General features: G+C 69.7%; 48 protein-coding genes, 9 tRNA genes, 1 other RNA gene and 3 pseudogenes. 36 read left to right on the forward strand and 25 right to left on the reverse strand.

Annotation, left to right across the window (positions count from 1 at the left end):
- Positions 1-302 precede the first annotated feature (302 nt).
- Positions 303-390 (reverse strand) — tRNA-Ser (locus tag ACFVV1_RS33430).
- A gap of 132 nt (positions 391-522) precedes the next feature.
- On the opposite strand from ACFVV1_RS33430, the gene ffs reads away from it, so the two are divergent.
- From ffs to ACFVV1_RS33460, 6 genes are all read left to right on the forward strand, one after another.
- Positions 523-619: signal recognition particle sRNA small type (ffs, locus tag ACFVV1_RS33435), an RNA gene on the forward strand.
- 72 nt (positions 620-691) lie between these two features.
- Positions 692-2,872 (forward strand): DNA polymerase III subunit gamma and tau, encoded by a 2,181-nt coding sequence (locus ACFVV1_RS33440; RefSeq protein WP_389997199.1) that lies wholly within the window; start codon positions 692-694, stop codon positions 2,870-2,872.
- Positions 2,873-2,986: 114 nt separating this feature from the next.
- The gene (purD, locus tag ACFVV1_RS33445) at positions 2,987-4,237 is read left to right on the forward strand and encodes a phosphoribosylamine--glycine ligase (RefSeq protein ID WP_389997202.1); all 1,251 of its coding nucleotides are present in this window, start codon (positions 2,987-2,989) and stop codon (positions 4,235-4,237) included.
- 284 nt (positions 4,238-4,521) lie between these two features.
- Entirely contained in the window at positions 4,522-6,348 is a 1,827-nt protein-coding gene (locus tag ACFVV1_RS33450; protein WP_389997205.1) for a hypothetical protein, read from the forward strand.
- Between the two features lie 426 nt (positions 6,349-6,774).
- Positions 6,775-8,238: a N,N-dimethylformamidase beta subunit family domain-containing protein gene (locus ACFVV1_RS33455; protein ID WP_389997207.1), complete on the forward strand. Its 1,464-nt coding sequence runs from the start codon at positions 6,775-6,777 to the stop codon at positions 8,236-8,238.
- A gap of 167 nt (positions 8,239-8,405) precedes the next feature.
- Positions 8,406-9,320: a phosphoribosylaminoimidazolesuccinocarboxamide synthase gene (locus ACFVV1_RS33460; RefSeq protein WP_389997210.1), complete on the forward strand. Its 915-nt coding sequence runs from the start codon at positions 8,406-8,408 to the stop codon at positions 9,318-9,320.
- A gap of 58 nt (positions 9,321-9,378) precedes the next feature.
- Here the strand turns inward: ACFVV1_RS33460 and ACFVV1_RS33465 are convergent.
- The 5 genes from ACFVV1_RS33465 to ACFVV1_RS33485 form a co-directional block, all read right to left on the reverse strand.
- Positions 9,379-9,451 (reverse strand) — tRNA-Gly (locus tag ACFVV1_RS33465).
- 22 nt (positions 9,452-9,473) lie between these two features.
- Positions 9,474-10,100: a LuxR C-terminal-related transcriptional regulator gene (locus ACFVV1_RS33470; RefSeq protein ID WP_389997213.1), complete on the reverse strand. Its 627-nt coding sequence runs from the start codon at positions 10,098-10,100 to the stop codon at positions 9,474-9,476.
- Between the two features lie 155 nt (positions 10,101-10,255).
- A tRNA-Gly gene (locus tag ACFVV1_RS33475) sits at positions 10,256-10,328 on the reverse strand.
- A gap of 99 nt (positions 10,329-10,427) precedes the next feature.
- Positions 10,428-10,499: transfer RNA gene (locus ACFVV1_RS33480), tRNA-Gly, on the reverse strand.
- Positions 10,500-10,685: 186 nt separating this feature from the next.
- Entirely contained in the window at positions 10,686-11,021 is a 336-nt protein-coding gene (locus ACFVV1_RS33485; RefSeq protein WP_389997215.1) for an Lsr2 family protein, read from the reverse strand.
- Positions 11,022-11,413: 392 nt separating this feature from the next.
- On the opposite strand from ACFVV1_RS33485, the gene purS reads away from it, so the two are divergent.
- The 7 genes from purS (at position 11,414) to purM (ending at position 19,377) form a co-directional block, all read left to right on the forward strand.
- Positions 11,414-11,674: a phosphoribosylformylglycinamidine synthase subunit PurS gene (gene purS / locus ACFVV1_RS33490; protein WP_037695153.1), complete on the forward strand. Its 261-nt coding sequence runs from the start codon at positions 11,414-11,416 to the stop codon at positions 11,672-11,674.
- Positions 11,671-12,351, forward strand: a complete 681-nt coding sequence (gene purQ, locus ACFVV1_RS33495) for a phosphoribosylformylglycinamidine synthase subunit PurQ (protein ID WP_389997218.1) — start codon at positions 11,671-11,673, stop codon at positions 12,349-12,351. Before purS ends, purQ begins: the two co-directional genes overlap by 4 nt.
- Positions 12,348-14,597 (forward strand): phosphoribosylformylglycinamidine synthase subunit PurL, encoded by a 2,250-nt coding sequence (gene purL, locus ACFVV1_RS33500; RefSeq protein WP_389997221.1) that lies wholly within the window; start codon positions 12,348-12,350, stop codon positions 14,595-14,597. Before purQ ends, purL begins: the two co-directional genes overlap by 4 nt.
- A 183-nt stretch (positions 14,598-14,780) precedes the next feature.
- Positions 14,781-15,419: a TetR/AcrR family transcriptional regulator gene (locus tag ACFVV1_RS33505; protein ID WP_389997223.1), complete on the forward strand. Its 639-nt coding sequence runs from the start codon at positions 14,781-14,783 to the stop codon at positions 15,417-15,419.
- Between the two features lie 118 nt (positions 15,420-15,537).
- Positions 15,538-16,338: a sterol carrier family protein gene (locus tag ACFVV1_RS33510; RefSeq protein WP_389997225.1), complete on the forward strand. Its 801-nt coding sequence runs from the start codon at positions 15,538-15,540 to the stop codon at positions 16,336-16,338.
- A gap of 384 nt (positions 16,339-16,722) precedes the next feature.
- Positions 16,723-18,249, forward strand: a complete 1,527-nt coding sequence (gene purF, locus ACFVV1_RS33515; RefSeq protein WP_389997227.1) for an amidophosphoribosyltransferase — start codon at positions 16,723-16,725, stop codon at positions 18,247-18,249.
- Positions 18,250-18,309: 60 nt separating this feature from the next.
- The gene (purM, locus tag ACFVV1_RS33520) at positions 18,310-19,377 is read left to right on the forward strand and encodes a phosphoribosylformylglycinamidine cyclo-ligase (protein WP_389997229.1); all 1,068 of its coding nucleotides are present in this window, start codon (positions 18,310-18,312) and stop codon (positions 19,375-19,377) included.
- Positions 19,378-19,625: 248 nt separating this feature from the next.
- Here the strand turns inward: purM and ACFVV1_RS33525 are convergent, their stop codons facing one another.
- Both ACFVV1_RS33525 and ACFVV1_RS33530 read right to left on the reverse strand, forming a co-directional pair.
- Positions 19,626-19,883 carry a DUF3073 domain-containing protein gene (locus tag ACFVV1_RS33525; RefSeq protein WP_389997231.1) on the reverse strand — a complete coding sequence of 86 codons (258 nt, stop codon included), beginning with the start codon at positions 19,881-19,883 and terminating at the stop codon, positions 19,626-19,628.
- Between the two features lie 316 nt (positions 19,884-20,199).
- Positions 20,200-21,297 carry a Leu/Phe/Val dehydrogenase gene (locus ACFVV1_RS33530; protein WP_389997233.1) on the reverse strand — a complete coding sequence of 366 codons (1,098 nt, stop codon included), beginning with the start codon at positions 21,295-21,297 and terminating at the stop codon, positions 20,200-20,202.
- A 176-nt stretch (positions 21,298-21,473) separates the two neighbouring features.
- Here ACFVV1_RS33530 and ACFVV1_RS33535 point away from each other — a divergent pair, with 176 nt between their 5' ends.
- Positions 21,474-22,319, forward strand: a complete 846-nt coding sequence (locus ACFVV1_RS33535) for a hypothetical protein (protein ID WP_384456882.1) — start codon at positions 21,474-21,476, stop codon at positions 22,317-22,319.
- 523 nt (positions 22,320-22,842) lie between these two features.
- Complete coding sequence (gene bldC, locus ACFVV1_RS33540) at positions 22,843-23,049, forward strand: developmental transcriptional regulator BldC (RefSeq protein ID WP_003949541.1); 207 nt, start codon at positions 22,843-22,845, stop codon at positions 23,047-23,049.
- A 572-nt stretch (positions 23,050-23,621) separates the two neighbouring features.
- On the opposite strand, the gene ACFVV1_RS33545 is transcribed toward bldC, so the two are convergent.
- The 3 genes from ACFVV1_RS33545 to hrpA all read right to left on the reverse strand — a co-directional run bounded on the left by ACFVV1_RS33545 (position 23,622) and on the right by hrpA (position 28,125).
- Entirely contained in the window at positions 23,622-23,855 is a 234-nt protein-coding gene (locus ACFVV1_RS33545; RefSeq protein ID WP_389997236.1) for a DUF6274 family protein, read from the reverse strand.
- A gap of 147 nt (positions 23,856-24,002) precedes the next feature.
- Positions 24,003-24,077, reverse strand: a tRNA-Asp gene (locus ACFVV1_RS33550).
- 115 nt (positions 24,078-24,192) lie between these two features.
- A complete protein-coding gene (gene hrpA / locus ACFVV1_RS33555; RefSeq protein ID WP_389997238.1) occupies positions 24,193-28,125 on the reverse strand; it encodes an ATP-dependent RNA helicase HrpA in 3,933 nt (1,310 codons plus the stop codon).
- A 156-nt stretch (positions 28,126-28,281) separates the two neighbouring features.
- Between hrpA and ACFVV1_RS33560 the strand changes: the two genes are divergently transcribed.
- From ACFVV1_RS33560 to ACFVV1_RS33570, 3 genes are read left to right on the forward strand one after another with little or no spacing between them, the layout of a single operon-like run.
- Positions 28,282-28,695, forward strand: coding sequence for a hypothetical protein (locus tag ACFVV1_RS33560; protein WP_389997240.1), 414 nt, complete (start codon positions 28,282-28,284; stop codon positions 28,693-28,695).
- A 59-nt stretch (positions 28,696-28,754) separates the two neighbouring features.
- The gene (locus tag ACFVV1_RS33565) at positions 28,755-29,573 is read left to right on the forward strand and encodes a DsbA family protein (protein ID WP_389997242.1); all 819 of its coding nucleotides are present in this window, start codon (positions 28,755-28,757) and stop codon (positions 29,571-29,573) included.
- Entirely contained in the window at positions 29,570-30,418 is an 849-nt protein-coding gene (locus ACFVV1_RS33570) for a cytochrome c biogenesis CcdA family protein (protein WP_389997244.1), read from the forward strand. The genes ACFVV1_RS33565 and ACFVV1_RS33570 overlap by 4 nt, the downstream gene beginning before the upstream one ends.
- Positions 30,419-30,456: 38 nt before the next feature.
- Here the strand turns inward: ACFVV1_RS33570 and ACFVV1_RS33575 are convergent.
- The 3 genes from ACFVV1_RS33575 to ACFVV1_RS33585 all read right to left on the reverse strand — a co-directional run bounded on the left by ACFVV1_RS33575 (position 30,457) and on the right by ACFVV1_RS33585 (position 30,741).
- Positions 30,457-30,533 (reverse strand) — tRNA-Phe (locus ACFVV1_RS33575).
- Between the two features lie 22 nt (positions 30,534-30,555).
- Positions 30,556-30,630: transfer RNA gene (locus ACFVV1_RS33580), tRNA-Asp, on the reverse strand.
- A 38-nt stretch (positions 30,631-30,668) separates the two neighbouring features.
- Positions 30,669-30,741 (reverse strand) — tRNA-Glu (locus ACFVV1_RS33585).
- A 328-nt stretch (positions 30,742-31,069) separates the two neighbouring features.
- Between ACFVV1_RS33585 and ACFVV1_RS33590 the strand changes: the two genes are divergently transcribed.
- The 6 genes and pseudogenes from ACFVV1_RS33590 to ACFVV1_RS33615 all read left to right on the forward strand — a co-directional run bounded on the left by ACFVV1_RS33590 (position 31,070) and on the right by ACFVV1_RS33615 (position 38,382).
- Positions 31,070-31,420 carry a metallopeptidase family protein gene (locus tag ACFVV1_RS33590; protein WP_389997247.1) on the forward strand — a complete coding sequence of 117 codons (351 nt, stop codon included), beginning with the start codon at positions 31,070-31,072 and terminating at the stop codon, positions 31,418-31,420.
- 225 nt (positions 31,421-31,645) lie between these two features.
- The gene (locus ACFVV1_RS33595; RefSeq protein WP_389997249.1) at positions 31,646-32,248 is read left to right on the forward strand and encodes a hypothetical protein; all 603 of its coding nucleotides are present in this window, start codon (positions 31,646-31,648) and stop codon (positions 32,246-32,248) included.
- Between the two features lie 209 nt (positions 32,249-32,457).
- Positions 32,458-34,617, forward strand: a complete 2,160-nt coding sequence (locus ACFVV1_RS33600) for a DEAD/DEAH box helicase (RefSeq protein WP_389997252.1) — start codon at positions 32,458-32,460, stop codon at positions 34,615-34,617.
- A gap of 278 nt (positions 34,618-34,895) precedes the next feature.
- A complete protein-coding gene (locus ACFVV1_RS33605) occupies positions 34,896-37,955 on the forward strand; it encodes an FG-GAP-like repeat-containing protein (protein ID WP_389997255.1) in 3,060 nt (1,019 codons plus the stop codon).
- 24 nt (positions 37,956-37,979) lie between these two features.
- Positions 37,980-38,207: pseudogene (locus ACFVV1_RS33610) on the forward strand (amino acid permease); the annotation flags it as partial.
- A 102-nt stretch (positions 38,208-38,309) separates the two neighbouring features.
- Positions 38,310-38,382: transfer RNA gene (locus ACFVV1_RS33615), tRNA-Lys, on the forward strand.
- A 34-nt stretch (positions 38,383-38,416) separates the two neighbouring features.
- On the opposite strand, the pseudogene xerC reads toward ACFVV1_RS33615, so the two are convergent.
- A pseudogene (gene xerC, locus ACFVV1_RS33620) lies at positions 38,417-39,348 on the reverse strand (tyrosine recombinase XerC); the annotation flags it as partial.
- A gap of 55 nt (positions 39,349-39,403) precedes the next feature.
- Here xerC and ACFVV1_RS33625 point away from each other — a divergent pair.
- On the forward strand, positions 39,404-39,904 hold the full coding sequence (locus tag ACFVV1_RS33625) for a hypothetical protein (RefSeq protein WP_389997258.1): 501 nt from the start codon (positions 39,404-39,406) through the stop codon (positions 39,902-39,904).
- Here ACFVV1_RS33625 and ACFVV1_RS33630 read toward each other — a convergent pair whose 3' ends face one another.
- Both ACFVV1_RS33630 and ACFVV1_RS33635 read right to left on the reverse strand, forming a co-directional pair.
- Complete coding sequence (locus tag ACFVV1_RS33630; RefSeq protein ID WP_389997260.1) at positions 39,905-40,462, reverse strand: flavoprotein; 558 nt, start codon at positions 40,460-40,462, stop codon at positions 39,905-39,907. It lies immediately after the preceding gene.
- Positions 40,459-41,730 carry a helix-turn-helix domain-containing protein gene (locus ACFVV1_RS33635; protein WP_389997263.1) on the reverse strand — a complete coding sequence of 424 codons (1,272 nt, stop codon included), beginning with the start codon at positions 41,728-41,730 and terminating at the stop codon, positions 40,459-40,461. Before ACFVV1_RS33635 ends, ACFVV1_RS33630 begins: the two co-directional genes overlap by 4 nt.
- A gap of 256 nt (positions 41,731-41,986) precedes the next feature.
- Here ACFVV1_RS33635 and ACFVV1_RS33640 point away from each other — a divergent pair, with 256 nt between their 5' ends.
- Genes ACFVV1_RS33640 through ACFVV1_RS33650 form a run of 3 tightly spaced genes read left to right on the forward strand, consistent with a single transcriptional unit; the run spans position 41,987 to position 44,240 of the window.
- Entirely contained in the window at positions 41,987-42,340 is a 354-nt protein-coding gene (locus ACFVV1_RS33640) for an ATP-binding protein (protein ID WP_389997405.1), read from the forward strand.
- Positions 42,341-42,379: 39 nt separating this feature from the next.
- Positions 42,380-43,600, forward strand: coding sequence for a UDP-N-acetylglucosamine 1-carboxyvinyltransferase (locus ACFVV1_RS33645; RefSeq protein WP_389997408.1), 1,221 nt, complete (start codon positions 42,380-42,382; stop codon positions 43,598-43,600).
- A gap of 37 nt (positions 43,601-43,637) precedes the next feature.
- Entirely contained in the window at positions 43,638-44,240 is a 603-nt protein-coding gene (locus ACFVV1_RS33650; RefSeq protein ID WP_389997265.1) for a hypothetical protein, read from the forward strand.
- A 76-nt stretch (positions 44,241-44,316) separates the two neighbouring features.
- Here the strand turns inward: ACFVV1_RS33650 and ACFVV1_RS33655 are convergent, their stop codons facing one another.
- From ACFVV1_RS33655 to ACFVV1_RS33675, 5 genes are all read right to left on the reverse strand, one after another.
- Positions 44,317-44,715 carry a hypothetical protein gene (locus tag ACFVV1_RS33655; protein WP_389997268.1) on the reverse strand — a complete coding sequence of 133 codons (399 nt, stop codon included), beginning with the start codon at positions 44,713-44,715 and terminating at the stop codon, positions 44,317-44,319.
- Between the two features lie 406 nt (positions 44,716-45,121).
- Complete coding sequence (locus ACFVV1_RS33660) at positions 45,122-46,033, reverse strand: aldo/keto reductase (protein WP_389997271.1); 912 nt, start codon at positions 46,031-46,033, stop codon at positions 45,122-45,124.
- Complete coding sequence (locus ACFVV1_RS33665) at positions 46,030-47,214, reverse strand: JmjC domain-containing protein (protein WP_389997272.1); 1,185 nt, start codon at positions 47,212-47,214, stop codon at positions 46,030-46,032. The genes ACFVV1_RS33660 and ACFVV1_RS33665 overlap by 4 nt, the downstream gene beginning before the upstream one ends.
- Before the next feature lie 13 nt (positions 47,215-47,227).
- Positions 47,228-47,395: a hypothetical protein gene (locus tag ACFVV1_RS33670; protein WP_389997275.1), complete on the reverse strand. Its 168-nt coding sequence runs from the start codon at positions 47,393-47,395 to the stop codon at positions 47,228-47,230.
- A gap of 307 nt (positions 47,396-47,702) precedes the next feature.
- Positions 47,703-48,095 carry a hypothetical protein gene (locus ACFVV1_RS33675; RefSeq protein WP_389997278.1) on the reverse strand — a complete coding sequence of 131 codons (393 nt, stop codon included), beginning with the start codon at positions 48,093-48,095 and terminating at the stop codon, positions 47,703-47,705.
- A gap of 125 nt (positions 48,096-48,220) precedes the next feature.
- Between ACFVV1_RS33675 and ACFVV1_RS33680 the strand changes: the two genes are divergently transcribed.
- The 4 genes from ACFVV1_RS33680 (at position 48,221) to ACFVV1_RS33695 (ending at position 51,965) form a co-directional block, all read left to right on the forward strand.
- Entirely contained in the window at positions 48,221-49,570 is a 1,350-nt protein-coding gene (locus tag ACFVV1_RS33680) for a hypothetical protein (RefSeq protein ID WP_389997280.1), read from the forward strand.
- A gap of 59 nt (positions 49,571-49,629) precedes the next feature.
- On the forward strand, positions 49,630-50,007 hold the full coding sequence (locus ACFVV1_RS33685) for a tyrosine-type recombinase/integrase (protein ID WP_389997283.1): 378 nt from the start codon (positions 49,630-49,632) through the stop codon (positions 50,005-50,007).
- 98 nt (positions 50,008-50,105) lie between these two features.
- Complete coding sequence (locus tag ACFVV1_RS33690; protein ID WP_389997287.1) at positions 50,106-50,357, forward strand: hypothetical protein; 252 nt, start codon at positions 50,106-50,108, stop codon at positions 50,355-50,357.
- Between the two features lie 141 nt (positions 50,358-50,498).
- A complete protein-coding gene (locus ACFVV1_RS33695; RefSeq protein WP_389997411.1) occupies positions 50,499-51,965 on the forward strand; it encodes an IPT/TIG domain-containing protein in 1,467 nt (488 codons plus the stop codon).
- A 176-nt stretch (positions 51,966-52,141) separates the two neighbouring features.
- Here the strand turns inward: ACFVV1_RS33695 and trxB are convergent, their stop codons facing one another.
- Positions 52,142-53,122: a thioredoxin-disulfide reductase gene (gene trxB / locus ACFVV1_RS33700; RefSeq protein WP_389997290.1), complete on the reverse strand. Its 981-nt coding sequence runs from the start codon at positions 53,120-53,122 to the stop codon at positions 52,142-52,144.
- Entirely contained in the window at positions 53,119-53,541 is a 423-nt protein-coding gene (locus ACFVV1_RS33705) for an arsenate reductase ArsC (protein WP_389997414.1), read from the reverse strand. Before ACFVV1_RS33705 ends, trxB begins: the two co-directional genes overlap by 4 nt.
- A 94-nt stretch (positions 53,542-53,635) precedes the next feature.
- Here ACFVV1_RS33705 and ACFVV1_RS33710 point away from each other — a divergent pair, with 94 nt between their 5' ends.
- From ACFVV1_RS33710 to ACFVV1_RS33725, 4 genes and pseudogenes are all read left to right on the forward strand, one after another.
- Positions 53,636-53,944 carry an ArsR/SmtB family transcription factor gene (locus tag ACFVV1_RS33710; protein ID WP_389997293.1) on the forward strand — a complete coding sequence of 103 codons (309 nt, stop codon included), beginning with the start codon at positions 53,636-53,638 and terminating at the stop codon, positions 53,942-53,944.
- A complete protein-coding gene (gene arsB / locus ACFVV1_RS33715) occupies positions 53,941-55,068 on the forward strand; it encodes an ACR3 family arsenite efflux transporter (protein WP_389997295.1) in 1,128 nt (375 codons plus the stop codon). Before ACFVV1_RS33710 ends, arsB begins: the two co-directional genes overlap by 4 nt.
- Positions 55,068-55,289: a DUF2180 family protein gene (locus ACFVV1_RS33720; RefSeq protein ID WP_389997298.1), complete on the forward strand. Its 222-nt coding sequence runs from the start codon at positions 55,068-55,070 to the stop codon at positions 55,287-55,289. The genes arsB and ACFVV1_RS33720 overlap by 1 nt, the downstream gene beginning before the upstream one ends.
- Positions 55,286-56,348: pseudogene (locus ACFVV1_RS33725) on the forward strand (ArsO family NAD(P)H-dependent flavin-containing monooxygenase). Before ACFVV1_RS33720 ends, ACFVV1_RS33725 begins: the two are co-directional and overlap by 4 nt.
- 146 nt (positions 56,349-56,494) lie before the next feature.
- Here ACFVV1_RS33725 and ACFVV1_RS33730 read toward each other — a convergent pair.
- Complete coding sequence (locus ACFVV1_RS33730; protein WP_389997300.1) at positions 56,495-56,866, reverse strand: DUF3703 domain-containing protein; 372 nt, start codon at positions 56,864-56,866, stop codon at positions 56,495-56,497.
- Positions 56,867-56,885 lie beyond the last annotated feature (19 nt).

The following is a 56,885-nucleotide window of genomic DNA, read 5'->3' on the forward strand; positions in this document are numbered from 1 at the left end:
CCGGCAAAGACCGTCCCACCCCCATTCCAGCCCGCTACACTCTCCACGCCCAAGCCGTTGACCAGCGCTAATGGAGAAGTCCGGCTGGAGTACTAGTCCGGGAGTCTATGAGGGCGGCGGCTTCGGCGAGGACTGGTCGGTGGCGTGCTCACGGGCCAAGGCGCCGACGCAGGCAAACGACCGGGTTGGGTCCTTCGGGACAGCGGCAGGAGGAGCAAGTGAGACCAGAACTGAGACCACGAACGTCGAAGGGCCCCACCGCGAACGGTGGGGCCCTTCGACGTATTGCCCGGTGAGAGCAATGGCGGAGGATACGAGATTCGAACTCGTGAGGGGTTGCCCCCAACACGCTTTCCAAGCGTGCGCCCTAGGCCACTAGGCGAATCCTCCGCGGCAAACAATACAAGACGTTGAGGAGTGCTCGCGAACCCGTTCCCGTCGGGCATCCGCTCGGGCTCGTCCGGGGTGGTTCGGGAGGGTGGGGGAGTGGACCGGCAGGGGTGGGGATCGGTTAAGGTGGGCGTCAGCCCCTCACGTGGCGCTATCTGACTGAACTCCCCCAGGGCCGGAAGGCAGCAAGGGTAGGTCGGCTCTGGCGGGTGCGTGGGGGGCCCTTGTGTTTCCTGGGTGCGGGGCGGCGCTCCGTCCGGTCCGGGGCCGGTTGTCGGTCCGCCCGGATAACCTCGTATGTGTGTCGTCCCTTGCGCTGTACCGCCGCTATCGCCCCGAGTCGTTCGCCGAGGTCATTGGGCAGGAGCATGTCACTGACCCGCTGCAGCAGGCCCTGCGGAACAACCGGGTCAATCACGCGTACCTGTTCAGCGGTCCGCGCGGCTGCGGCAAGACGACCAGCGCGCGCATCCTGGCCCGCTGTCTGAACTGCGAGCAGGGGCCGACGCCCACGCCGTGCGGGGAGTGCCAGTCCTGCCGGGACCTCGCGCGCAACGGTCCGGGATCGATCGATGTGATCGAGATCGACGCCGCATCGCACGGTGGCGTGGACGACGCCCGTGATCTGCGGGAGAAGGCGTTCTTCGGGCCCGCGTCGAGTCGTTACAAGATCTACATCATCGACGAGGCGCACATGGTCACACCGGCGGGGTTCAACGCCCTGCTGAAGGTGGTCGAGGAGCCGCCGGAGCACCTCAAGTTCATCTTCGCGACCACCGAGCCCGAGAAGGTCATCGGCACGATCCGGTCGCGTACGCACCACTACCCGTTCCGCCTGGTTCCGCCGGGCACGCTGCGCGACTACCTCGCAGAGGTCTGTGCCAAGGAGAACAGCCCCGTCGAGGACGGCGTGCTGCCGCTCGTCGTGCGGGCCGGGGCCGGGTCCGTGCGTGACGCGATGTCGGTGATGGACCAGCTGCTGGCCAGTGCGGGCGACGACGGTGTGACATACGCCATGGCGACCTCGCTGCTCGGTTATACGGACGGCTCGCTGCTCGACTCCATCGTGGACGCCTTCGCGGCGGGCGACGGGGCCGCGGCGTTCGAGGTCGTGGACCGCGTGATCGAGGGCGGCAACGACCCGCGCCGCTTCGTCGCCGACCTCCTGGAGCGGCTGCGTGACCTGGTGATCCTCGCCGCCGTACCGGATGCCGGGGAGAAGGGCCTGATCGACGCACCCGCCGATGTCGTCGAGCGGATGCAGGCCCAGGCGTCCGTCTTCGGTGCCGCCGAGCTGAGCCGCGCCGCCGACCTGGTCAACGAGGGGCTGACGGAGATGCGCGGGGCGACCTCGCCGCGCCTCCAGGTCGAACTGATCTGCGCCCGGGTGCTGCTGCCCGCGGCCTTCGACGACGAGCGCTCACTGCAGGCCCGGCTCGACCGGCTGGAGCGCGGCGCGTCCTTCGCGACCACGGGACCGGGGCCCGCCATGGGGTACGCACCGGGGCCGGAGGCCCTGGCCCATGCCCCCGTCGCACCGGCCGTGCAGCCCGGCGCCGGATCCACTGCCGCGCGCGCGGCAGTACGGGGGGAGGCGCCCGCCCCCGCGGCACCGCCGGCACCCGCCGCACCCCCGGCACCCGCGCAGCCCGTGCCGCCTGCCGCACCCGCCGCTCCGCAGCCGCCCGCCGAGGCCCCGGCCCCGGCTTCCGCGGGCGGGCAGCGTCCCGGTGCCTGGCCCACCGCCGCCGCGCCGGATTCCGGCCGCCGCCCCGGTGGCTGGCCGACCGCTTCCGCCCCCGGCCAGTCGCCGGTCCCGCAGGCCGCGCAGGCCCCCGCCCCGGCCCAGGCCCCGCCCGCGGCACCGGGGCCCGCCGTCGCGGCTTCGGGGCCCGGAACGACGCAAGGCGCCGGCCAGGTACGGAACATGTGGCCGGACATTCTGGAGGCCGTGAAGAACCGCCGCCGGTTCACCTGGATCCTGCTCAGCCAGAATGCCCAGGTCACCGGCTTCGACGGCGCCACCCTCCAGATCGGCTTCCTGAACGCGGGCGCGCGCGACAATTTCACCAGCAGCGGCAGCGAGGACGTGCTGAAGCAGGCCCTCGCCGAGCGGTTCAACGCCCAGTGGAAGATCGAGGCGATCGTCGATCCGTCGGGCGGCGCGGGCACACCCCCGCAGACCGGTGGCGGCCGCCCCTCCGCTGCCGCCCCTGCGCCGCCGCAGCGTCCGGCCCCCGCGCCCCAGCAGAATTACGAACCCCGGCCCGCCCCCGCCCCGCACCAGCAGCCGGGCGCCGCACCCGCCGCCGCGCCCGTACCGCAGTCGTACTCCGCGCCCGAGCCCCCGCGATCGGTCGCTCCCGAGGACGACACCCCGGAGGCCGACGACCCGGACCTCGTCGACTCGGCGCTCTCCGGGCACGACCTCATCGTCCGCGAGCTGGGCGCCACGGTCGTGGAGGAGTTCACCAACGAGTAGCAACGAATGGCGGGGTGCGTTCCGGGCTGCCCGGGCCGCCCGGCCGTGCCCGGAAGTGTCCACGGAGCGGCCGTCCGTCAAGGCCGCCGCGCCCCGGCGGCTAGGCTGCACCCCGTGAAGGTCCTCGTCATCGGCGGCGGCGCCCGCGAACACGCCCTGTGCCGCTCTCTCTCCCTCGACCCCGACGTCACCGCTCTGTACTGCGCTCCCGGCAACGCCGGTATCGCGGAGGTGGCCGAACTGCGCCCGGTCGACGCACTCGACGGCGACGCCGTCGCGCGCCTCGCCACCGACCTGGGCGCCGAACTGGTGGTCGTCGGCCCGGAGGCGCCGCTCGTCGCCGGGGTCGCCGACGCCGTGCGTGCCGCGGGCATCCCCTGCTTCGGCCCCTCCGGTGAGGCGGCCCAGCTGGAGGGCTCCAAGGCGTTCGCCAAGGACGTGATGGCCGGGGCCGGCGTCCCGACCGCCCGCAGCTACGTGTGCACCACCCCCGCCGAGATCGACACCGCTCTCGATGCCTTCGGCGCCCCGTACGTCGTCAAGGACGACGGTCTCGCCGCGGGCAAGGGAGTCGTCGTCACCGACGACGTCGAGGCGGCCCGCGCCCACGCGCTGGCCTGCGACCGCGTGGTCATCGAGGAGTTCCTCGACGGCCCCGAGGTCAGCCTCTTCGCGATCACGGACGGCACCACCGTGCTGCCGCTCCAGCCCGCGCAGGACTTCAAGCGTGCCCTGGACGACGACGAGGGCCCCAACACGGGTGGCATGGGCGCGTACTCCCCGCTCCCGTGGGCCGACCCCAAGCTGGTCGACGAGGTCATGCAGTCGGTGCTCCAGCCGACCGTCGACGAGCTCCGCCGCCGCGGCAACCCGTTCTCCGGGCTGCTGTACGCGGGCCTCGCGATCACGTCGCGCGGCGTCCGGGTGATCGAGTTCAACGCCCGTTTCGGTGACCCCGAGACCCAGGTGGTCCTGGCCCGCCTGAAGACCCCGCTGGCCGGTGTCCTGCTGGGCTCCGCCAACGGTTCCCTCGACGAGCTGCCCCCGCTCGCGTGGCGCGACGAGGCCGCCGTCACCGTGGTCATCGCCTCGCACAACTACCCGGGTACGCCGCGGACGGGCGACCCGATCGACGGGCTCGACGACGTGGCGGCGCAGGATGCCCCGCATGCGTACGTCCTGCACGCCGGGACCGGGCGGGACGGCGACACGATCGTCAGTGCGGGCGGCCGGGTGCTGTCCGTGACCGCGACCGGCGAGGACCTCGCCGCCGCCCGCGAGCGGGCCTACACAGCGGTGTCCCGGATCCGGCTCGACGGCTCGCAGTTCCGTACGGACATTGCCCGGAAGGCCGCAGAAGCCTGAGACCGGACGATCCGGGCACGGCCGCAGAAGCCTGAGCCGGACGACCACGCCCACGCCTGCTGACGCGCCGCTGCCCCAAGGAGAGCGGCGCGTCAGCACCTTTGCCCAAAGCCATTCCATCGAGTGACGGCTGAGCCATCCGGATGACGCCCGCCGAGGCCCCAACTAGGGTGCGGCGCAAGCATTCCGGCACTTGGCCCACTGGCATTGCGATGTCAGTGACGGGTGCCACAGTGGGGGAGTGAACAACACCGCCGCGGGGGCAGAGGGGGTGACGTCCGGCCGTGTCCGGTACCGGTACAAGTGAGGAGCTGGGTGCGCAGAGTGCGCGCGCCCGAGCTCTCGCTCTGCTGCGCATCCGCAGCAGAGCAACAGCCGTGGCCATCCTGCCCGCGGCGGCCGCCGTCGTGCTGCACGTCGCCGTCGCCCAGGGCCTTGCCGTCGGCAGCGGCTGGGACACGGCGCGCTGGGCCGTGACGGCCTGCGCGGTCGTCGTGCTCCTGCTCGCCACGGCGGTCGCGCTCGCGGTCGTACGGGCGAGGCCGGCGGTCAGCCCGACCGTTCCGCTCGCCGAGGAAGCCGCCCCCGATCTCTACCGCCTGGTCAGGGACCTCGCCGACCGGCTCGGGGTCCCCGCGCCCTCGGCGATAGCCCTCACGCCCGACTGCGACAGCTGGCTGGAGGACCGTACGCACCCCGCAGCGCAGCCCGCGGCCGGCCCCGGAGCGGATCGCGGGGCGGATCCAGGGGCACGTCCGGCGGGCCGGAGCCGTCGTCGGCTCCAAGCGGCCCCGGTGCTGGTCATCGGTTCGCCGTTCCTGTGGTGGATGCGGGTCGCGGAGCTACGGGCGGTGCTCGCCCCGGTCGTCGCGGGCACGGGCCCCTCCGCGCATCCCGACATAGCCGCGGCGCGCCGTTTCGTACGAGGACTGGACGGAGCGGTTGCCGACGCCACCGTGCCCGTTCCCGGGCCGCTGTCCGGGGTGCGCGGGGTGCCGCGCGTCTTCGTCGGCTGGATCGCCCGGCTGCTGCTGCGCAGCTGTCGCGGTCATGCCGCGGAGATGGAGCGGGGTGTCGCCGCCGCCGCGTCGGTTCGGGCACAGGCTGTGGATTACGGTCTGCGAATCGTCGCCCAGGAGCAGGTCGGCCTCGCCTACGCGGGCTGGGACCGGCTGCTCACCCGGGTCGCGCTGCCCGCCTGGCAGATGGGCCGCTGGCCGTCCCGGCTGGACGCGGGCGTCGTATCCGCACTCACCGAGCTCTCCCGGCGCGACCGGCTCGCCGACGGATTCACCTCGCGCCTCGGCGAGCGTCCCGCCTGTGACCTCCTGGAGGAGCCGGGCGCGGCCGACGAGGCGGCGTCGCTGCTGGCGGCCCGGCTCTTCCACGGCGGCCCGGCGGAGTCCGGTCCCGACTGGTCGCCCGTCGACTGGCAGCAGTATCCGGAAGAGGTGGTCGACCGGAAGTGGCGCACCGAGGCCGCACGCCTGCACCGAGTCCTCGACTCGATGGATACGGCGCCCGCACCGGCCGCCGACAGTCACGGCCCCGGCCCCGATTCCCACCGTCCCGCATTCCCCACGGACATCGGCGCCACCGGCATCAACGCCGGAGTGCCCACGCTGGCGCGTGTCGTCGAGCATCTGGCAGGCCGGAGCGGGAGCGGCGAGGAGCTCGCGGCCGGGATCGGCGCCGCGATGGCCCGCGAGGAGGCCGCGACCGGGCGGCTCCCGGCGGGCGGCACATCGGGCCCGGCCGGCGGCACATCGGGCCCGGCGGGCGTCCCCGGCGGTGCTCACGCGGGCGGGGACGCCCTGGACATCTGGGGCCCCGACCCCCTTCCGCTCTTCCCCCTCCAGCCGCCCCGTACGGGTACGGAGCTGGTAGCCGACCACGTCGCGGCGATGGTCTGCTGCGCCGCTGTCGACACGGCGGGTGCCGCGCCCGGACTCGACTGGCTCGACGGTCCCGCGCTGCTGGTCGACGGCGAGCGCCGGGCGGATCTGGGCGTCTCCGTCCTCAGCCTGGTCGAGGACGGCGACGCGGGACCGCTGCGTTCCTGGCTCGCGTCGGTCGGCGTACGCACCGACAAACCCGTCCGTCTGGTCTGAACCACGGACCTCGCCAACAGGCTCGACAGCGGAGCCGGACTCCTCAACGGACTCGACGGCGGAACCGGACTCGACGACAGAACCAGAAGCGACGACAGAACCGGACACCACAGCAGAGCCGGACACCACAGCAGAGCCGGGCCACAGCGGCCCCACCCCCCCTCAGAGGCAACGCCGCCGGGGCCGCCGCACCCTCAATACCCGGAAAGGCAGGTTCCGTTCACGTCTTTTCGCGACGAACGGTGACGGAGTGCGTGCGTTATGTGATGTGCTGGGGATCGACGCTGACAGTCGGCGCATCACTGTTGGCGCACCGATGGCGCACGGCCGGAGGCGGTCACCGGTGACCTCGCCGTCGGCCGTCACCGATGACGATCAGCCGGTGGCTCACTGTTGTTGTCCGGGGGACCGGGGGAGGGAAGCGATATGGGGGCGGAGCAGATTCGTCGATGGGAGTCGGGTGCCCTCGCGCATGCCGTCTCCGATCCCTTCGGCCAGGGCCCCCTCCCCTGGCTGCGCGGCAGTGAGAACTACTTCGACGACACCGGACATGTCGTCCCCTGGTACGCGGACCCCACGCTGGCCCGCGGCTCGACCGACGGCGGTACGCGTACGGCCGACGACGTGCACCGCCAGATCAAGGGCTTCATCTCCACGGGCGCCGCCGCCCCCGGCGAGGCGATCGACTTCCACGTCACGGTGGACCCGCCCCAGCAGTTCTCCGTGGACATCTACCGCATCGGTCACTACGGGGGCGACGGCGCAGCCCAGATCACCACGAGCCCCCGGCTCTCCGGCATCGTCCAGCCGGCCCCGCTCACCGCCGACCGCACGGTCTCCTGCCACCACTGGTGGCAGTCCTGGCGGCTGCAGATCCCCTCGTACTGGTCGATCGGCGCGTACGTCGCGGTGCTCACCACGGTCGACGGACACCGCTCCCACATCCCGTTCACCGTCCGCGACGCGCACCCGGCCGATCTGCTGCTGGTCCTGCCGGACATCACCTGGCAGGCGTACAACCTCTACCCGGAGGACGGCCGCACCGGCGCCAGCCTCTACCACGCCTGGGACGAGCAGGGCCGCCTCCTGGGCGAGGAGGACGCCGCGGTCACCGTCTCCTTCGACCGCCCGTACGCGGGCGCCGGCCTGCCGCTCCACGTCGGTCATGCCTACGACTTCATCCGCTGGGCCGAGCGCTACGGCTACGACATCGCGTACGCCGACACCCGCGATCTGCACGCGGGCCGGATCGACCCGTGCCGCTACCGGGGCCTCGTCTTCCCCGGCCACGACGAGTACTGGTCGGTGCCCATGCGCCGTACCGCCGAACTCGCCCGCGACAGCGGCACCTCGCTCGTCTTCCTCTCCGCCAACACCATGTACTGGCAGGTCAGCCTCTCCCCGTCGCCGTCCGGCGTCCCGGACCGGCTGCTCACCTGCCGCAAGCGACGCGGCCCGGGAAAGCCCGCGCTCTGGCGCGAGATCGACCGCCCCGAGCAGCAGCTCCTCGGCATCCAGTACGCGGGCCGGGTCCCCGATCCGCACCCACTGGTCGTACGGAACGCCGAGCACTGGCTGTGGGACGCGACGGACGCCGGCGAGGGCGACGAGATCGACGGCCTGGTCGCGGGCGAGGCCGACCGCTACTTCCCGCGCACCGCACTCCCCGAGCACGAGAACCGCATCCTGCTCGCCCACTCCCCGTACCTCGACAGCGAAGGAGTCAAGCGCCACCAGGAGACGTCCCTGTACCGGGCCCCGTCCGGCGCCCTCGTCTTCGCCTCCGGGACCTTCGCCTGGTCTCCGGCCCTGGACCGCCCCGGCCATGTGGATCCCCGCATCCAGCGCGCCACCGCCAACCTCCTCGACCGCATCTGCAAGCGCGACTGAAACGCCTCCGCGGCCCGCGCCCGGTACATCACCGTGGCCCGTGCCCTGCACATCTCCGAGGCCACGGCACGTACCGCACCCGGCGCCACGGACGCCCCGCTCCACCCCACCGCACCCCGATACGGGAGAATCGGAACGACTCCTGGATCAACCTACGCGGAGGCAGCGTGTCCGGATTTGTAGAAAAGCCCGAGCCAGTGCAGGTCCCGGGGCTCACCCACCTCCACACCGGCAAGGTGCGCGACCTGTACCGGAACGAGGCCGGCGACCTCGTCATGGTCGCCAGCGACCGCATGTCCGCGTACGACTGGGTCCTGCCCACCGAGATCCCGGACAAGGGCCGGGTGCTCACCCGGCTCTCGCTGTGGTGGTTCGACCAGCTCAGCGATCTCGTACCGAACCACGTCCTGTCCACGGAGCTCCCCGCCGGAGCCCCCGCGGACTGGGCCGGCCGCACCCTGATCTGCACGTCGCTGCGGATGGTCCCGGTCGAGTGCGTCGCCCGCGGCTACCTCACCGGCTCCGGCCTCGCCGAGTACAACGAGTCCCGCACCGTCTGCGGTCTCGCGCTGCCCGAGGGCCTCGTCGACGGCTCCGAACTCCCGGCGCCGATCTTCACCCCCGCCACCAAGGCGGCCGTCGGAGACCACGACGAGAACGTGAGCTACGAGGAAGTGGCCCGCCAGGTCGGCGAGGAGACCGCCGACCGGCTGCGCCGCACCACGCTGGACGTGTACAGCAGGGCCCGTGACATCGCGCGCGAGCGCGGGATCATCCTCGCCGACACGAAGTTCGAGTTCGGTTTCGCCCCCACGGCCGACGGCGGCGAGGAGCTGATCATCGCGGACGAGGTGCTGACCCCGGACTCCTCGCGCTTCTGGCCCGCCGCCACCTGGGAGCCGGGCAGGGCCCAGCCCAGTTACGACAAGCAGTTCGTGCGCGACTGGCTGACCTCACCGGCCTCCGGCTGGGACCGCCGGAGCGAGCAGCCGCCCCCGGCGCTGCCCCAGGAGATCGTGGACGCGACCCGGGCGAAGTACCTGGAGGCGTACGAACACCTCACCGGCACGCCCTGGCAGTGAGCGGCTCGGAAAACGAAGAAGCCCCCGGCCGAAAGGCCGGGGGCTTCTTGCTGAACCGAGCGGACGACCAGGTTCGAACTGGCGACCTCAACCTTGGCAAGGTTGCGCTCTACCAACTGAGCTACGTCCGCAAGCGCCGAAGCGCGAGCACCACTATACCCATCCGCGCTCGCGTGCGAGACGCACCGCCGCGTGCCGGTTCTCCGCCCCGAGCTTCGAGGCGGCCGCCGAGAGGTAGTTCCGTACGGTTCCCTGCGACAGCGACGCCCGCTCCGCGATCTCCGCGACCGGCGCCCCGTCGGCCGCCGGCTCCAGCACCTCGGCCTCGCGCGCGGTCAGCGGCGAGTCCCCGGCGGAGATCGCGTCGGCCGCCAACTCCGGATCCACGTAACGGTTTCCGGCATGCACGGTACGGATGATCCCGGCCAGCTGCCGGGCGCTGACGGTCTTCGGTACGAAGGCCCGCACGCCCGCCGCCCGTGCCCGTTTCAGATGGCCCGGCCGGCCGTGACTCGTCACGGTCATCGTCCGGCAGCCGGGCAGTTCGGCCCGCAGAGATGTGGCGACACTCACACCGTCGGCGAGTTCACCGCGCGCCACCGAGAAGGAGACACCGGCCACGGCCTCGAAGCCACCGGCATAGCGCCGCCGCACCCCGCTCGCCTCGATCACGGAATCGGCCACGGAGTGGGTGGTCACGGAATCGGTGGTCATGGAGCCGGCTGTGATGTCCGCCACGGCGCCGCCCGCACGGTCGCTGGGAATGTCGTCGCTCGTCATGCCTACAGATTTCCGTCGGATCGTGGCCGCGAGCAGTGCGAGCTGTCACCACTGCTCATGACAAACGTCATGGGCATGCGGCAGAGTCGCGAACCAGGGAATACGACGAAGGCCCTGGTCGATATCGACCAGGGCCTTCGAACAATCCGATCAAGAGCGGACGACGAGATTCGAACTCGCGACCCTCACCTTGGCAAGGTGATGCTCTACCAACTGAGCCACGTCCGCATTGCTGCCGCTCATTGTACTCCCCGTAAGGGGATCCATCGAGCGGTGCGAGCACTACTCTACCCGATTCACCGGAGTGGTCGATTAAGAGCGATGCAGAGCGGGTGACAGGAATTGCACACTGCGCCTTCCCCCTGGAAGGGGGATGTTCTGCTACTGAACTACACCCGCACGCTGCGTGAGGTTCGGCTGTGCGGCCTTGCCCCTCGGCGTGCTCCAGACTTTAGCCGACCTGCGGGGGTGTAGCGCAAGTCGGTGGCCGCGCGGTGTCGTCGGGGGGTGCGCGGGAGCGCCCGAAGACCGTTCCGGCGCCCGGTCATGGCGACCTGTCCGGGCGGCCTGTCCGGGGCCGGGGTCTCAACTGGCCTCGCTGAACGCCTCGTAGACCTTCTTGGGGATCCGGCCGCGGGCCGGCACCTCCATCCCGTGGGAGCGGGCCCAGGCGCGCACGGCCGCCGGGGCGGGTGCGAGCGCGGTGTGCCGGTACGAGGTGGGAGTCCTGCCGTGCTTACTGGCATTTGTCTGCTTTCGGCCCGCCGTGATGTACGGCGCCAGAATCTTGCGCAGTTTCTTTGCGTTGGACTGACTGAGGTCGATCTCGTACGACTTCCCGTCCAGGGAGAAGGTGACCGTTTCCGTCGCTGCTCCCCCGTCGATGTCGTCGAAGAGGGTGACCACTACGCGCTGAGCCACGGATATCGGTCCTTTCCTACGGCATCGGCACGTCTGGCATGCGCTGATGCCGGCCTTCCGGCTGTCGGGCGGATGTGGGCGGATGTGAGTCGACCGGCGTCGACAGATTAGGGGCAATTCTGCATTCCCCGGTAATCATTTGTACAGCGGTGGGTGCCGCATTGTGAAGCCCATCCAATTAACTCCGCGTGTCAGCCTTCTATGTGTGCCATCGGTGAGGATTTTTTTTGCAGGACTTTCCCCATGTGTTGTCGCGCCGATATCCGGGTGTGAACGACGGTTGGCCATATCTACCCGCGTAGAAATTCTGGCCAGGTAGGCTGAGGGGACCTGCGGGGGTCTGGGGAGCCCCCCGGAGAAACAGCCGCACCACACCACCACCGGGAGTGCCAGTGGCACGCGTCGTAGTCGACGTCATGCTCAAGCCCGAGATCCTCGACCCGCAGGGACAGGCGGTGCAGCGTGCACTGCCCCGTCTCGGCTTCGAGGGAATCGCGGACGTACGTCAGGGAAAGCGTTTCGAGCTGGAGGTCGAGGGGCCGGTCGACGACGCCGCCCTCGGTCGTATTCACGAGATGGCCGAGACTTTCCTCGCCAACACCGTCATCGAGGACTTCACCGTGAAGGTGGAGAAGGCCGAGGAGTCGAAGTGACTGCTCGTATCGGAGTCGTCACTTTTCCCGGCACGCTCGACGACAGGGACAGCCTGAGGGCCGTACGGGTCGCGGGCGCCGAACCCGTGTCGCTGTGGCACCGCGACAAGGACCTGCACCAGGTCGACGCGGTCATCCTGGCGGGCGGATTCTCCTACGGCGACTATCTGCGGGCCGGAGCCATCTCCCGCTTCTCGCCGGTCATGGAGACGATCATCGAGAACGCGCGGGCGGGGATGCCGGTCCTCGGCATCTGCAACGGCTTCCAGATCCTGACCGAGGCGCATCTGCTGCCCGGCGCGATGCTGCGGAACAACCACCTGCACTTCATCTGCCGCGACCAGAGGCTGCGCGTCGAGAACGCGGAGACGGCCTGGACGGCGGACTACTCCGCGGGCCAGGAGATCTCCGTACCGCTCAAGAACATGGACGGGCGTTACGTCGCCGACGAGCGCGTGCTCGACGAGCTGGAGGCGGAGGGCCGGGTCGCCTTCCGCTACCTGGACAGGAACCCCAACGGCTCGCTGCGCGACATCGCCGGCATCACCAACGCCGCGGGCAACGTCGTCGGTCTGATGCCGCACCCGGAGCACGCCGTCGAGCCGCTGATCGGCACCGGCCGCACCGACGGTCTCGGTTTCTTCACCTCGATCATCAAGAAGCTGGTCAACGCATGAGCCTGGATACGGTCAAGCACGCGGCCGAGACCCCGGACGTCGAGCAGCCCTGGAAGGAGCTCGGCCTCAAGGAGGACGAGTACGCCCGGATCCGCGAGATCCTGGGCCGCCGTCCCACCGGCGCCGAGCTCGCCATGTACTCCGTGATGTGGTCCGAGCACTGCTCGTACAAGAGCAGCAAGGTCCACCTCAAGCAGTTCGGCGAGAAGGTCCCCGTCAACGACGCGATGCTCGTCGGCATCGGCGAGAACGCCGGTGTGGTCGACGTCGGTCAGGGTTACGCGGTCACCTTCAAGGTCGAGTCGCACAACCACCCCTCGTACATCGAGCCCTACCAGGGCGCGGCCACCGGCGTCGGCGGCATCGTCCGCGACATCCTCGCCATGGGCGCCCGTCCGGTCGCGGTCGTCGACCCGCTGCGCTTCGGTGCGGCCGACCACCCCGACACCAAGCGGGTCCTCCCGGGTGTCGTCGCGGGCATCGGCGGGTACGGCAACTGCCTCGGTCTGCCCAACATCGGCGGCGAGGTCGTCTTCGACGCCTGCTACCAGGGCAACCCGCTCGTCAACGCCGGCTGCATCGGCGTGATGAAGCACGAGGACATCCACCTGGCGCAGGCCTCCGGGCCCGGCAACAAGGTGATCCTGTACGGCGCCCGCACCGGCGGCGACGGCATCGGCGGCGTCTCGGTGCTGGCCTCGGAGACCTTCGAGTCGACCGGCCCGGCCAAGCGCCCGGCCGTCCAGGTCGGCGACCCGTTCCAGGAGAAGCTCCTCATCGAGTGCACCCTGGAGATCTTCGGCGAGAAGCTCGTCGCGGGCATCCAGGACCTCGGCGGCGCGGGTCTCTCCTGCGCCACCTCCGAGCTGGCCTCCGCAGGTTCCGGCGGTATGCGCGTCGAGCTGGACACCGTGCCGCTGCGCGACTCCTCCCTCTCGCCCGAGGAAATCCTCATGAGCGAGTCTCAGGAGCGCATGTGCGCGATCGTCGAGCCGCAGCACGTGGACCGCTTCATGGAGATCTGCGAGAAGTGGGACGTCATCGCCACCGTCATCGGTGAGGTGACCGAGGGCTCCCAGCTGGAGATCTTCTGGCACGGCGAGCAGATCGTGGACGTACCGCCGCGGTCCGTCGCCCACGAGGGCCCGACGTACCACCGTCCGTTCGCCCGCCCGTCCTGGCAGGACGCGCTGCAGGCCGACGACGCGGGCAAGCTGGCCCGCCCGGCGAACGGTGCCGAGCTGCGCGAGCAGGTCCTCCAGCTGGTCGCCTCGCCGAACCAGGCGTCGAAGTCCTGGATCACGGACCAGTACGACCGGTTCGTGCAGGGCAACACGGTGCTCGCGATGCCCGAGGACGCCGGCATGGTCCGGATCGACGAGAAGTCGAACCTGGGCGTGGCCATGGCGACCGACGGCAACGGCCGGTACGCCAAGCTCGACCCGTACACCGGTGCGCAGCTGGCGCTGGCGGAGTCGTACCGCAATGTCGCCGCCTCCGGCGCCAAGCCGCTCGCGATCTCGGACTGCCTCAACTTCGGTTCGCCCGAGGACCCGGACGTCATGTGGCAGTTCGCCGAGGCCACCCGTGGTCTCGCGGACGGCTGTCTGGAGCTGGGCACCCCGGTCACCGGCGGCAATGTGTCGCTGTACAACCAGACCGGTGAGACGGCGATCCACCCGACGCCGGTCGTGGCCGTGCTCGGTGTGATCGACGATGTCACCCGGCGTACGCCGGTCGCCTTCGCGGAGGAGGGCCAGCTCCTCTACCTGCTGGGCGACACGCGTGAGGAGTTCGGCGGCTCGGCCTGGTCCGAGGTGATCCACGGCCATCTGGGCGGCATGCCGCCCAAGGTCGACCTGGGCCGCGAGAAGCTGCTCGGCGAGATCCTGATCTCGGCCTCCCGCGACGGCATGATCGACGCGGCGCACGACCTCTCCGACGGCGGTCTGATCCAGGCGGTCACCGAGTCCTGCCTGCGCGGCGGGAAGGGTGCCCGGCTGGTCGTGCCGGACGGTCTGGACGCGTTCACGTTCCTCTTCTCCGAGTCGGCGGGGCGCGCGGTCGTCTCCGTTCCGCGCAGCGAGGAGCTCCGCTTCAACGACATGTGCGGGGCGCGGGGTCTGCCCGTCACCCGCATCGGTGTCGTGGACGGCGAGGAGATCGAGATCCAGGGCGAATTCAGCATTCCGCTGAGCGAGCTGCGCACGGCGCACGAGGAGACCATTCCGGCTCTGCTCGCCTGACGCACCGCCGCTGTGGAGGACGGCCCCGCCCGGTTCATGTTCCCGGGCGGGGCCGTCCTGCGCCTTCGGCGGTACGGGAGATACGCGGGCGGTACGGGGGCGCGGCCCGGGCCACCAACACAGGGAAATGTATTGGGTCAAGAATTGATCTGGGATCAATCTTCATCCTGGTACAGTGAGGCCATGACTGAGGGGATGAGTCTGCGCGAGCGCAAGAAGCTCCAGACGCGACACCGTCTGCTGACCGTCGCCACGGAGCTCTTCGCCGAGCGCGGCTTCGACAAGGTCTCGGTCGCCGAGATCGCCGAAGCGGCCGAGGTGTCGAAGATGACCGTCTTCAACTACTTCGCGAGCAAGGAAGACCTCGTCCTCGCTCCCATGGAGGAGCACGTCGGCGATGTCGCGCGGGTGGTCCGGGACCGGGCACCCGGTGAGTCCGCGGTGGCCGCGGTGCGGCGCCAGTTCCTGGCCGCCGTCGAGGCCCGTGACCCCTCGGCCGGAATGAGCGACGCGCCGGTGGTGCTCGGGCTGCGCCGGCTGATCCAGGAGACCCCGGCGCTGCTCATCCGGGCCCACGCCTTCTCGATGCGCTCCTTCGACCTGCTCGCCGACGTCCTGGTGAAGGAGGGGGAGGAGCCGTCCATCGCCCGGATCGCGGCCGCCCAGCTGATCGCCACCCGCAACTCCCTCATCGGCGCGAACCAACTGCGCCTGCTGGCGGGGGAGCCTGCGGACGCGGTCGCGCCGGATGCCGTCGCGCTCGCCGAGCGCGGCTTCGAGCTGCTGGACAAGGGACTCGGCGACTTCGCCACCCGGCGCTGATCCGCCGACGGGCCGCGCCGGGCTCCGGGGCCGGGCTCAGGGCGTGTCCGTCCGGGCCCCGGCCGGCCACAGGTCCGGTACGGCCTGATCCGCCGGACACCCCTTAGGCTCCTGGACCATGCCGCCGTCCCAGAAACGAGCCCGCCGCTACGACCCGGTCAGGACCCGCGCCGCGGTCCTGGCGCAGTTCGCCCATGTCCGGGAGGCCGTCCGCGCACTGACGCCCGAACAGCTCGCGCTGCCGACCCTGCTCGGCGACTGGACCGTGCGCGAATTGGCCGTACACCTGACCGTGGGGCTCTCGCACGTCACCCGGAGCCTGGAGCTGCCCGAACCTGCCGCGCCGAAGCCCGGGCTGACGCTCCTCGCGTGGCCGTTCTCGACCGCGGACCGGGCCGAGCGCATCGCCGACGGCACCAGGGCGCTCGCCGCCGACCGGCCGGATCTGGACGCGCTGTACGGGGAGGTCGCCGCGCGGTTCGAGGAGCTGGTGCCCGGCGACCCCGGTGACCGGCTGCTGCCGACCCCGGCCGGCACGATGCGGCTGGCCGACTTCCTGGTCACCCGTACCGTCGAACTCGTCGTGCACACCGACGATCTGAACGAGGCGGCCGGCCTCGGCATCCCGTACGACCGGCAGGCCCTCGCCGCCTGCACCCGGCTGCTCGCCGACGCCCTCGCCGAGAAGGCACCGGGCGGCTCGGTCGAGGTGCGCGTACCGCCGTTCGCCGTCGTCCAGTGCGTCCAGGGTCCCAAGCACACCCGGGGTACGCCGCCCAATGTCGTCGAGACCGATCCGCTGACCTGGATCCGGCTCGCCACCGGGCGTACGGAGTGGGCGTCGGCGCTCGACGCGGCGAAGGTCGGCGCCAGCGGCGAGCGCGCCGATCTCGCCACGCTGCTGCCCCTGATGAGCTGAGCACGGTCGGACCGTCCGCGGCCCTCCGAGAAGCCGCATACCGGGCTCCCCGGTGTGAGGCTCACCACGAAACGGACGTTCGGCCGGACTCCGCGCCGGGGCGCCGATCGGTTCACCGAGCGCCACCGCCGGGCCCCGGCGACCGCCGCGGCCCGAGTGGCCGGAACCAATCGGTAACCGGCCGCTGGTCCGGGCGCCGACCGCCCTGTGGCCGTTCCGTACCCCGTGCTGTACCCCGTCCTATACCTCCCCGCATCCCGGACGCGATCACTCCCGGTGACCGTCCGGAACGGCCCCCGAACCACCCCCGGGAGCGCTTCCCCGGTGCTCGGGCCCGGTATCCAGAATTCGGACCAGTGGTCGATCTCGCCTACACTCGGTGGCGTGCCCCGTGGTGATGGACGACTCAACCACGACCTGCTCCCCGGAGAGAAAGGCCCCCAGGACGCTTGCGGCGTCTTCGGTGTCTGGGCTCCGGGTGAAGAGGTCGCCAAGCTCACCTATTTCGGACTGTATGCCCTGCAGCACCGTGGACAGGAGTCCGCGGGTATCGCAGTGAGCAACGGGTCCCAGATCCTGGTCTTCAAGGACATGGGACTGGTCTCGCAGGTCTTCGACGAAACGTCTCTGGGATCTCTCCAGGGCCATATCGCGGTCGGTCATGCCCGCTACTCCACCACCGGTGCCTCGGTGTGGGAGAACGCGCAGCCGACGTTCCGTGCGACCGCGCACGGCTCGATCGCCCTGGGCCACAACGGCAACCTGGTCAATACGGCCCAGCTCGCCGAGATGGTCGCCGAACTGCCCCGCCAGGACGGCCGCGCCACCCAGGTCGCCGCGACGAACGACACCGATCTGGTGACCGCGCTGCTCGCCGGCCAGACCGATGACGACGGCAAGCCGCTCACCGTCGAGGAGGCCGCCGCCAAGGTGCTTCCCGATGTGAAGGGCGCCTTCTCGCTGGTCTTCATGGACGAGCACACCCTCTACGCCGCCCGTGACCCGCAGGGCATCCGCCCGCTGGTCCTCGGCCGGCTGGAGCGTGGCTGGGTGGTGGCCTCCGAGTCCGCCGCCCTCGACATCTGCGGTGCCAGCTTCGTCCGCGAGATCGAGCCGGGCGAGCTCGTCGCCATCGACGAGAACGGCCTGCGCACCTCGCGCTTCGCGGAAGCGAAGCCCAAGGGCTGTGTCTTCGAGTACGTCTATCTGGCCCGTCCCGACACCGACATCGCCGGGCGCAATGTCTACCTCTCCCGGGTGGAGATGGGCCGCAAGCTGGCCGCCGAGGCCCCCGCCGAGGCCGATCTGGTCATAGCGACACCGGAATCCGGCACCCCCGCCGCCATCGGTTACGCGGAGGCCAGTGGCATCCCGTTCGGCGCCGGACTGGTGAAGAACGCCTACGTCGGCCGGACCTTCATCCAGCCGTCCCAGACCATCCGCCAGCTCGGCATCCGCCTCAAGCTGAACCCGCTCAAGGAAGTCATCAAGGGCAAGCGCCTGGTGGTCGTCGACGACTCGATCGTCCGCGGCAACACCCAGCGCGCACTGGTCCGGATGCTCCGCGAGGCCGGGGCCGCCGAGATCCACATCCGGATCTCGTCCCCGCCGGTGAAGTGGCCCTGCTTCTTCGGCATCGACTTCGCGACCCGCGCCGAGCTGATCGCCAACGGCATGTCGGTCGACGAGATCTGCACGTCGATGGGTGCCGACTCGCTCGCGTACATCTCGCTCGACGCGATGATCGAGGCGACGACGATCGCCAAGCCGAACCTGTGCCGCGCCTGCTTCGACGGTGAGTACCCGATGGAGCTGCCGGACCCGGAGCTGCTCGGCAAGCAGCTGCTGGAGACCGAGCTGGCGGCAGGCCCCGCAGCGACCGCGGCGGCCGACGCACTGCGTCGTCCGTGACGGCCCAGCCGTACATCCCTGGCCACCAGCCCCGTATTTCCACACGAAAGATCCCAGGCAATGTCTGAGACAACAGGTGCTTCCTACGCGGCAGCGGGCGTCGACATCGAGGCCGGCGACCGTGCTGTCGAGCTGATGAAGGAGTGGGTGAAGAAGACGCGGCGGCCCGAGGTCCTCGGTGGCCTGGGCGGTTTCGCCGGACTCTTCGACGCCTCGGCCCTCAAGCGTTACGAGCGTCCGCTGCTCGCCTCCGCCACCGACGGCGTCGGCACGAAGGTCGACCTCGCCCGGAAGATGGGCGTGTACGACACGATCGGCCACGACCTCGTCGGCATGGTCGTCGACGACCTGGTCGTCTGCGGGGCCGAGCCGCTCTTCATGACCGACTACATCTGCGTCGGCAAGGTGCACCCCGAGCGTGTCGCGGCCATCGTGAAGGGCATCGCCGAAGGCTGTGTCCTCGCGGGCTGCGCCCTGGTCGGCGGCGAGACCGCCGAGCACCCGGGCCTTCTCGGCCCGGACGACTTCGATGTCGCGGGCGCCGGTACGGGCGTGGTCGAGGCCGACCACCTGCTCGGCCCGGAACGTATCCGTAAGGGTGACGCGGTGATCGCCATGGCGTCGTCCGGTCTTCACTCCAACGGGTACTCGCTCGTCCGGCACGTGGTCTTCGACCGGGCCGGCTGGGCGCTGGACCGTGAGATCGAGGAATTCGGCCGGACGCTCGGCGAGGAGCTCCTGGAGCCCACCAAGATCTACTCGCTGGACTGCCTGGCCCTGACCCGTACGACCGAGGTGCACGGCTTCAGCCATGTCACCGGCGGCGGCCTGGCCAACAACCTGGCCCGGGTCATCCCGGACGGGCTGCACGCCCGGGTCGACCGTTCCACCTGGACGCCCGGCGCGGTCTTCGACCTGGTCGGCAAGGCCGGTCAGGTCGAGCAGCTGGAGCTGGAGAAGACGCTCAACATGGGCGTCGGCATGATCGCGATCGTTCCGGCCGAGTCCGTGGACGTGGCCTTGACGACGCTGGCCGACCGCGGGGTCGACTCCTGGGTCGCGGGCGAGATCACGGAGCGCGGGGCACACACCTCGGGCGCGGAGCTGGTGGGCGGGTACGCGCGATAGGCACGGGGCCACCGGGGACGCCCGGTGGCCGTTCCGTACTCTCCGTACCCGAGAGACGTCCTCATGTCCTCAATCGCCGGACGGCCCGGGTTCTGTCGCTCGGCATGCGACGGGACACCGGCCCGTGGCCGGACCGGACCGGAGCAGCACGGGCCTGCCGGATCGCAGCAGCACAGAGGAACCGGATCGGGGTAGCACAGAACCCGGTCCGGGACGGGCCCGGACCGGGTTGATGTGTCAGCGCGAGGTCAAACGCCGCGGCGCTTGGACGACGGACCGGACTTTTCGTCCTCGTCCTCGTCCTCGTCGTCGTTGTACAGATCCGCGTACTGTGCGTACGGGTCATCTTCCTCGTCGTCGTCCTCGAACGGCTCTGCGTTCGGTGGCTGACTCGAAGGCGATGCGCCCAGCTCATTGGCCAGACGCGACAGGTCAGTCCCGCCGCTGCTGTATTTCAGCTGGCGGGCGACCTTGGTCTGCTTGGCCTTTGCCCGGCCGCGCCCCATGGCTCGACCCCCTCGGTGACGGGGCTCGACGGCCCCAGAGTCTTGACACGCGTTCATGTTTCAGGACGGACTCTCAATAGAGAGACCGTGCCCGTAGGGCTTTAACGGTACCTGCTTCCGCGGCCATACGGTACGCCGCCCGCATCACGCACCCCGGAAGAGGACCGGCGAGAAGCCCCGTCCTCGCTGGTCAACTGCGATTTTAACCTCTTCTCGGCATGCGACCCGCCGACCGACGTGAGTCTTGTCTCGCCGGTCGGCGGGCGGGCGGGCCGCCGACCGGCGAGGACGCCGAGTGAGGCCCCGCGACTGTCGGTTACGGCATGGTGCGGCGCGCTTCGGCCATGCGCTGCTCGGCGATCCGGTCGGCTGCGGCAGCCGGCGGAATGCCATCTGCCTTCGCACGTGCGAATATGGCCAGCGTGGTGTCGAAGATCTTCGACGCCTTGGCCTTGCACCGGTCGAAGTCGAAGCCGTGCAGCTCGTCGGCGACCTGGATGACACCGCCCGCGTTCACCACGTAGTCGGGTGCGTACAGGATCGACCGGTCGGCGAGGTCCTTCTCGACGCCGGGGTGCGCGAGCTGGTTGTTGGCCGCGCCGCACACCACCTTGGCGGTGAGTGCCGGAACGGAGTCGTCGTTCAGTGCGCCGCCGAGCGCGCACGGGGCGTAGATGTCGAGGCCCTCGGTGCGGATCAGCGCGTCGGTGTCCGCGGCGACGGCGACCTCGGGGTGCAGCCCGGTGACGCGGCGCACGGACTCGTCCCGCACATCTGTGATCACGACCTCGGCACCGTCCGAGAGCAGATGCTCGACCAGGTGGTGACCGACCTTGCCGACTCCGGCGACCCCCACTTTTCGGCCACGCAGCGTCGGGTCGCCCCAGAGGTGCTGGGCGGAGGCGCGCATGCCCTGGAAGACGCCGAACGCGGTGAGGACCGAGGAGTCGCCGGCGCCGCCGCTCTCGGGGGAGCGGCCGGTGGTCCAGCGGCACTCGCGGGCGACGACGTCCATGTCGGCGACATAGGTGCCGACGTCGCAGGCCGTGACATAGCGGCCGCCGAGCGAGGCCACGCACCGGCCGTAGGCCAGCAGCAGTTCCGTCCGTCGGGCGCCCTCGATCTGCGCCGAGTCGCCGATGATCACGGCTTTGCCGCCGCCGTGGTCGAGACCGGCCATGGCGTTCTTGTACGACATACCGCGCGACAGGTTCAGCGCATCCGCGACGGCCTCCTCCTCGGAGGCGTACGGGTAGAAGCGGGTACCGCCGAGGGCCGGGCCCAGAGCGGTGGAGTGGATGGCGATGACGGCCTTGAGTCCGCTGGCACGGTCCTGGCAGAGCACGACTTGCTCGTGGCCCCCCTGATCCGAGTGGAACAGGGTGTGCAGGACGCCGTCGGTCACATCGGTCACTGTGGTGACTCCCAAGTACGAAGCGGCGGAGGACCCTCCTGAAGGTGGGGAGGGCCGCGGACCGGCCGGCACGGCCGGTCCGACTGGGCAAGAGCGTAAGTCCTACGCGCACGTAGATCTGTTCCAGTGCCGAGGATCACCCCCCGGCGGAGTACGGGCATGACACGATTTGCTGCATGTCGGTGGTGTCTTCGGTGCTCGTCCCTTACGCGTCCTACCTCCGGGTGTACGAGCCGCTGGCCGCCTTCCCGGAGTCCGAACGCGCCCACTGGGCCCGCTACGCCGGACGCTCGCACATCCCCACGGCCCAGGACGAACTGCGCCGCTCGCTGGCCGACTTGGTGGCCACGCCGCCGGTCGGCGTGCCGGTGCACGAGAGCGGGGACGCGTTCGTCGCCGAGGTCGACGGTGTGGTGTGCGTCTGTCCGTGGCGGACCAGGCTGCGCGGCTGGCTGGCGCTGGACGAGCTGATGGAGATGTTCCCGGGGCCGGTGCTGGACGCGGTGCTGCCGCCGGTGGTGCGCGGGCAGGCGGTCGCGGACCACGAGCGGTGGGCGGAGCGCAATCCGGACGCCAGGCCCTGGATCCTCTCCTCCGTGTGGCAGGTCCCGGTGCGCTGGTTCGTGCTCTTCTCCGACGAGGAGCGGGAGTACACGGCGGCGGGCGAGGACGGTGAGCCGCCCGTGCTGCGTTACCGGACGCCGATGGTCCAGGCCCGGCGCCGGCTGGCCAGGACGCTGAAGACGCTGCGCGAGACCGTGGACGACGGCCCGCTGACCGAGGGGCTCGTGGACGTGGGGCGCTGGCTGGAGGAGTTCCATCCGCGCGCACTGGTCGAACTGGACTACGGCGGTCTGGTGCACGCGCTGCCGGCGGAGCAGCTCGCCGGGGACCGGTCGGCCGCCGATGTGGCCGAGGGCATCGCGGCGCTGCGGGCCGGCGACGCCGAAGGGGCGAGTGAGGCGTACGGGCGGCTGGCGGAGCGCTGGCGGGCAGTGAAAGACCGTCAATTCGCGAACTGACAGGGCCTCGTCCGCGTCTGAACCTGTGTCCCGTGTGACACGTGAGGCTGAAGAGGCGGGAGCCTACCTCAGTGGTCGTAGGACCTACGTCCTGAACCGGGCCTTTGCCTCAAGCGTGACGGATAGCACTAACGGGGCTCTTGCGCCCTTCCCTACTCCTCGTGCCAAAATAGGACAAGGAGTCCGGGGAGGGCTCCATCCGTCCAACTAAGGGCGGATCGCTCAGCATTGCACGCTATGGGGGGTCTGGTGACTCCTGATCGCTCTGTGACTGATCGTCACAGTGGTGTGACTGTCCGCTATGGCATGGTCCATCGGCTTCCGTCGCTGATGAACACCTGGGAGGGCAATTCCATCGGTTTGGCCGACGTGGCTGGACGGATGGTGTAGTTGTAGTGCCGAGGACAAGCCGTTCGTCCTATAACCGACTCGGCCCGCGTCCGCCATTTCGGGCAACGTGGGTCAAGGTGCAGAATTTAGAGGAAAGAACCGAGATGGTTCGGTTCTCCCGAGGAGGCCGCTCATGACCGCTCGCACCCCTGATGCCGAGCCGCTGCTGACCCCGGCTGAGGTTGCCACGATGTTCCGCGTGGACCCGAAGACGGTTACCCGCTGGGCCAAGGCAGGCAAACTCACGTCCATCCGCACGCTCGGTGGACATCGCCGGTACCGCGAGGCAGAGGTCCGCGCACTGCTTGCGGGTATTCCGCAGCAGCGCAGCGAGGCCTGACACACCCCCTGTCGCCGCGTCACAACTGGGCGTTCGGGTCCCCCAACCCGCACATGCCCACCCATAGCTCCAAATGACGGGCGCCCGCCCCAACGGGCGCCATACCTGTGCCGTGGGTACGTCATTCGATCGCGCTGGACTCCGCCGGGTCCAGCGCGATCTTTTTTGTGCGCTCGCGGTCCTGGGATCCTCGTGATCGTCCTGTGGCCTTCCGGTGGCCCCGCGGCCCTCGACGGCCGTGCCCTCCGGGGCGGTTCCGGACGGCTCCCGTGCCGTTGAAAACCGGGCGTCCGGTTGGCTCCGGCCGGGGGTCGGCCAGAATGCCGTGCGAGCTTGCGCGGGTCTGTGCGGGAGTGTTCCCGGCCGCTCCGGGGAAGCCGGGACGTGACGATCCGGAAGGTCCCGCGACGCTTCCGTCCGAGGGGTGCAATTGCACATATTAAATTCGCCAGTTGTAGGAAGGGTGTAAGGTCACCTCTTCTCAAAACTCACTCAGTGACTCCCGTCACACTGCATGGGTCTTGCCACGTACGAGCCTGCCACCTTCAGGAAGCGGGTCGCCTCGCCATTGGTCACCCGGTCGAGGGACTTTCGTCCCGGGCCTTCGAGGCCCCCTCCTGGCGCCGCGCGGGCCGGACCGGCGGCTCGGACGGGGGAGTGGCCCGGGAGGCCGCCACAGACCCCATGGCGAGCCGCAGAAGCCGATGGCGGACCGGACAGTGGCGAGTGAGGTGGCGAAAGCCGGAAGCGGCGGCCGGATGGGCGCGCAGGAGCGCGCGGATCTCGTGTCCGGCGGACGCCGTCATACGCCCCACCTCCTGGTGGGCCGCCGCCCCGCGCGGAGGGACGCGGAGGAACAGGGGCAGCCCTGCTGTCTGAAGTACTCGCCGGCAGTCGCCGGAGTCAAGACGCGCGAAAGCCCGGATCCAGATGGATCCGGGCTTTCGATACTGCGGTCCTGACGGGATTTGAACCCGCGGCCTCCACCTTGACAGGGTGGCGAGCACTCCAAGCTGCTCCACAGGACCAGGTTTTCGCGGCTGCCTCGCGGCTGGCTGCGAAGACAGACTGTACAGCAGGTCAGAGGGTCCGGTCGACCTCACCGAAGGTGGTGACTCCGTTACGGGCCCGGACGGGGCGCGCTCACGGCGCCGCCGCGTCGATCGCCTTCACGATCCGCTTGTCGGAGACGGGGTAGGCCGTCCCCAGGGCGTGCGCGAAATAGCTGACCCGGAGCTCCTCGATCATCCAGCGGATGTCCAGGACCTCCTGCGGCACGGGCCTGCCCTGCGGCATCTGTTCGAGCAGCCAGGCGTACTCGTCCTGCATCTCGTGGACCTTCTCCATGCGCGTGGTGTCGCGCTGGACGGCCGTCGGCATCTGCTGGAGCCGGCGGTCCGCGGCGACCAGATAGCGCATCAGGTCGGGCAGCCTGCGCAGCCCGGTCGCGGTGACGAAGCCCGGTGGCACGAGTGCCGCGAGCTGGTTGCGTACATCGGTGACGTTGCCGACCAGGACCAGGCTGTTGGTGGCCTTCAGGCGCCGCTCGCAGGACTGCCAGGCGGCCAGCACCTGCTGGACCTGCTTGACCGTGTGCTCGGTCAGGGCGACGAGGTCGGTGCGCACCTTGTCGTACAGCTTCCGGAACGACTCCTCGTCCCACGCCGGGCCGCCGTGCGCGCCGATCAGCCGGTCGGCGGCCGCCGTCGCGCAGTCCTCGAAGAGCGCCTGGATGGAGCCGTGCGGATTGCGGGACAGGGCCAGCTTCTGCTGGTTCGTCAGCTTGTCCGAGGCGAACTTCGCCGGATTCACCGGCACGTTCAGCATGATCAGCTTGCGGGTGCCGAGCCACATCGCCCGCTGCTGCTCGGCCTCGGTGTCGAAGAGCCGTACGGCCACTGTGCCCGCCGCGGCTCCCTCCTGGTCGACCAGAGCCGGGTACGCCTTCACCGGCTGCCCGGCCCGCCGGGTCTCGAAGACCCGGTCCAGCGTGCCGATCGTCCAGTCCGTGAGGCCCGAACGCTCGATGGACTCGCCCGTGGGCCCCGCGGTGGCCGCGGCGGCCTTGGAGAGGGCCTGACGGGCCTTGGGGCGCAGCTGGAGCTTCAGCGCCTCCAGGTCCTTGTCCTCGGCCACCTTGCGGCGCCGCTCGTCGACGATCCGGAACGTGATCTTCAGGTGGTCCGGGACGCGGGTCAGGTCGAAGTCGTCGGCCGTGACCGGGACGCCGACCATGCGCTGGAGCTCACGGGCGAGCGTGACCGGGAGCGGCTCCTGCAGCGGAACGGCCCGGTCCAGGAACTTGCCCGCGTAGTCCGGCGCGGGGACGTAGTGCCGGCGGATCGGCTTGGGCAGCGAGCGGATCAGCTCGGTGACCACTTCCTCGCGCAGACCCGGGATCTGCCAGTCGAAGCCCTCTGCGGTGACCTGGTTGAGCACCTGGAGCGGGACGTGGAAGGTCACACCGTCGGCGTCCGCGCCGGGCTCGAACTGGTACGTGACGCGGAACTTGAGCTTCCCCTGCCGCCAGGAGTCCGGGTAGTCGTCCTTGGTGACGGCCCCGGCCTTCTCGTTGATGAGCATCGAGCGCTCGAAGTCCAGCGCGTCCGGCTCGTCGCGGCGCTTGTGCTTCCACCAGGAGTCGAAGTGCGCCCCGGAGACCACGTGCTCGGGGATGCGCTGGTCGTAGAAGTCGAAGAGCGTCTCGTCGTCCACGAGGATGTCGCGGCGCCGGGCGCGGTGCTCCAGCTCCTCGACCTCGCCGAGGAGTTTGCGGTTGTCGTGGAAGAACTGGTGGTGCGTCCGCCAGTCGCCCTCGACCAGGGCGTTGCGGATGAACAGATCGCGGGAGGTCTCGGCGTCGATACGGCCGAAATTGATCTTGCGCTGGGCGACGATCGGCACCCCGTACAGCGTGACCCGCTCGTACGCCATCACCGCCGCCTGGTCCTTCTCCCAGTGCGGCTCGCTGTAGGTGCGCTTCAGCAGATGCTGGGCCAGCGGCTCGATCCACTCCGGCTCGACCCTGGCGTTGACCCGCGCCCACAGCCGGGACGTCTCGACCAGCTCGGCCGACATCACGAACCGCGGCTGCTTCTTGAAGAGCGCCGAGCCGGGGAAGATCGCGAACTTGGCGCTGCGGGCACCCAGGTAGTCGTTCTTCTCGGTGTCCTTCAGACCGATGTGCGAGAGCAGCCCGGCCAGCAGCGAGGTGTGCACCGACTGCTCGGGCGCGTCCTCCTCGTTGAGGTGGATGCCCATCTGTTTGGCGACCGTACGCAGCTGCGCGTAGATGTCCTGCCATTCGCGGATGCGCAGGAAGTTCAGATACTCCTGCTTGCACATCCGGCGGAAGCTGGACGAGCCGCGCTCCTTCTGCTGCTCGCGGATGTACCGCCACAGATTCAGGAACGCCAGGAAGTCGGACGTCTCGTCCTTGAAGCGGGCGTGCTGCTGATCGGCCTGCGTCTGCTTCTCGGAGGGCCGCTCGCGCGGGTCCTGGATGGAGAGCGCGGCCGCGATCACCATGACCTCGCGCGCACAGCCGTTGCGCTCGGCCTCGATGACCATGCGGGCCAGACGTGGGTCGACGGGCAGCTGCGAGAGCTTCCGGCCGAGCTGGGTGAGCCGCCTCTTCGGATCCTTCTCCTCCGGATCCAGCGCGCCGAGCTCCTGGAGGAGCTGGATGCCGTCGCGGATGTTTCGGTGGTCCGGCGGGTCGATGAAGGGGAACTTCTCGATGTCGCCGAGGCCGGCCGCGGTCATCTGCAGGATGACGGAGGCGAGGTTCGTACGCAGGATCTCGGGGTCGGTGAACTCCGGACGGGTCAGGAAGTCGTCCTCGGAGTACAGCCGGATGCAGATGCCGTCCGACGTACGGCCGCAGCGGCCCTTGCGCTGGTTGGCGCTGGCCTGCGAGATCCGCTCGATCGGCAGCCGCTGGACCTTGGTGCGGTGGCTGTAGCGGGAGATCCGGGCATTGCCCGGGTCGATCACGTACTTGATGCCGGGAACGGTCAGCGACGTCTCGGCGACGTTGGTCGCCAGCACGATCCTGCGCCCTGTGTGGCGCTGGAAGACCCGGTGCTGCTCGGCGTGTGAGAGGCGGGCGTACAGGGGGAGGACCTCGGTGTGGCGGAGGTTCTTCTTGTTCAGCGCGTCCGCGGTGTCGCGGATCTCGCGCTCGCCGGAGAGGAAGACCAGGACATCGCCCGGACCTGCCGACTGCAGCTCGTCGACGGCGTCGCAGATCGCGGTGATCTGGTCGCGGTCGGAGTCGTCCCCCTCTTCTTCGAGCAGGGGGCGATAACGGACCTCCACGGGGTACGTACGCCCGCTGACCTCGACGATCGGCGCCTTGCCGAAGTGGCGCGCGAACCGCTCGGGGTCGATCGTCGCCGACGTGATGACGACCTTCAGATCGGGGCGCTCGGGCAGCAGCCTGGCCAGATAGCCGAGCAGGAAGTCGATGTTCAGCGACCGCTCGTGGGCCTCGTCGATGATGATCGTGTCGTACGCGCGAAGCTCGCGGTCCGTCTGGATCTCGGCGAGCAGGATGCCGTCCGTCATCAGCTTGACGAACGTCGCGTCGGGGCTCACCTGGTCGGTGAAGCGGACCTTCCAGCCGACCGCCTCGCCCAGCGGGGTCTTCAGCTCGTCGGCGATGCGCTCGGCGACCGTACGGGCCGCGATCCGGCGCGGCTGGGTGTGCCCGATCATGCCCCGGACCCCACGCCCCAGCTCCATACAGATCTTCGGGATCTGCGTGGTCTTGCCCGAGCCGGTCTCCCCGGCGACGATCACGACCTGATGGTCGCGTATCGCCTCCAGGATCTCGTCCTTCTTCTGACTGACCGGGAGCTGTTCCGGGTAGGACACGACGGGCATCCGCTCGGCGCGCAGCGCGAGCCGCCCGGCTGCCTTTCCGGCCTCGGTGGCGATCTCGTCCAGCGCGGACTGGCGGGCCTCGGGCTTACGGATACGGCGCGCCCCTTCGAGACGGCGGCCGAGCCGGTGCGCATCGCGGAGCGAGAGCTGCCCGAGCTGTGACTGGAGATCAGCGAAGGAAGTAGACATACGGGTCCCAGGATCGCACCCGGACCCGGTGAACGGCGAACGCATTTTGTGCGTTCCTGGTCACCGGACCGGCACTGCGCGGAGGCGCGGGATCACAGCACGTACCATTTCGGGCAGCTGATCAACCGTTGCCTCTGTCCGGAAAGGCCGGTCGCCGTGTCCGTGTCCCGTACGCAGTGGTGCTGCCTGGTGGCGGTGCTCGCGGTCGTGCTGGGGCTGTTCTGCGGACCGGCGACGGCCGTCGCGGGTGTCGAGGCCGGCGGCGGAAGGCCGGTGGTGTCGGACGGCCCCGTCAAGGGCGCCGTTCCGGACGGCCCCGGGGCGGCCGTCGCGTCGGCCACGGACGGACATGGGACTCCGGGGTGCGGCAAGAGCCGGAAGCGCGAGGACGGCGAGCCGGCTCTGCCGGGCCGGGCCCGCGTGACGCACGACCAGGCGCCCGGCCTCGCCCAGTGGGGTCTGCCTGCCGCCACCGGACAGGGACAGGGCCAGCCACCCGTACGGATGGGGCTGCGCGGCCCCATGTCCGCCGCGCCCACTCCGGTCGAGCTCTCCGTACTGCGGGTGTAGACGGCCCCTCCCGCCCGGCCGTTTCTCATCCCTCCCGCATCGCCAGCACGGAGTCCCGCATGCCCAAGCCCAAATCCTCGCCCTCGTCCTCACGTACGGCGTCGTCGTCCAAGAAGCCGCTGATCTACGGCGCCGGAGTCGTTCTCGCCGCTTCGCTGCTCGGCCTCGTGTCCTACTGGGCCACCGCCCCCGACCGCTCCGGTTCGTCCTCTTCCTCCTCCTCGTCGGTCGCCGATGCCACCACCGACCCGGACGCCGGCGTCTACCCGGAGCTGGCCGGACTCGCCCGGCGTGACGCCGGTGACAAGCTCGCGCAGGGCCGGGTGGACGCGCCCGTCGTCCTCATCGAGTACGCCGACTTCAAGTGCGGCTACTGCGGCAAGTTCGCCCGCGACACCGAACCCGCCCTGGTGAAGAAGTACGTCGGCAACGGCACCCTGCGCATCGAGTGGCGCAACTTCCCGATCTTCGGCGCCGAGTCCGAGGCCGCCGCCCGGGCCGCCTGGGCCGCCGGGCAGCAGGGCCGCTTCTGGCAGTTCCACCGTGCCGCGTATGCCGAGGGGGTCAAGGAGAAGGGATTCGGCAAGGACCGGCTGAAGGCGCTGGCCCAGCAGGCGGGCGTGCCGGACCTCGACCGGTTCGTGCGCGACGCGGACAGCTCCGCCGCCTCCGCCGCGGTGGGCAAGGACCAGGAACAGGGGTACGGGATCGGGGCGACCTCCACCCCGTCGTTCCTGATCAACGGCCGCCCGATCGCCGGAGCCCAGCCGATGGAGACCTTCACCCGGGCCATCGAGACGGCCGCCGAGAAGGCCCGCGGCACCGAGGACGCCAAGACCGGTGGCCACACCGGGGGCGCCGGGGGCGGCGCGAAATGACGGCTGACATCGGCTACTTCGCGGCTTTCCTCGGCGGGCTGCTCGCCCTGGTCAGCCCGTGCAGCGCCCTGCTGCTGCCCGCCTTCTTCGCGTACTCCATCGACTCCACCTCACGGCTCCTGGCCCGCACCGGCATCTTCTACGCCGGTCTGGCCACCACCCTGGTCCCGCTCGGCGCCGCGGGCTCGTACGCCGGACGGCTCTTCTACAGTCACCGCGACGCGCTCGTCCTCGGCGCCGGGTGGCTGATCATCGTGCTCGGCATCGCGCAGATCGTGGGTCTGGGCTTCGCCTCGCGCCGGATCGCCGCGCTCAGCGGCCGGATCCGCCCGACCACCGCCGTATCCGTCTACGCGCTGGGAGCCGTATACGGACTGGCCGGTTTCTGCGCGGGACCGATCCTCGGCAGCGTCCTCACCGTCGCGGCGGTCAGCGGCAGCCCGGTCTACGGCGGACTGCTGCTCGCCGTCTACGCCCTGGGCATGGCCGTCCCGCTCTTTCTGCTCGCCCTGCTCTGGGAACGCTTCGACCTGGGCCGCCGGGCCTGGCTGCGCGGCCGCACCTTCCGGCTCGGCCGCTTCGAGCTGCACACCACGACGCTGCTGTCGGGGCTCTTCTTCATCGGGCTCGGCGCGCTGTTCCTCGCGTACGACGGGACGACCGCGCTGCCCGGGCTGCTGAATGTGGACGAATCGTTCGCCGTCGAGCAGTGGGCCCAGCGCGTCGGCGAGCACGTGCCGGACGCCATGGCGCTGGTGGCCGTGGTCGGGGTGGTGCTGCTGGTGCTGGCGGTACGGGCGTGGCGCGGCCGGGGCGTGAACTCGGCGGACCGGGAAGAGGCCTGACACGGCAAAGGCCCCGTCCATCGGACGGGGCCTTCGGGTGGTGGCTGGGGCCGGGATCGAACCGGCGACCTATCGCTTTTCAGGCGATCGCTCGTACCAACTGAGCTACCCAGCCACGCAGCTCATAAGGGCTGCAGCGGTCCTGACGGGATTTGAACCCGCGGCCTCCACCTTGACAGGGTGGCGAGCACTCCAAACTGCTCCACAGGACCAAGCTGTTGTGCGACTAAGTGTCGCACAAGGTGGTGCGTGCCCCCAACGGGATTCGAACCCGTGCTACCGCCTTGAAAGGGCGGCGTCCTGGGCCACTAGACGATGAGGGCAGAACTGCTTGTGCTGCTGCTTCTGTGTCTGTCGCCCCGGAGGACGTCAGAAGCGTGTGACTCCGCTTCCCCTCAAGAGGTTCCACTTTTCCTTCAACCTCTGGGGTCTCAGAACGGTCAGGCCCTGACCGGCGCCCTTGGGCACGTCGGAGACTGTACTACGGCGTTTCGACGTCAGCCAAACCGAATAGGCGAAGGGGCCGCTCCGGCCGGGTTCTCCGCCTGCGGATGGCGGCTGACCTGGGCCGCCGCCCGTGTCGGACCGGACGGCACACGGTGTGCGGCGCGGTCCGGGGCTCGCCGATCAGGCGTACGGGACAATGGCGGGGTGCTGGAGATGACGCGCGAAGAGTTCGAAGAACTGGTCGCCGAGGCGCTGGACCGGATTCCGCCGGAGCTGACGCGGCTGATGGACAACGTCGCGGTGTTCGTCGAGGACGAACCGGACCCGGGTGATCCGCAGCTGCTCGGGCTGTACGAGGGGACGCCGCTGACCGATCGCGGCGAGTGGTACGCGGGGGTGCTGCCGGACCGGATCACCATCTACCGCGGGCCGACGCTGCGGATGTGCGAGTCGCACGAGGACGTCGTGGCCGAGACCGAGATCACGGTCGTTCATGAGATCGCCCACCACTTCGGCATCGATGACGAGAGGCTCCACGCGCTCGGCTACGGATGAGCGCGCGGGTGCCGTGCGGGCACGGTGCTGTGCGGGCACGGTGTGGGTGGCGCGCGGGAGGCCGAAGGCGTCGTGCGGGGCCCACGGGCGCCGTGCGGGTGGTACGCGGGAGGTGTGCGGGCCGGGGCGGGGCGTGTCCCCGGCGGGGCTACGGGAGTTGGGCACAGCGTCCCCACTCCTTCCCGTACCGACCCGCCCCCTCTTCGTCCCCCGGAGGTGCCTCCCGTGCGCCAGTTCTCCGCCCCCGTCCGATGGGCGTCCGTCATCGCAGTGACGGTCGCCGCGTCCACAGGCTGCATGAGCGTCGGCGACGACGGAGGGAAACCGTCGCCGTCGCCGTCGTCCGAATCGAAGGGCGGCGGGGCCGAGCCGGACGGCGGCACCGTGGCGGGCACGGGCAGCGCCCGCACCGGTGGTGGCCGTGCCGAGGCGCACTCCGAGCGGGAGGCGGCCGAGTCTCCGGAGCCGACCGGTTCCGCCGAGCCGTCGAGCGCCCCCGGCGGCGTACGCCCCGGCGCGAAGCCCGGTGAGCCGGGTGATTCGGGGGCGGCGCCGGGCGGTGGGCCGCCCGCGCCCTCGGCCTCGCAGCCGGGGCCCGGGGTGCCGCAGCGGCCCGAATCCCCGCGGCCGTCCGGGCCTGCCACTCCCGAGCCGCCCGCTTCCCCGGAGCCGGACCCGGACCCGGACCCGGACCCGGAGCCCTCGGAACCGTCTCCGCAGTCGTCCGCCTCGTCGGGGGCTCAGCTCCGTAACGACACGATGAGTGCGCCGGCGGAGCCGTCGCCGATGCGGACGCCGGACGTATCACCGCAGGTGGAGCCGGTGTAGCAGGGGGCCGAAGGAGGGCGGTTTGCGCGATGTGGGGGGGAGTGCGTATGGTGGTAGATCGTTTGATCCCATTGCCCGGCGCCGACACAGAAGCGCGCCGTGTGGCGCGTACTCTCCCTTGCCGTGGCTGGACCGCATTGAGGCGGTCGAAATTGCGAATCACGGAGTTACGGGCGCGTGCCGAGACTCCGGAAGGTTTCGCATTTCGCATGTCGATTTCCAGTTCTGACCACACCGTCATGCCCGAGAACGTCGAGAACGTCGACAACGTCAAGAACGACGAGCTCATCGAGGCCGCCGAGGCCGTCGTCGCCGAGGCCGTTGCCTCCGTCGAGGCCGACGCACCCCGGGCCGAGCAGGCCGACACCGACTCCGGCACCGACTCCGCCGTCGACGCGGACGCCGACGCGGACGCCGAGCCGACCGTCACCTTCGGGGACCTGGGCCTGCCCGAGGGCATCGTCCGCAAGCTCGCGCAGAACGGTGTGACCGCGCCCTTCCCGATCCAGGCCGCGACCATCCCGGACGCCCTGGCCGGCAAGGACATCCTGGGCCGCGGCCGTACCGGCTCCGGCAAGACGCTCTCCTTCGGTCTGCCGACCCTGGCCACGCTGGCCGGCGGCCACACCGAGAAGAAGAAGCCCCGCGCGGTCATCCTCACCCCGACCCGTGAGCTCGCGATGCAGGTCGCGGACGCGCTGCAGCCGTACGGCGATGTGCTCGGCCTGAAGATGAAGGTCGTCTGCGGCGGTACGTCGATGGGCAACCAGATCTACGCGCTGGAGCGCGGTGTCGACGTCCTCGTCGCCACCCCGGGCCGGCTGCGCGACATCATCAACCGGGGCGCCTGCTCCCTGGCGAACGTCCAGGTCGCCGTCCTCGACGAGGCCGACCAGATGTCCGACCTGGGCTTCCTGCCCGAGGTCACCGAGCTGCTCGACCAGGTTCCGGTCGGCGGTCAGCGCATGCTCTTCTCCGCCACGATGGAGAACGAGATCGGCACGCTGGTCAAGCGCTACCTGAACAACCCGGTGAGCCACGAGGTCGACAGTGCCCAGGGCAACGTCACGACCATGTCGCACCACGTCCTCGTCGTGAAGCCGAAGGACAAGGCGCCGGTCACCTCCGCCATCGCCGCCCGCAAGGGCCGCACGATCATCTTCGTCCGTACCCAGCTGGGAGCGGACCGCATCGCCGAGCAGCTCATCGAGTCGGGTGTGAAGGCGGACGCGCTGCACGGCGGCATGACGCAGGGCGCCCGTACCCGCGTTCTTGAGGACTTCAAGAAGGGTTACGTCAACGCGCTCGTCGCGACCGACGTCGCCGCCCGCGGTATCCATGTCGACGGCATCGACCTGGTGCTGAACGTGGACCCGGCCGGTGACCACAAGGACTACCTGCACCGCTCGGGCCGTACCGCCCGGGCCGGCAAGTCCGGTGTTGTCGTCTCGCTGGCGCTGCCGCACCAGCGCCGCCAGATCTTCCGCCTGATGGAGGACGCGGGCGTCGACGCCTCCCGCCACATCGTGCAGGGCGCGGGCGTCTTCGAGCCGGAGGTCGCCGAGATCACCGGTGCCCGTTCGCTGACCGAGGTCCAGGCCGACTCCGCGAGCAACGCCGCGAAGCAGGCCGAGCGCGAGGTCGCCGACCTGACCAAGCAGCTGGAGCGCGTCCAGCGCCGCGCCGGTGAGCTGCGCGAGGAGGCCGACCGCCTGGTCGCCCGTGCCGCGCGCGAGCGGGGCGACGACCCGGAGACGGCGGTGGCCGAGGCCGCCGCCGAGGCGGAGGCCGCGATCGAGGCCGCCGTCTCCGTACCGGAGCAGCCCTCCGCGCGTGACGACCGTCGTGACGACCGCGGCAACTTCGACCGCCGGGACAGCCGTGGCGGCGACCGCGGCGGTTACCGCGGTGGCAACGACCGTCGGGACGACCGCGGTGGTGACCGTGGCGGCGACCGTGGTTTCCAGCGTCGTGACGACCGTTCGTCGGGTGGCTTCCGCCGCGACAACGACCGTCCGGCGTTCAACCGTGACCGTCGTGACGACCGTCCCTCGGGCGGCTTCCGCTCCGGTGGCAGCGACCGTCGGGACGACCGTGGTGGCCGTTCCTTCGAGCGCCGCGACAACGACCGTCCGGCGTTCAACCGTGACCGTCGTGACGACCGTCCCTCGGGCGGCTTCCGCCCCGGCGGCAGCGACCGTCCGTTCAACCGTGACCGTCGTGACGACCGCCCGTCGGGCGGCTTCCGCTCCGGCGGCAGCGACCGTCCGACCGGCCGCCGTGACGACCACCGTGGTACCGGCACCGGCACCAACACCGGTTCCTTCGGCCGCCGCGACGACAAGCCGCGCTGGAAGCGCAACGGCTGAGCGCAGTGACCATGACCTGTTGAAGGTCTGCTGAGAGCGGGCCCGTCCTTCACGGACGGGCCCGCTCTTCTTTTCCCTTCCTTTTCCCTTACGCCACAAGTGGAACTGCTGCTAACATCCGGCGACTTGCCTGTGGGGGGCACGCGTCGGGGGGCCGGCTCAGCATCGACGCAGTGGCAGCCGACTGCCGGCAGGACGCCGTGGCCTCTCTTCTTCCGGTATGGATTCCCGGGGAGGGACTCTCTGTGGCTCGCCAACCACGCGGCCGTACAGCTCTGGTGACTCTGACGTTGATCGCCGCTGGGCTGGGCGTGACACCGTCCGCGAGCGCCGTGGACACACCCGGCGGCATCACCGACATCACGATCCCGGCGACCATGCGTACGACGCCGGGCACGAGCAGCATGATGAGCGCGGGAAGCACCGGTTTCCTCCACTCCAGCACCACTTCGGGCGACTACGGCCTGGACTGGACGACGTACGACGGGGTCACCCACCGGATCGAGGGCGGCGACGGCAAGGGGTCGTACGACCCGATCGAGCACTACGGCGCCGATTCGGACATCGTGGCGATGCCGCCCGCGGGTGGCATCGGCGATGTGGCGCTGCGGGACATGGCCACAGGGAGGTCGTGGACCATCACCGTCCCGGCCGGGCAGACCTACGCGATGACGCTGGCCGACACCGTGGTGACGTACGGTCCGAGGGCCAACGGCACCACGATGACCGAGATCCATCTGCTGCGCGCCGAGAACGGCGTCGTCACGGACCGGCCGGTGACCGGTCTCCCGGAGGGCGCCTCCTTCTATACCGGCGCCCGGGGCACGGCGCAGGGCCTGCTGCCGATGCTCCACATGCCCGGCACGGGCTTCGTGCGGTGGGGCTGGGTGGACCTCGCCACGGCCCGGCTCACGCTGCTGCCCGAGGGCACGCTCGGCACCCCGCTGGTGGCGGACGGCCGGCTGGTGAACACGGAGCGGGACGGCGTGCACATCTACGCGGCGGGGAACCTCGACGCCGCCGAGCGCGTGGTGCCGATTCCCCGTGGGCGGATCCTGGGCGTCGTCGGGGACGCGCTCGTCGTCGGGCGGTACGACCCGGCCTACGGGGCGAAGCGGATGGACGCCGCGCAGTGGCGCATTTCCGCCGTACCCTTCGACGGCTCGGCGGAACGTGAGCTGGTCGCCCGTGCGGTCGCGGACCGGGTGGCCGTCCGGCCGGACGGCGGTCTCGTCGTCATGGGCGGCTCATCGGCCCTGGAGTACGGGTTCCGCGCGATCACGGCCCAGGGAACCGGCGAGGCCCATGTGGTCCCGCTGCATCCGATAGCGCCCGTGCCGTTCCGCACGCAGCGGCTGCTCATGGACCGCGGCCGGGTCGATGCGCTGGAGTACGGCGACGAACGGACCGCGGTGTACTCCCGCGAGCTCGCCGCCACCGCGCCCGGCTACGGCCCCCGCGTCGACCGCGGCGGCCTGCCGGGCTTCCTCGCCGACTGCGGCAGGACCGAACTCAAATGCCCCGAACTCGTCGCCACCGGGGACGGCCGGATCGTCTACCGGAGCACCCCCCAGGAGCAGGAGGGGACGCTCTCCGTCGTGGCCGAGGGCGGCTCGTTCCCCGGAACGCAGTGGAAGACGGGCTTCAGCGGGTCGGGCGACCAGGACGAGTTCGTCGGCACCCGGGTGCGCGCGGCCTCCGGGAACCTGGTGCTCGTCACGGGGAAACCGGCCGGCGGCGAGCGCGAGCTGCGCGTCATCGACATCGACAAGGGCACGGTCGTCCGCAAGGAACCGATTGCCGTCGCCGCGCTCTGGGGCACCACCCTGTGGACCGCGTCCAGGACGGCGACGGCCGGGAAGTTCACCGTGACGGCCCGGCAGGCCCGCACGGGGGCCACGCTGACGACCGCGACGGTGGGGGCCGCGTGCACCTCGCCCAACGACCTCCAGGCGGTGGGGGAGTGGCTGTACTGGAAGTGCGACATCGCCGGCGCCCCGTACCAGGCCGCCGGTGTGTACAACGTGCGCACCCGTAAGAACGTCCCGCTCGCCGATGTCGGTACGGCGCAGCTCGGCAACGGGGTCGTCGTGGTGGACGGGGCCCGGGCCACCCGTTACGACGTGCACGGCGGCACCGCCGTCGGACAGAAACTGGACGGTACGGCCCCTTCGCTGGACCCGCGGACCGGGGACATCGCGCTCCGGCAGGGGTACGGGGTCCGCGTGGTACGCGCCGGTCTGCCCGCCGTATCGCTCACCTCCCCGTACAGCGCGGTGACGGCGGTCGTCGAGACGGACAGCACGCCCGTCGCCTGGCGCGGTGAATGGTGGCTGTCCGAGCCGGTGGCGTCCTGGACGCTCACGGTCAGGGACAAGGCGACGGGCCGGACGGTGGCCACCCGTTCGGGCGGCGCGGCCGCGTACTCCGTCGCCGCTTCCTGGGACGGGCGCGCCGCCGGGGGCGGCTATCTGCCGAACGGTCCGTACACGTGGACGCTGACCGCCGAGCCGGCCGACGGCGCGGGGGCGGCGCTCACGCAGTCCGGGACGGTGCGGCTGACCGGCGGCGCCGCGGTGCGCCGCGACTACTCGGGGGACGGGGCCGGTGACGTACTGACGCTGAACTCCAAGGGCCGGTTCACCGTTCAGCGCGGCGACGGGGCGGGGAAGTTCAGCGGGAAGACGACCGGTTCGGGCTGGTCGACCTCGGCGGTCGCGGTGCCGTTCGGCGATCTGAACAACGACCGGTGCAACGACGTGCTGGTGCGGATGACGGACGGCTCGCTGCGGGGCTACCGGCCCGGCTGCGGCAAGGCCCTGACGCCCACGGCCCCGTACACGAAGCTGGGCACCGGCTTCCAGGCGTACAAGACCCTGACCTCGCCCGGCGATCTGACCGGCGACGGCCGGGCGGACCTGCTCGGCTGGAAGACATCGACCGGCGACCTCTACCTCTTCGCCGCGAAGAGCGACGGCACGCTGGCAGCCGGGAAGAAGATCCGCTCGAAGTGGACCTACACCAAGATCATGGGCGTCGGCGACCTGAACGGTGACGGGTACGGCGATCTGCTGGCCAAGGACAAGTCGAACAACCTGTGGCGCTACAACGGCACGGCGTCGGGCCAGTTCAAGGAGAGGGTGCTGGTCTTCAAGAACTGGGGCGCCTCGTACAACACGATCGTCGGCGTCGGTGACATCACCGGCGACGGCCGGGCCGATCTGATCGAGCGGGACTCGGCCGGGAGGGTGTTCCGCAACAACGGTGACGGCAAGGGGTCGTTCGGCGGCCGTACGCAGATCGCCACCGGCTGGCAGACGTACAAGGGCATTTTCTAGGCGCGTGCGGGGGAGTGTTCCCGTCGCACGATCGGCATCGTCGCGGTGACCTGGGTCGTGATCAACACGGTGCTCTTCATGCTGCCGCAGCTCTCGCCGGTCACCTGGGAGACGTTCAACTACGCCCCCACCGCGGTCCTGGTGGTCCTCGGCTTCGCGACGACGTGGTGGCTGGCGTCGGCCCGGCACTGGTTCCTCACCCCGGATCACAAACGCACAACCACCCCCGAGGCCCCCGCCCGTACCCCTTGATCCTCCGCAGATCCTCCGCAGATCCCACCGTGACAGGGCCCGGTAACCGATACCCGATCGGCGGCCGGGCCCCGGCGGGCTATGCTCAGGGGTGATTCGCCGGGGCCGTTAGCTCAATTGGCAGAGCAGCGGACTTTTAATCCGTTGGTTGTGGGTTCGAGTCCCACACGGCCTACGTGATGCAGGGAGGGTAAACACCCTCTGACCTGCTACTTAGCGCCTCGATCGGTTTCATCCGGTCGGGGCGCTTCGTCTTCCCCGACCTCGTGCGTGAGCGATGCGTGAGCGGACGGTCCGACAGCAGGGGCTACGGAGGGGGCCTTACGGGCACGTGGCACCAGCGCGGCGGCGGCTTCTGCCGCGGCTTTGTCGACCTCGGGCAGCAGGCTCGTGTACGTGTCCGACGTGAGCGTGAGCGTGAGCGTGATCGTGGAGTGGCGCAGCGTCTCCTTGATCGTGTGGAGATCGCCACCCCCCCGTGGGTGAGAGTGGCCGCGACGTGACGCAGGTCTCGAAGGGTGATCGGCGGCAGGTCGGTGGCGGCGAGGATGCGGCGGAACGTCTCGGAAACCGTCTCCGGGTGCAGCCAGGAGCCGTCCTCGCGGGTGAACACCTTGCCGGTCTCGTTCCAGGCGTCGCCCCACTTCTCCCGGGCGCTCAGCATCGCCTTGTGGTGCTCCCGCAGAAGAGCGACGTTGACGCTGTCCAACGCGATCGTGCTGGCGCTGCCGTCGGTCTTGGGGGCGGACTCGTAGGTGTCCCAGCCGTCGACGACGATTTCCTTGGCGGGGGTGATGAGGCCGGCGTTCAGGTCGACATCGGTCCAGCTCTGGCCAACGGCCTCGCCCCTGCGAAGGCCACGGGTGCCGACGAGGTGGAAGAGAGCGTAGAGCCGATCGGATTCGGCCGCGTCCAGGAACGTGCCGAACTGCGCCGGCGTCCAGACCATCACCGGTGACGGCAGCTCACCGGTAGCACGCCAGCGCTCCACCCGCTGGGTCGTCCAGAGCAGGGGCCTCGGGCGCTTGCCGGACTCCAGCTCGATGTGGGAGGCCGGGTTGAAGGTGATGTACTGCTGGGCGATCGCCGCGTTCAGAGCCGCTCGCAGCGTGCGCCGGATGCTCTGCTGCGTCGCTGGGCCCTCGGACAGCGACGGGTCCGGCTTCGCGATGCTCCTGGATACTGTGCTCACGGCGGTGGCATTCGCGATGCACTGGCACCGCACTCACCAGCACGCCCAGCAGGAGGTCGCAGCCGAACAGGCTCTCGTCCACCTGCAGATCGCGTACGCGCAGGTCGCCGAGCCCGTCCTGACGGGCCTCGCCCAACGTGCTTCCAGCCTCCAGATGAAGAACCGCTTCGCCCACCACCTCCAGCGGGCGGTCCCCGAGTACGCCGAGCGCATCCTCAACGACCCCGCCTGGGACGCACTCACCGCCGTGCTCGCCGAAGCAGAGGCTGCCGGACACAACGCGACGACCGTCCTCGTCCAGGCCCTCGGCCAGCGCACCCTGGACGACGCCCACAGCCCCGCCCGCGCGCTGACCTGGCGCATCCGCCGCCTCGGTGACCGTCACGCCCCTGGTCCCCGCGCCCAGGCGACCAGGGCGCGCAGCACCACACAACGCGCTGCTGCCCCCATCCACCCGGCAGCAGCCCCTCCGCCGCCGCAGGCACCGCCAGCACGGCGGCGCTGATCAGGCCGGTGCGGACAGTTTGGGAGTAAGCAGCTCCAGCGCTTCTTCCCAGCGGTACTGGTCCGCCCCACCACCGGCCTTCGGCTTGTGGGGCTCGTACGAACCGATCAGGACGCCCATCTCGCGCAGTCGCGCCAGGCTCTGGCTGTATGCGGGATGGGCGGCCTGCGCCGAGTTCAGGTAGGGCATGACGGCAGTAGGGATGCCGAAGCCGTACGCCTCGCACAGGATGCCCAGTGCCAGGGTGTCCGAGATCCCGGCAGCCCATTTGTTGATCGTGTTGAAGGTGGCCGGGGCCACCGCGATGGCGTCGGCGGGCGGCAGCGGGCGAGGGTCGCCGGGCGAGCGCCAGGCCGAGCGGATCGGGTAGCCGGTCTGTGTCTCGACCGCCTCGGCGTCTATGAAACCGAGGGCCTGCGGGGTGGCGACGACGCCCACATCCCAGTTCGCCTTCTGGGCTGCGGTGATCAGCTTGGCGACGTCGCCGGCGATGCCGGAGGCGCATACGACGACGTACAGGAAGGGCTTCTTGGTCTGCCGGTCCGGCTGATCACTCACGCGGGGACTCCCAGTTGACGGCTGAAACGGTGCAGTTCCGGCAGCGTACGGCGGCGGTCGCGGGCGGCCATGTCGGCCACCAGCTCACGGACGGCCGGGCGACGGATGTCCTGGGCCGCGCAGCTCTCGGCGATGCGAAGGGCCTGGTACCCGTCCGCCAGGCGCCCCTGTTGGCTGTAGGCGCGGCCGGCCTCGATCCACAGGGCGGCACGACGCTCGGGGACGGGGATGTGGCGGCGCATGAGAGGCCGGGCGGTGTCCAGGGCGACGCCGGCGTCGCCGAAGACGACGGCCGCGCTGAGTCCGTGCAGTGCGACGTTGGTCGGGCTGAAGTTGGCCCAGGCGTCGGGGCTGTTGAGTGCCACGTAGCGGGCGACTTCCTTCGCCTCGGTGAGGAAGTCCCGGGTGGCGGAGCGGTCGCCGCCGCTGCTGGCGGCGGTGACCCCGCGCAGAAGCAGCAGTCCGAGTGCCGCGAGGTACTTCGGGGAGCGCCGGTCGTACGAGCCCGTGAGCTGGTCGGCGGTGTGCCGGACGAGGGCGACGGCCTGAGCGGTGTGGCTGTCACGGGCCAGGGCGTGGGCGTGAACGCGGACGCTGGAGGCGAGGACGACGGGATCGCCGGAGCGTTCGGCCTCGGACATGGCGCGTCCGACCGCGAGCCAGGCGTTGCCCTGGTCGCTCTGCTTGAGCAGCAGGCTCGCCGAGGTCTGGTACACCGTGGCGAGGAGCCCGGACAGGTCGCTCGATCCGGGACTGTCGCTGATGGCCTGCCGTAACTGCCCGATCAGGACGGGCAGCGTGCCTTCCAGCTTTGTGTAATCGCAGGTGCAGAAGAGGCGTCGTACACCGGCGACTTGGTCTCGCATGCTCTGGAGATCCGGCACCGGTTCGGCAGCCACACGGGCTGTTCCAGGCAGCAGGGACTGGACCAGGTCCTGATGGGCGGTGCTGGGGAGGGTCGGGGCCGCGAGCGCGGCGATGCCGGCGGCGAGAACGGTACGGCGGTGCATGTCCTCTGTCTCGGGTTCGGAGTGGTTGATGTCCGAGGTGGCGGCGAGGCCGAGGCGGTGGGGCGGAATCGCCAGCACGCGCGAGACCTCGCGCAGCATGCGGATGTCGTCCGTGCCCCTGCCGCCTTCCAGGCGGCTCACCTTGGACTGGTGATAGCCCAGGGCGGAGGCGACTTCCCTCTGCGAACGTCGCTGTAATACGCGGGCCTGACGGATCACTTCACCGATCCGTCTCGCTTCGCTGTGCTCTTCGGCCATCTGTGCCACGGCTCCTCCTGCCGTCGCCGATCCTGCCTTCCCAACCGAGCGTAAGGGACTGGCAGTGCACCGTGATGCAGCTCCTGCATAGACGATGCAGCACCCGCACACGCCCTGGTCCGAGAGGCCCGTCCGGCGGTTACGTGGAGTGGCCGAACCAATCAGGAGGCCGCTCATGGAAGCGCACCACATCCGGATTCCCGTCCCCGGCACACCTGCCGGCGCCGCGTCGGCGCGCCGGTAGATCGCCGAGGAGATACGGGAATGGGGCGCCGCTCTCGGACCTGCACTCCTCGATGCGGCTGTGTTGGTGGCCGCGGAGCTGATCACCAACGCGGTACGGCACGCACACAAAGGACCGATCACAGCCGGCGCCTACCTCAGCGACGAGGCGCTGCGGATCGCCGTGGTCGACACCAGCTTCGACATCCCGGAAGTCGGCCTGCCGGATGCGGAAGAGGAAAACGGACGCGGCCTGTTCCTCGTCGCCGCACTCGCCGACCGCCACGGATTCGACCCGCTGCCTTCCGGTAAGCGCTGCTGGGCCGAGCTCGATCTCAGCGCTCCGCTTCCAATCATCGCCACACACGTGCCCCAGATGAGGAGCTGACTGTTGCCAGCCGTACGAATTCCCCCAGTCGCCGCAGAAGTGGTCGCCGTGCGCCCGAGCGTTCCGCTCGCCGGGACCGTGACCGTAGACGGGTCGAAGAACGCGGCCCTGCCCCTGCTGGCCGCCGCCGCAGCCATGCACCGCCCGGTGCACTCGAGCAACGTCCCGGCCAACACGGATGTCGGAACGATGCTCACCCTCCTCCAGCAGGCCGGCTGGCACGCGGCCCGCCCGGTCAACGATCCACACACCACGGTGATCCTGCCGAGCGACAAGCAGCGGCCGGATCCCGATCCCGAGGTCGCTGCGCGTATCAGGGCCTCGTACTACCTGGTCCCGGCACTTCTCGGCGCCTATGGGCGGGCCCGGTTGCCGTGGCCGGGCGGCTGCGCCATCGGGGAACGCGGGATGGAGCAGCACTTCAAGGTGTACGAGCGGTTCGGTGACCGCTCGACCGTTGATGACCGCGGCTACCTCGTGGAAGCAGCCACTGGCGGACGCGGGACGGTGTCGATCATGCTCCCCTTCCGGTCCCGCGGAGCGAGCATCGCCGCTGTCCTGCGTGCGGTCGTCGCCGGACGGCCGCTGCGTCTGGGCCAACCGAACCTGTCACCCGAAGTGCTCAGTGTCGTAGAGGCGTTGAGGATCTCCGGGTGGGAGTGCCGAGTCAGCGAGGCCGTCCTCACGCTTCAGCCGCCTCGATCCGTCTCCGGCGAGGAGATCGCGTGGCGGGTGCCTGGCGACAAGATCGAAGCGGGCACCCTGGCCTGCGCAGTCGCGGTAACAGGCGGCAACGCGCACATCCTCGGCGTACACCGCGACGACATCACCCCCCTGATCACCGCGCTGCGCTGGCTCGGCATTCCAGCCGACGCCGAGGACGGCACCCTCACCGTGCAGGCCCAGGACGCTCAGCCCACCGGCCGACCACTGCGAGCCATTGCCTCCCTGTCCCCCGGCGGTCTGGACGCGGACTTCGAGCCCGCGCTGCTGGCCCTGGCCCTCACCCTGCCCGGCACCCGAGTCCCACACGGCCTACCGCCAGCAGCACGGGGAAACCCCCCCTCTGACCTGCTACTTAGCGCCTCGATCGGTTTCATCCGGTCGAGGCGCTTCGCCTTCTCCGGCCTCGTGCGTGAGCGGACGGTCCGACAGCAGGGGCTACGGAGGGGGCCTTACGGGCACGTGGCACCAGCGCGGCGGCTTCTGCCGCGGCTTTGTCGACCTCGGGCAGCAGGCTCGTGTACGTGTCCGACGTGAGCGTGCTCGTGGAGTGGCGCAGTGTCTCCTTGATCGTGTGGAGATCACCACCCCCGCCGTGGGTGAGAGTGGCCACTCCGGGCATGCCCTCGGACACGGAGCAGACGGTGCCGCCACCGCTCTGGTCCTGGACGTTCTGATCCTCGCCGTCGTCGCCGCCGACCACTGGCACGCCGCCCACCAGCAAGCCGAAGCCGTACGCCAAACCGCCATGCACCTGCGCGCGGCGTACCGGGCCGTTGCTGCAGGTCCGTTGGCCGACATGCGCCCATACGGCGAAAGGCTCTCCGCTCGGACACAGCACAACCAGATCGCCGCAATCCGTTCCGCACTGCCCGAACTGGCCAGCCGCGTCCAGACCGAGGCCAGCTGGCCCGCCCTGGCGGCCATGCTGGATCAAGCCCAACGGGCCGGACACGACCCCTCGGTCCTCCTCCGCAAGGTCGCAGCACAACGGGAGCTCGACAGCGCGGACTCCGTCAGCGAGGTGCTCGTCTGGCGCCTGTACCGGCTCGATCTCGTACCCGCCGAGATGCCCACCGCTGCGCGAGCCGACAAGCGACCGGCGAAACAGGGTCGGCATATCGCTCCGCCCGCCACCAGCCCAGGTACGGCGGCTGCGCACCCTCGTCGGCGTTGAGAACGGAACCGACGTCTGGGGCGTGACGCCCATCGGCACCCTGTCCGCCTGCCCTCAAGCAGGTGGACAGGATGGGTCAACCGAGCAGGTGGGTGAGGTGCTTCCGCAAGGGCGCCTCAAGTTCCAGGTTGTTTCCGCGTCCGATCCCCTGGAGGTACTCGCTGGCCACGACCAGTTGGGAGAAGCAGCCGGAGGCAGACCGCAGGATGGGCTTGAACTCGCGGAGGACGCGGTCTGCAACCGAAGGGACAGCGAGACTGGAGATGTAGAGGGTGGCCGCGTCGTAGCCGGCAGGAGCCAGTCCCCACCGCTCCCAGTCCAGGATGCAGAGCTCGGGACCGGTCAGATTCGACCACTGGATGTCGGCGTGTGCGGTACTCCACTCCAGGACTTCGGTGTCCACGTCCGTCCCGAGGAAACGGGGCAAGGCCCAGCGGAGCCGTTCTTGGCGAACAGCTACACGGCTCGTGGACACGAGGGAGATCGTGTCCAGCGCATCGCGTAGCTGGGCCCACCACACGGCGGAGAGGTCCAGGCCCGGTGGTGCCAAGGGCGACCGACTGAGCGGCCGGCCATCGGCGCGGTTGTGGACCTCGGCACGGTAGGCGTACGCGTCCGCCGACCATTCGAAAGCCCCTCGGAAGCGAGGACGCGGAACGTGATCCGGCATCGCTTCGTGTGCCTCTTCCGGTCCCTTCCAGGATGCGCCGGCTGCTTTCTCTGCCCTGGTCTCGGCCACCCGCAGCCAGAGGTGGCCGCTGGCCGGGCCGCTCAGGGTCTTACCGTCCCACCCCCAGGTCTCCCCACCACCAGCGGCATTGAGAGAGAAGACTGCGGCGGCGTACTCGAATGCTCGTCGCATTCGTTCTGCTGTGGCGTGGTCAGGCGCGGAAGGCATCGACGATCTTTCTCAGTTCGGTGCTGTCGAAGGGGCGTGGGAGGGATGGGTCGGCGGCCTGCTCGGCTGCCGTCCAATGGCGTGTGGTGCTGGCCGACAGCAGGATCCGTGTCACACCGGGTGTGGAGGCGACTGTCCCGAGCAGCAGTTGTATGGGCGTGGCTCCCGGAAGCACTTCCTGCGCGACGGTGGGAGTGACCATCTCTAGCAGCTCTCCGCCATGGAGTGGCGCCGAGGCGAAGACTTCCAGGCCGGCGGCGTGGGCGTCGAAGAGAACGCCCCGGCCGTCCAGCGCGTCGGCGATGGGACCCAGCTGCACGAGGCTCAAAGGGAGCTGGATTGCTGCGAACTTGTGGGTCGTGCCTCCGGCTTTGTGGGCCAGTTCCATGAGGCGGTCGACCGCCAGCGACCCGTCGTGCAGAGCCGACCATGTGGCGACCCCGTACCTCTTGATCACCCCTTTGTGGCAGCACTCTTCCAGCGTCCTGAACGCTTTGAGGAGGCGGGCGTCGAGATCGTGTGGCTCTTGTCCACCGTGTTCGGGGTTGTGGACGAACGTGATGTCGGGGATCCGGCCGAGGACGGCCTTGCTCTGTGCTGCCTGCCACCTCACATACGACGGTTCGAGGCAGTACCCCTTCCCGGTCCGCGAAGGGGTGAGCACGCCCTCCTTCGTCGCCCGCTCCTGGCGGGCAGCGTCCAGGAAGCCAACCTTCGTCGACACACGTACGGACGGGAACGCGCCCAGCACGGGGGCCAGCTGCTCCTCAGCTGTGCCGCGCTGGTAGTTCGGAGCCGTATCGATCCAGGAAACGCCTTGGTCGATCGCGGCCTTGGCTGCGGCCGCAACGCTGGCCGTGCGATAGGTGCCCAGGCCGAGTTCGGCGCCCCTCACCGTGCGCCCCTGACTGACGCGACCTGGCCGTTAACGAGTTCGCTGATCACGGCAGCCGCCTGCCTCAGAGTGAGTTCGGTGTCGCTGACGAGGTCGGCGAGCCGGTGTTCCGATCGGTCGGCGAGGCGCTTCAGCAAGGGCAGTGCGGGCGCTGCGAAGGTCCAGGACTCGCCGCCTGCCGTCAGAACGGCGTTGCCGTCGTCCGTCGTACTGAGCGTGTGGCGTGCGGTGAGCATCCGTGCCCTGAGATCTGGCTCGGCCGGCACCGCGTCCACGAAGGGCAGGCTGGGCCGGAACCGTACGGGCTCGTCCGCGTCCCGGTGCTGGAAGTAGCGATCGATCAGGCTTCCGTCAGCCATTTCTTTGACGAGCAGGTCGCGCAGCTCGTCAACGACATGCTGCTTCTGATCGGAGGACCCGAAATGAGGGAGGTCTGCCCTGACTATCTGTTCTACACGCAGGGTGTCCAGAACCCAGGACACGAGGTCGACGCCAGTCGTGGAGCTGAGCCCGCACGTCAGGTGGAGCGACCGCTGTTCCTCGGACGCAGAAACGGCATGCCACCAGCCACGGGGCAGGTAGAGGATGTCCCCCGGTGTGAGGACGAACTCTGCGACGGGCTCGTCGGGCGGCGGGGCGGTCTCGGTCACGTCGCGGTACATGGGGGCGACGCGGGTCGGTCCGTAGATCTTCCAGCGTTTCCGTCCGTCCACTTGGACGACTACCACGTCGTGGTCGTCCCAGTGCACCCCGAAGCCCTCGCGCGGCTTCCAGGAGGCGTACAGGTTCACCTGGACCTTTGAGCGGAGCCTGGCCTCAAGAGCATGGGCAAGGCCATGTACGCCGGGGTGCAGTTCATCGAATGCGTCGATCACCATGGTGGCGCCCTGGGCGAGCTGTTCATGCAGGGAGGCGGGGTGGATTCGATGCCACACGGTTCGGCGCCTGGCCACTTCACGCACGGTGTAGGCGTCGAGGGGAACGACCACGCCGTCGGCGGAGAGACGGAGCCGCGGTGGTTCCAGGCGGTGCCGGGCGATGATCTCGTTGAGGTCGTCCCAGTCGAGGAGTCCGGCAATGCACTGGGCATCGCCAGGAATGACGCGGAAGGTACGGCCGAACGTCTCGGCGAGGAAGTCCTCGCCGAGACGTGCGACGACCGCATGGGGCTGAGCGGTCATGTGTCCGGTCCCGTCAGGAATCGTTGCTGTCGGAACGGCCGCCGGTGTTGTCCGACGGGATGAACGCACGCTCCCGCGCCGCCTTTACCTGCGCACGGGCGACGAGCAGGCTGTCACCCGTGGCGGGCACCGTCAGGGCTGCGGGCGCCGAGTCCGCCTGCGTTTCGTGCTGGATCTCCATCGCTGACTCCTCTTCTTCTCTTGCACTTGCCGGTCGGGTACGGAGCGGTCCTCCGCACTCGTCGTACGCCCGCCCGACTGCCGACCGTCACGAGAACAGCCGGGCAGGGTTCTTCCCGCCTCCGAGGCGTCAGGCCGTTGGGGGAGCCATGAGTCGTCGCTCGGAGGCGGAGTCTGTAGGGCTAGTGGTCGCCGAAATACCAGATCAGAACGCCGAGAGGGGCGGTGGCAAGCAAGGGGAGGAGAGCGCTCGCCCACTCACGCCAGTCGTGCAGCCGCCGCTTGTCGGTCACCGGAGTCTCCGGTGGCTACTCATCGCTCGTGCCCTCCGGATGGCGCTCGCGGTAGAGACTGACGAAACGTCTCGTCAGTCGGCCGAGTTCACGCGTGTACTCGAAGGCAACGAACTGCGGAGTCTCAGCCGTCGGCCGGGCGTTCAGCTCCGTCAGGCGGTAGGCATCCCTGTACATCTGCCGAACGACCGGGTCCTCGTCGAAGCCAAGCTCTTCCGTCACGAACAGGTTCAGCGCTCCACGCAACTGGGTGGCTGTCAGGTCGATTTCCTGCCGATCGGGCATGGAAAGCGTGATGGCCAAAGCCTTCGTCACGACATCGCTGATGGCTTCGACGTCGATCGGCAGTGCCTCCGGATCGGCAGCGTCGACGCTCGGGGATCGGTCCTTGTCTGTCACGGCGGTCATCACGCGCTCCTCTCGTGTCCGCTTTTGGTTGCGGCGTGTGAAGAGCTAACTGCGGGATGTGCCCATCCGGGTACCGTAAGAGGGAGGCGTGACCGTGAAAGCCGTGAAACCTACGGGAGTTGGCAATGGCCAAAGCACCCCAGGACGACCGCAATACGGGACTCGAAACCCTGCTTGAGCAGGCGCAATGGTCGCGTACCCAGCTCGCCAATGCTGTGAACCGCACCGGTGGCCAGGTCGGTATGACCCTGAAGTACGACCACTCCGCCGTGTCGCACTGGCTGAGCGGGACGCAGCCAAGGGAGCAGGTCAGGCCGGTCATCATCGAGGTACTCGAACGCAAGATCGGCCGCCCCGTGACCTATGCGGAAGCGGGTCTGCAGCCTCCGAAGGGCGGAGAGGACTCCGGCAGCGGAGACACTGTCGAGTCCCTCTTGGATCTAGGCAGGGCTGATATGGACCCCTCACGACGCGGCGTGCTCGCCGCCGGCTTGTACTCGGCTGCCCTCGTCGTGCCCCTGTTCGCGGGCGAGGCACACGCAGAGGAACGCGAACGCGCCACGAAACCCACAGGCCGTATCGGGCCGGGCGAAGTCGCGACCGTACGGACCATGACCGACCGCATCGCAGACATCCTCGACGAGCTGGGCGGCGGCCACGCCCGCCCAATGGCCGCGGCATTCCTCGTCAACACCGTCGCGCCCTACCTGCGAGCCCAAGCAACCGAGCCGGTCAGAAACGACATGCTCTCCGCCGCCTCCGACCTGACCTACCTGACCGGGTGGATGGCGATGTACGAACGAGAGCACGGTCTCGGACAGCAGTACTACGTAAAGGCGTTGAACCTCGCCAAGGCTGCTGCTGACCACGTCACCTACTGCCGCACTCTGCGAGGCATGAGCCTTCAGGCATCAAATCTGCGCCATGGGCAGACGGCCTTGAAGCTCGCGGACTCAGCTGCCGAAGCTGCGCCCAAGGCCGGCCCGCGGCTGGTGGCGTTCCTTCGAGGTCAGCAGGCACACTCGGCAGCCATGGTCGGCGACCGGAAGCAGGCATTCACTCGCCTGCGCGAAGCCGAAGCAGCACTCTCGAAGGCCGACTCACGGCGAGATGCTGTCGGCGGGTACGACCAGTCTGCCTACCAGTTCCACGTGGCCCATGTCCTCTACGAGACGAGGGACCTGGCGGGCTCGATCGCAGCCCTGAAGTCCTCGGTCCGGGCACAGCCCAAACAGGAACGGCAGGGTCGGCTCCACGCCAACGGCGTGATGGCCCAACGCCAGTACGAACTGGGACACATCGAGGAGGCGTGCAGCACCTGGAATACGTTCCTCGACGACTACGTGGGCTTGTCAACCGCTCGCGGCGACGAGCACTTCGAGACGATGCGGAAACGGCTCGCTCCCTACCGGAAGGTCCGAGTCGTAAGAGAACTCGGCGAACGCGCTCGCCAGGTCGCGACGCTGAAGGGGTAGTGACCCTGGAGAGGGCGATGAGGCGAGGCACCGCACCGCCCTCCCCGTCTGGGTGGCCTGTGGATGACCAGCCGCCGCGGCTGATGTTTACCACCGCGACCGGAACGGCCCTGGACCCCCGCTACCTGAACCGGGCGCTGGCCATGCTGTGTCGACGAGCGAAGATCCGGCCCATCCGGGTGCACGACCTGCGCCACACCTGCGCCTCGCTGATGCTCGCCGAGGGGGTGGCGGTCCGGACCATCATGGAGACGCTGGGGCACAGCACCATCACCATGGACACCTACGCGCACGTCATGGAGACGACCCTGCGGGAGGCCGCCGCACGGATGGACGACGCCCTACGCGACGACGACAAGAGGTCCGAGGAGGACGACGACCCGCCCCCGGCAGGGGTGTCTGCGCGCCGCCGAACGACGCGTTGTTGTCAGCCGTAGTTGTCAAAGGGCCGGAGGCTGATGCCTCCGGCCCTTTGCCTATGAGCGGGAGGCATCCTCGCCCCGGGCGGCAGCCGAGTCCTCGAGGATGCGGCCGGATGGGGGACCGCCTGTCGACCGTGGTGGCCGCCCCTGCCGACCGCGGCGATCTGCCAGCCGCGCTCATCCGCCCCGACGGCATCGTCGCCTGGGCCGCCGCCCCGGGCCTGCCCGCGGACACCGCAGCTCTGGCGACCGCGCTGCGCACCTGGCTCGGCGAACCGCACACACGTATGACGAACGGCCAACAAGGTGAACCTGGTCAACCTGAAGGCAGGAAAAGCACCGGACAACGCAGAGGGGAGGTCTGATTGTGTGCGATCCAATCTGACGGTCGGTTCGGCACAGATCTGCCCTGATGCTGCCGAAAGGCCGTCCCGCCTCCGCACCGGCAAAACATCCGAGGAGCAGGAACGACGATGGCGCCCGATCCGACAATCGCCCAGGTGACCATGACCCTGGCTGCCCTTGCAGCCACCGGGGCTACCCCGCGTCCGTCCGGGGAAACCCCGGAGCATCAGACCGAGCGAATCATCACCGGCATCGACACGCAACTGAGTGATCCCAGCCTTGCGACGCAGGGCGCGTGGAAGCTGGTGTGGCTCGCCCTGAGCGAGGCCAACGCCAATATGGCCTACATCGCACAGAGCACCAACGGCTCGAACGAGTTCGCCGTGGTCGCTCGCGGAACGGACGCCGATCTGACCGACATCCTTGAGGACCTCGAGGTCGGCACAGTCGTCCCGTTCCCCGAAAGCGGATCGCCGAAGCCCATCGCCGTTTCCAAGGGGGCGATGGATGCGTTCAAACGGGTTGTCAACGCCCGCTCGATCGCCTCACCCTCCCCGAACGTCACGCTCGCTCAGGCGCTCGCCGCCGTGCTCAAGTCGGCGCCCTCCTCGCCGCAGCCGACCGTCTATCTGACCGGTCACAGCCTGGGCGGTTGCATCGCCACCATGCTCGCGCCGTACCTGCAGGCACAGACCTGGCCGAAACAGCCGAAGTTCGCGGTGATCACCTATGCCGCTCCCACCGCCGGCGTGCAGAGCTTCGTCGACTACTTCGACTCCGTGCCGTGGGTCATCGACGAGCGCCAGAACAACGCCTACGACCTGGTACCGCACGCGTGGGCCGATCTCGACACCACCGCCGGCTGGTACCCGAGCCCGGGACCGCAGGCGACCGAAGAAGTGAAGCTGCTCATCGGGGCGATCTCCAAGCGCACCAGGGGTAACGTCTACGTCCAGCCCGGCACGCTCTGCCTGATGAACACCGGATACACGAGCCTTGCCAAGAACCTGGTCAACAAGACCACCCAGGACTTCCTCGGCCAGGTCGCCTTCCAGCACGCCAACTCCACCTACCTGGACCTGGTGGGGGCGCCTGCCGTCCCTTCCGGGCCGGTGGTGACCGACGTGACCCCCACCTTCGGCGCACCAGGTGCCACGGTGACCATCAACGGCACCGGTTTCAGTCCGGACAGCATGGTCGACTTCGGCCACTTCGCCTGCACCAAGCGCGACATCGACCCCTCCGGCATCAGGATCACCGCTCAGGTCCCCAACGGAACCGGCGTCGTCCACGTCCGCGTCACCAACACCCTCGGCACCTCCCCGGCCGTCGCGATGGGGCAGTTCGCCTATGGCGGACCCGCACCTGTGGTGGTCAGTGCGGTCAGCCCGACCAGCGGAAAGGTCGGCACCCCGGTCACCATCAGCGGCTCGGGCTTCGCCGATGGCGCCACCGTGCACTTCAAGGACAAGGCATCTGATTCGGTCAAGTTCGTCTCCACCGGCCAGATCACCGCAACCGCGCCCGGTCAGCTCGACGACCACCAGACGGTTAACATCACGGTGACGGTCGGCAAGGCCACCTCTCCCACCAGCCCGGCCGACGAGTTCACCTACACCGGACGGTAGCGTCCGCACGCCCCCGTTCCCGGGGTGGCCCTTCGAGCAGCCCCGGGCCCTTGCCGCCGACCGGTCGAACCGTGCCCGGGCGAGGGATCGCCGCAGGACCGTTCGCCCTGCGGCGAGCAGGCTGTGCCTGCCTCGTCTGGCAGTCGGCCCCCGCCCACCGCCTATATGCGCGGCCTTTAGTTGACCGCGACAGCGGCTTCGTGTGCGTCTGCTGATTCACCGGCGTTGAGTGCCGCGAGGTAGCGCTCGGCATCCAGAGCTGCCGATGCGCCGCTGCCGGCGGCGGTGATGGCCTGGCGGTAGGTGTGGTCGACGACGTCGCCCGCCCCGAAGACGCCGGGGATGTTCGTCCGGGTGGTGGGCGAGGCGACCTTCAGGTAGCCGGAATCATCCAGGTCGAGCTGGCCGCGGAAAAGCTCGGTGCGCGGGTCGTGGCCGATCGCAATGAACAGGCCGGTGGCCGCGAGTTCGCGCGTGGCACCGGTGAAGGTGTCCCGCAGCACGACGCCGCCGAGCATGGCCCCGTCCTGCTTGAGTTCGGCAACTTCGGTGTCGAAGGCGAAGGAGATTTTGGCGTCGGAGAAGGCCCGGTTCTGCATGACCTTCGAGGCGCGCAGGGCGGAGCGGCGGTGGACGACGGTCACGGACTTGGCAAAGCGGGTCAGGAAGGTGGCTTCCTCCATGGCGGTGTCGCCGCCGCCGACCACGACGATGTCACGGTCGCGGAAGAAGAACCCGTCGCAAGTGGCACACCAGGACACCCCGCGTCCGGAGAGTTCCTCCTCCCCGGGGATGCCCAGCTTGCGGTAGCCGGAGCCGGTCGCAACGATCACCGTCTTCGCGCGGTGGACGGTGCCGGCCGAATCGGTGAGCGACTTGACGGGGCCGGTGAGGTCGACGGCGGTGATGTCGTCGTCGATCATCTCGGCGCCGAACTTCTCGGCCTGGGCCCGCATCTTGTCCATGAGGTCGGGGCCGTCGACGCCTTCGGGAAAGCCGGGGAAGTTCTCGACCTCGGTGGTGGTGGTCAGGGATCCACCGACGAAGATGCTGCTGCCGAACAGCACGGGCTTGAGCTGGGCGCGGGCGGCGTAGAGGGCGGCGGTGTAACCGGCGGGGCCGGAACCGATGATGACGACGTCGTGTATACCGCTCACGCCGTTGCCTCCGGGGCGATCTCGGCGATCAGGCCCTCGACGAGGGTCTTGATTTCGTCGCGGATGGGGCGGACGGCTTCGACGCCCTGTCCGGCCGGGTCGTCGAGCTTCCAGTCGAGGTAGCGCTTGCCGGGGAAGACCGGGCAGGTGTCACCGCAGCCCATGGTGATGCACACGTCGGACTCGCGGACGGCATCGATGGTGAGGATCTTCGGAGTCTCGGCGGAGATGTCGATGCCGACCTCGGCCATGGCTTCGACGGCGGCTGGGTTGACGGTGTCGCCGGGGTCGGAGCCGGCGGAGCGGACCTCGACGCGGTCTCCGGCCAGGTGGGTCAGCCAGGCGGCGGCCATCTGGGAGCGGCCGGCGTTGTGGATGCAGACGAACAGGACGGACGGCTTGCCGGAGGACTCGGCCATATTGATCGTTCTCTCTCGTCGCATGGCGGTACCAGCCGCCAATGACTTCAGCCCCCGCTGGTATCAGCAGGCAATGATGTGAGAGTATCAGTACATGCTGACTTCAGTCGATCCTGATCTGATCCGGGTGCTGGGCGATCCGCTCCGCCTCCGGATCGTGACCCTGCTGGCCCGCGAGACGCTCTGCACGACGCACCTGGTCGAGGAGACCGGCGCGAAGCAGACCAACCTGTCCAACCACCTGAGGGTGCTGCGCGAGGCCGGTGTGGTGGAGACGGAGCCGTGCGGCCGCTTCACCTACTACAGGCTGCGTCCCGAGGTCCTGGCCGGCCTTTCCGAGCAGTTCGCCGCGCTGGCCGAGTCCGCCCGTACCGCAGCCGGGAACAAGAGGGCCTGCCCGTGACCACCGAGCGCACCACGACGGCCCCCGCTCCGGACCAGGCTGGGGGAGGAGACGACTCGATCGTCAGGAAGCTCTCCACGCTCGACCGCTATCTCGCGGTGTGGATCCTGCTCGCCATGGCGATCGGCCTGGGGCTGGGGCGGCTGATCCCGGGGATGAACGACGCGCTGGCGAAGATCGAGATCGGCGGGATCTCCCTGCCGATCGCGCTCGGCCTGCTCGTCATGATGTACCCGGTCCTGGCCAAGGTCCGCTACGACAGGCTCGACACCGTCACCGGCGACCGCAAGCTGATGGTGTCCTCGCTGGTCATCAACTGGATCGTCGGCCCGGCGGTCATGTTCGCGCTGGCGTGGATCTTCCTGCCGGACCTGCCCGAGTACCGCACCGGCCTGATCATCGTCGGCCTCGCACGCTGCATCGCCATGGTCATCATCTGGAACGACCTCGCCTGCGGCGACCGCGAAGCAGCCGCCGTACTCGTGGCACTGAACTCCGTGTTCCAGGTCATCGCGTTCGGCCTGCTGGGCTGGTTCTACCTCGACCTGCTGCCCCGGTGGCTGAACCTCGGCGACGGCCAGGGCCTGGACGTCTCCGTCTGGCACATCGCCCTCAACGTCATCATCTTCCTCGGCATCCCGCTGCTGGCCGGGTTCCTCACCCGCCGCATCGGCGAACAGAAGATGGGCCGCGAGAACTACGAGGCGAAGTTCCTGCCGAAGATCGGCCCCTGGGCCCTGTACGGGCTGCTCTTCACGATCGTCATCCTGTTCGCCCTGCAGGGGAAGACGATCACCTCGCAGCCCCTGGACGTGGTCCGGATCGCATTGCCGCTGCTGGTCTACTTCGCGATCATGTTCTTCGGCACCTTCCTGCTCGGCAAGGCCCTCGGTCTCGCCTACGACCGCACGGCCACCCTGGCGTTCACCGCGGCAGGCAACAACTTCGAACTCGCCATCGCCGTCGCCATCGCGACCTTCGGCGTCACCTCCGGCCAGGCCCTCTCCGGCGTCGTCGGCCCGCTCATCGAGGTACCCGTCCTGATCGGACTCGTGTACGTGTCCCTGGCCTGGCGCAAGAAGTTCAGCCCCGCAGCACTCACCACCCCGGGAAGGGACATCTGATGCACTGCCTCGACTGCCGCACCACGGGAACGAACAGCACCACCGTCGGCGTCTGCCAGGGCTGCGGAGCCGGGGTCTGCGCGGCGCACGCCCGCATCGCGACCCGGAGCGTGCGTCGGGGCAGCCTGATCGGAACCCCTGGCGAGGCCGAGGCGCGGACGGTGCTGTGCCCGGTGTGTGCCGCAGCCGAGGCACCGGCCGCATCGGCTCCGACCCCGTGACCGGCACGGTGGACGTGGTGGTGATCGGCGGCGGACAGTCAGGACTCGCCGTCGGCTACCATCTGCGCCGCAAGAAGCTGGACTTCGTCATCCTCGACGCGCAGAGCACGCCCGGCGGGGCCTGGCAGCACACCTGGGACTCCCTGCACCTGTTCTCCCCGGCCGCGTTCTCCTCACTGCCCGGCCGCATCATGCCCGCCCAGCCCGGCGAGGAGTACCCGGACGCCGGACACGTGGTGGAGCACCTGGCCGACTACGAGCAGCGCTACCACCTGCCCGGCGCACCGCCCGGTCCGCGTCCGGGCGGTGCGCCGGGACGGTGACCGCCTGCGGGTGGAGACGGACACCGGCACCTGGTCGGCGCGGGCGGTCGTCTCGGCGACCGGCACATGGTGGCGTCCCTTCCTGCCCGCCGTCCCTGGCCAGGAGGTCTTCAGCGGCCGTCAGCTCCACACCACCGGCTACCGGCGCCCGTCCGACTTCGCCGGACAGCGGGTCGTCGTGGTCGGCGGCGGGAACTCCGGCGCCCAGATCGCCGCCGACCTCGCCACCCACGACGGCATCGACCTGACCTGGGTCACCCAGCGCCCGCCCCGCTTCCTCGCCGACGACATCGACGGCCGCGCCCTCTTCGACGCCGCCACCGCCCGCCGCCGCGCCCTGGACGAAGGCCGCACCGATACCGGAGGCGTCGCTTCACTCGGCGACATCGTTGCCGTCCCACCGGTCCGCGCGGCAGGCGACGCCGGACTACTGAAGGCCCAGCCGATGTTCGAGCGGTTGGTCGCCGACGGCGTCCGGTGGAACGATGGAACATCCGCCTGGGTGGACGCGGTGATCTGGTGCACCGGCTTCCGCCCCGCTCTTTCCCATCTCGCCCCGCTGGGCCTGCGCGCGGCTCGCGGCCACATCGCCACCGACGGCACCCGAGCGATCGGCGAGCCACGGCTGCACCTGCTCGGCTACGGCGACTGGACCGGCCCGGCCTCCGCCACCCTCATCGGCGTCGGGCGCCCCGCCCGCGACGCCGTCCGGCAGATCACCGAACTGCTGGCCTGAGCGCCGGAGGCATGCGGGCCGGATCCGGAAAGGGTTGCCAGTCCGTGCGACTGGCCTGCGGCCAGGCCAGTGCTTCGCCCTTCCCGAAGGCCATCCACCTGAGCGAACCAGCCTGCTTGCCCCGGCAGCAGCAGACGCAAAAGGCATCACGGCTTCACGGCGACGCCGGCCCCGCGCAGCAGTGCGGCCAGGTCGTCGGGGATGGGCATGGGGGTGGTCAGTCCGTCCCGGGTGCGGCCGGTGTTGCCGTCGGGGTATTTCCCCGCCGCCGAGCCGGGGCCGGCCACCGCCAGCCGCACGAGCTGGCCGAAGACTTCCCTCAGGTCCCAGTCGCGTACGGCGAGGCGGAGCATCACCGCGTGGGTGCGGGTGTGGGCCATCGGCCAGGGCTGGGAGAGGATGTGGGCCCGCTCCGCGGCCCGCCATCTCTCCCGCATCGGCCCCGGCGCGCGGGCGGCGGCCATCTCGGCGGTGAACGCGGCGCGTATCGGCTGGGACATCGGGACGCGGCGGGGCATGGCAGACCTCCAACAGTTC

The sequence above is a fragment of the Streptomyces sp. NPDC058092 genome, from assembly GCF_042884935.1.
Taxonomy (GTDB): Bacteria; Actinomycetota; Actinomycetes; order Streptomycetales; family Streptomycetaceae; genus Streptomyces.

Coding starts and splice junctions, on each gene's coding strand:
- ACFVV1_RS33455 (WP_389997207.1), top strand. CDS start 6,775: ATGGGGGCGGAGCAGATTCGTCGATGGGAGTCGGGTGCCCTCGCGCAT.
- ACFVV1_RS33470 (WP_389997213.1), bottom strand. CDS start 10,100: ATGACGAGCGACGACATTCCCAGCGACCGTGCGGGCGGCGCCGTGGCG.
- purL (WP_389997221.1), top strand. CDS start 12,348: ATGAGCCTGGATACGGTCAAGCACGCGGCCGAGACCCCGGACGTCGAG.
- ACFVV1_RS33505 (WP_389997223.1), top strand. CDS start 14,781: ATGACTGAGGGGATGAGTCTGCGCGAGCGCAAGAAGCTCCAGACGCGA.
- ACFVV1_RS33510 (WP_389997225.1), top strand. CDS start 15,538: ATGCCGCCGTCCCAGAAACGAGCCCGCCGCTACGACCCGGTCAGGACC.
- purM (WP_389997229.1), top strand. CDS start 18,310: ATGTCTGAGACAACAGGTGCTTCCTACGCGGCAGCGGGCGTCGACATC.
- ACFVV1_RS33525 (WP_389997231.1), bottom strand. CDS start 19,883: ATGGGGCGCGGCCGGGCAAAGGCCAAGCAGACCAAGGTCGCCCGCCAG.
- ACFVV1_RS33535 (WP_384456882.1), top strand. CDS start 21,474: ATGTCGGTGGTGTCTTCGGTGCTCGTCCCTTACGCGTCCTACCTCCGG.
- bldC (WP_003949541.1), top strand. CDS start 22,843: ATGACCGCTCGCACCCCTGATGCCGAGCCGCTGCTGACCCCGGCTGAG.
- ACFVV1_RS33545 (WP_389997236.1), bottom strand. CDS start 23,855: ATGACGGCGTCCGCCGGACACGAGATCCGCGCGCTCCTGCGCGCCCAT.
- hrpA (WP_389997238.1), bottom strand. CDS start 28,125: ATGTCTACTTCCTTCGCTGATCTCCAGTCACAGCTCGGGCAGCTCTCG.
- ACFVV1_RS33565 (WP_389997242.1), top strand. CDS start 28,755: ATGCCCAAGCCCAAATCCTCGCCCTCGTCCTCACGTACGGCGTCGTCG.
- ACFVV1_RS33570 (WP_389997244.1), top strand. CDS start 29,570: ATGACGGCTGACATCGGCTACTTCGCGGCTTTCCTCGGCGGGCTGCTC.
- ACFVV1_RS33600 (WP_389997252.1), top strand. CDS start 32,458: ATGTCGATTTCCAGTTCTGACCACACCGTCATGCCCGAGAACGTCGAG.
- ACFVV1_RS33635 (WP_389997263.1), bottom strand. CDS start 41,730: ATGGCCGAAGAGCACAGCGAAGCGAGACGGATCGGTGAAGTGATCCGT.
- ACFVV1_RS33665 (WP_389997272.1), bottom strand. CDS start 47,214: ATGACCGCTCAGCCCCATGCGGTCGTCGCACGTCTCGGCGAGGACTTC.
- ACFVV1_RS33670 (WP_389997275.1), bottom strand. CDS start 47,395: ATGGAGATCCAGCACGAAACGCAGGCGGACTCGGCGCCCGCAGCCCTG.
- ACFVV1_RS33675 (WP_389997278.1), bottom strand. CDS start 48,095: ATGACCGCCGTGACAGACAAGGACCGATCCCCGAGCGTCGACGCTGCC.
- ACFVV1_RS33680 (WP_389997280.1), top strand. CDS start 48,221: ATGGCCAAAGCACCCCAGGACGACCGCAATACGGGACTCGAAACCCTG.
- ACFVV1_RS33690 (WP_389997287.1), top strand. CDS start 50,106: ATGGGGGACCGCCTGTCGACCGTGGTGGCCGCCCCTGCCGACCGCGGC.
- ACFVV1_RS33695 (WP_389997411.1), top strand. CDS start 50,499: ATGACCCTGGCTGCCCTTGCAGCCACCGGGGCTACCCCGCGTCCGTCC.
- ACFVV1_RS33705 (WP_389997414.1), bottom strand. CDS start 53,541: ATGGCCGAGTCCTCCGGCAAGCCGTCCGTCCTGTTCGTCTGCATCCAC.
- ACFVV1_RS33710 (WP_389997293.1), top strand. CDS start 53,636: ATGCTGACTTCAGTCGATCCTGATCTGATCCGGGTGCTGGGCGATCCG.
- ACFVV1_RS33720 (WP_389997298.1), top strand. CDS start 55,068: ATGCACTGCCTCGACTGCCGCACCACGGGAACGAACAGCACCACCGTC.
- ACFVV1_RS33730 (WP_389997300.1), bottom strand. CDS start 56,866: ATGCCCCGCCGCGTCCCGATGTCCCAGCCGATACGCGCCGCGTTCACC.